The sequence below is a fragment of the Thioalkalivibrio sulfidiphilus HL-EbGr7 genome, assembly GCF_000021985.1.
In the GTDB taxonomy this organism is placed as follows: Bacteria; Pseudomonadota; Gammaproteobacteria; order Ectothiorhodospirales; family Ectothiorhodospiraceae; genus Thioalkalivibrio_A; species Thioalkalivibrio_A sulfidiphilus.
This window is the reverse complement of the sequence record NC_011901.1, coordinates 55,620-113,290: the sequence shown is the minus strand read 5'-3', so window position 1 is coordinate 113,290 and position 57,671 is coordinate 55,620. Positions and strand designations below refer to the sequence as shown.

The window sequence follows — 57,671 nt, the reverse complement described above, 5'->3', positions numbered from 1 at the left end:
AGCGGTCTCCACCCGCACCGCCTCGACCCCTTCGGGCACGGCCAGGGCCGTCGGCCCGGTGACCAGGGTCACCCGGGCGCCCGCCTCACGGGCGGCGCGGGCCACCGCGTAGCCCATCTTCCCGGAACTGCGGTTGCTCAAGTAGCGCACCGGGTCCAGGGGCTCGCGGGTGGGGCCGGCGGTGACCAGCACCTGCAGGCCGGCCAGGGCACCGGTGGCGAACACCGCCTCCAGGCCCGCGACCAGCTCCGGCACCTCCAGCATGCGGCCCTCGCCGGTCTCGCCGCAGGCCTGGCTGCCTGAACCGGGACCCATCAGGCGCACGCCCCGCTCGGCCAGTGTCTGCACATTGGCCCGGGTGGCCGGGTTGGCCCACATGGCCTGGTTCATGGCCGGGGCCACGCACAGGGGCGCGCGACTGGCCAGGCACAGGGTGGACAGCAGCTCATCGGCCTGACCCTGGGCCAGGCGCGCCAGGAAGTCCGCCGTGGCCGGGGCCACCAGGATGGCGTCCGCCCAGCGGGCCAGCGCGATGTGGTCCATGCCTGCCTCCGCCTCCGGGTCGAACAGGGCGGACCGCACCGGCTGCCCGGACAGGGCCTGGAAGGTGAGCGGCGTGACAAACTCCATGGCGGAGCGGGTCATCACCACCCGCACCTCCGCCCCGGCATCGCGCAGACGCCGGGTCAGCTCGCAGGCCTTGTAGGCCGCGATGCCGCCGGTGACCCCGAGCAGGATGCGTTTCTGGGCAAGCGTGGACATCCCATCAGTCTATGGCCGGGCGGCGGGTTTGGGAACCTTGGGTTGTTGGCCTGAAAGTCAAAAGCAGGAACGCAAAGGGCGCAAAGGGGGCGCCAAGGACGCGAAGGAAAATCTTGTGATGGAAAAACCATGGCGCCGTTCACGCAAACCTTCGCGTGCCCGGCGGTTCGCTGTCAGGTTTTTAAACCCAGGCACCCGATCAGGTATGCTGCGCGGATATCCGATCCGGCGTACCTCATGTCCTACACCTACCCGCCCCGCTTCCAGCAGACGCGCTGGACCATCTACTCCCTGCTCATCCTGGCCTACATGCTGGTGTTCTTTCACCGCATGGCGCCGGGGGTGGTGGCCGGGGACCTGTCCGCCGCCTTCGGCATCAGCGCCGCCGCGCTGGGTTCCCTGGCGGCCATGTATTACTACATCTACACCGCCATGCAGATCCCCGCCGGCGTGCTGGCGGACACCCTGGGGGCCCGCTACGCGGTGATGCTGGGCAACCTGGTCGCCGGGGTGGGCTCCATCACCTTCGGCCTGGCGGAGACCTTCGCGGTGGCGAGCACGGGCCGCTTCCTGGTGGGGCTCGGGGTCTCGGTGGTGTTCGTGGGGCTCATGAAGAGCAACAGCGTGTGGTTCAGCGAGCGCAACTACGGCACCATCAGCGGCGTCACCCTGCTGCTCGGCAACCTGGGCGCCATCGCCGCCACCGGCCCCCTGGCCCTGGTGCTGGTGCACTACGAATGGCGCAGCGTGTTCGTGGCCCTGGGCGTGGTGGCGATCGGGCTGGCCCTGGCCTCCTGGTGGAAGGTGCGCAACCGCCCCGAGGACCTGGGTTTCCCCTCGGTGCGCGAGATGGAGGGCCTGCCCGCCCACGCGCCGCGCCAGCAGCACTGGCTTGCCGACCTGCGCGGCGTGCTCGCCCACCGGCGCCTCTGGCCCGGCTTCGTCTACGACTTCGGGGTGACCGGCTCCCTGTTCGGCTTCGTGGGCCTGTGGGCTATCCCCCTGCTGCGGGACGTGCACGGCCTGAGCCGGGGTGATGCCTCCGGCTACACCACCGCCGCCATGGTCGCCTTCGCCCTGGGTTGCCTGGTGGCGGGCAGCTTCTCCGACCGCCTGGGCCGTCGCCGCCCGGTGCTCACCGGCGGGGCGCTGGCCTATGCATCCGTCTGCGCCGCCTTCCTGTTCCTGCCCTGGGGCCCGGGCGCCTCCGGCTACCTGCTGTTCACCGCCCTGGGCCTGTCCGCCGGCTGTTTCGTGGTGGCCTATGCCCAGGCCAAGGAGGTCACCGCCCCCGCCCTCTCCGGCATGGCCATCGCCCTGGTGAACACCGGCCTGTTCCTGGGCGCGGCCCTGTTCCAGCCCCTGTTCGGCTGGGTGCTGGACCTGGGCTGGGACGGGCAGACGGTCGCCGGCGTGCCGGTCTACGGCCTGGCCGACTACCGCCAAGGCCTCCTCCTGCTGCTCGGCTTCGCCGGCCTGGCGGTGCTCGCCAGCCTGTTCTTTACCGAAACCCGCAGCCGGAACATCACAGTGAACGGCTGATTCAAAGTTGCAGATTCAAATACAAAGGAGGGCTGTCCTCCCTTCTTGCCTCTTGTATCTTGTCTCTTGTATCTGCGCTTTTATGCATAGGGAGGTGCGTTCATGCCCATCACCGACTGGCCCGCCGACGAGCGTCCGCGGGAGAAGCTCCTGAGCCGCGGCGCGGCGGCACTCTCCGACGCCGAACTGCTGGCCATCTTTCTGCGCACTGGCGTCGCCGGCAAGACCGCCGTGGATCTCGCCCGGGAACTGCTGTCGCGATTCGGCGGCCTGCGCCCGCTGTTGCAGGCAGACCTTGTCAGCTTCTCTTCTGCCCGGGGCCTGGGCTCGGCCAAGTACGCCCAGCTCCAGGCCGTGCTGGAGATGGGCCGCCGGCACCTCTCCGAATCCCTTGCCCGGGGCGATGCCCTCACCAGCCCCGACGACACCCGCCGTTTCCTCGCGGCGCGCCTGCGGGACTACCCCTTCGAGGTGTTCGCCTGCCTGTTCCTGGACAACCGCCACCGGGTGATCGCCTTCGAGGAGCTTTTCCGGGGCACCATCGACGGCGCAAGCGTGCATCCCCGGGAGGTGGTACGCCGGGCGCTGGCCCACAACGCCGCCGCGCTGATCCTGGCCCACAACCATCCCTCCGGCGTGGCCGAGCCCTCGCGCTCAGACGAGGCCATCACCCGGCGCCTGCGCGATGCCCTGGCCCTGGTGGACATCCGGGTGCTGGATCACGTGGTGGTGGGGGATTCGCTGGTGTCGTTCGCCGAGCGGGGGCTGCTCTAGCCCTCTAGACGCGCCAAGGCCGATCGCGATGCCTGCGGTCTATCGACCTGCCTCGCTCAGCCATAGGGCGGGCCGTGCCCGCCTGCTGACCACAAACCTGCGGGTAACGGCGGGCATGGCCCGCCCTATGGTGACGCTTCTTCTGGAAGACGGCGGCCAGCGTTCTGGCCCAGGCTGACTTGCACTGTGCTTCAGTGCTGCCTGACCCGGCTGCGCCCGGTCTCCAGAAAACCCAACAGATCGCTGGCCGGCATGGCGCGGGAGTGGAGCCAGCCCTGGTAGGCATCGCAGCCCAGGCCGTCCAGGAAACTGAGCTGCGCTTCGGTCTCCACGCCCTCGGCCACCACCCGCAGGTCCAGGCTGTGCCCCAGGTGCACGATGGCGCGCAGGATCATGTCTGCCTGATGGCCGCTGCCGATGTCCTGCACGAAGGTACGGTCGATCTTGAGCCGGTCGATGGGCAGGGCCTTGAGATAGGCCAGGGAGGAATAGCCGGTGCCGAAGTCGTCCAGGGAGATGCCCACACCCAGGGCCTTGAGCCCTTGCAACTGCTGGCGGGCCAGGGCCACGTCCGCCATGGCCACGGTCTCGGTGACCTCCACATCCAGGCGATCGGGCGGCGCGCCACTGGCATTAAGGGCGGCGCGCAGCTTGTCCACCAGGTCCTGCTGGCGGAACTGCATGGCGGACAGATTGATGGACACCCGCAGGGACAGGCCCTGCGCCGCGAAACGTGCCGCCTGCTCGCAGGCCGCGCGCAGCACCCAGTCGCCCAGGGGTACGATCAGGCCGTTGGCCTCGGCGGCGGGTACAAAACGCTCCGGCGAGACCGGACCGAGCTCCTCGTCATGCCAGCGCAGCAGGGCCTCGGCCCCGACGACCTCGCCACTGGCCACGTCCACCAGGGGCTGGTAATGCAGCTGGAAGCGCTCCTGTGCCAAGGCATGCTTGAGTCGCTCCACCAGACGCTGTTCCTCGTGCACCTGGCTATCAAGCCGCTCGGAGAAGAAGGCGTATGGTGTTGCGCCCGCTCTGCTTGGCCTCGTACATGGCCATGTCGGCATAGCGCACCAGGGTCTCTTCGTCGGTCCCGTCGTCGGGATACAGAGCGATTCCCAGGCTCGCGCTGGCATTGATCACATGCCCCTCGCGGATCTGGATGGGGCGCTCGAAGGTCTTGAGGATATTCCCAGCCACGGCGGCCAGATCGGTCTCGCGGCCGACGTCGGACAACAGGATGATGAATTCATCACCGCCGAACCGGGCGACGGTGTCTTCCCGGCGCAGCGATTCGGTGAGCCGTCGCGCGACTTCCTTCAACACCGCATCTCCCTCCAGGTGACCCATGCTGTCGTTGACCAGCTTGAAGTTGTCCAGGTCCAGCAACATTACCGCCACCTTGGTCCCATGACGCCCTGCGTGGGCCAGGGCCTGGGCCAGGCGGTCGGCCAGCAAGAGGCGGTTAGGCAGGCCCGTCAGTTCATCGTGGGTGGCCTGGTGCCGAATTCGCGCCTCCTGGCGCCTGCGCTCGGTGATATCCCTAATAAAGGCAGTGATGCGATTGCCGGCGTCGTCCTCGAAGGTGTTGAGACTGATGTCCAGGGGGAACTCGCTGCCGTCCCGGCGCATGCCCACCAGGTCCGCGACCTTGCCCATGGCCCTGGGTCGCCAGCTCTCCACCATAGAATCCCGGTGCGCCTCATGCCGGGCCCGGTAGCGCTCGGGCATCAGACACTCCACTGGCCTGCCCACCAGTTCCTCCGCCGGGTAGCCGAACATGGCTTCCATGTTGCGGTTGGCCAGCAAGATCCGGCCCTGCGCATCAGTGACGACCACGCCGTCCGGTGCGGTGTCCACCAGCTGGTGGTAGCGGCGTTCCCGCGCCTCGATCACCTGGCGGGCGGCCTCCAGCCGTTCCACCGGCCGGTGCACGCTCTCCAGGAACATGCCCCGGTAGATCAGCAGGTAGGCCATGACCTTGTAGACGTGGCCCAGGACGAACAGGGTATCGGTGAGCTCCCGGTAGATCATGAAGTACAGTTCGCTGGCGATGATCAGCACCAGGGCGCCCGCCAGCAGACCCATGCCGGAGCGACGCCGGATCTCCGGGTGCAGGGCCATGATGCCCAGGGTCAGGACGTGCAGGGCGATGACCAGGGCCTCCAGGGACACCTTGAGGCTGGTCAGACCCTCGCCGGGCAGGAACAGGGCCGGCACCCAGTGGGGCCGCCAGATGCCCACGTAGGCCACACCGGCCACCAGCACCAGGGCCCCGATCAGGAACATGCGCCGGTGCACCCGTTCCTCGTGGCTGCTGGCCGGCAGGATGACATACAGCAGGATGGCCACGGCGGCCACCAGGCGCGCCGCCAGCCAGAAGATCAGGGTCTTGTGGGAGGTGTTGGGGGTGACCAGGTCCGGCATGCCCGGGTAGGTCATCAGGTGCAGGAAATCCAGCAGCCCCACCGCCAGGAAGGCACAGGCCAGCATCAAGGAGGCACAGGCGCGGTGTTCGTCGAGCACGTGATAGCCCACGGCGAACACCAGGATCGCCACTGCCACGGCGAACATCTCCACCGCCGTGTGGAAGGCCACCATGTGCCTGGCAGGAATCACCTGGGGCAGTTCCGCGCCCGTAAGCCACACCAGGATGGGGATCAACAGAAGGATCAGCAACGCCACTGCGGGGCCCAGGGCGAAGGGGCCCAGCGACAAGGCCGGCTTCAGGCTTGGTGGCATGTTGTCTCCCCAGGCATGCCCGGGACGGGCTGAACCTGTCCCGACACATGAAATCCATTTACCGACCCCCTGAATTTCGGGGGTTTTTTTCCAATCTTGCCCAAAAACCATATCGAATGGAATGTTTTGTCTGATCCGGGCCGCCCCCAGGCGACGCATGGTCGCTGCGGCCGGTCGAGCGGCCAGATGACGACAGGTATCAGCGCGGCGGCGGATCGGCGAGGAATCGCTCCGCCTCGCTCACCATGTCCCGGGACCCCACAAAGAACGGCACCCGCTCATGCAGGTCCACGGGCTTGCGCTCCAGGATGCGGCCAACCCCGTCGCTGGCCCGGCCGCCGGCCTGCTCTGCCACGAAGGCGATGGGGGTTGCACTCGTAGACCAGACGCAGCTTGCCCTTGGGCGCCGCGCCAGTGGGGGGATAGATGAAGATCCCGCCCTTGAGCAGGTTGCGGTGGAAATCGGAGACCAGGGAGCCGATGTAGCGGGAGGTGTAGGGACGGGCCGGTGGCCGGGTCGTCCTTCTGGCAATGGCGGATGTAGGCCTTCACGCCCTCGGGGAAGTGCACGTGATTGCCCTCGTTGAGGCTGTAGATGCGACCGCTGGTGGGGGTCTTGATGTCCGGGTGGGAGAGGCAGAACTCGCCGATGGAGGGGTCGAGGGTAAAGCCGTTGACGCCGTTGCCGGTGGTGTAGACCAGCATGGTGGAGGAGCCGTAGATCACGTAGCCGGCGGCCACCTGCGCGGTGCCCGGCTGCAGGAAGTCCTCCAGCTGCGCGGGCGTGCCCGGCTCGGAGCGGCGCCGGTAGATGGAGAAGATGGTGCCCACCGAGACATTCACCTCGATGTTGGAGGAACCGTCCAGGGGATCCATGCAGAAGACGTAGCGACCATCCCGTGACAGGCCCTCGTCGAACACCGTGATGGTCTGGTCCTCCTCGGAGGCGATGCCGCAGCACTCGCCGCTGGCGCGCAGGGCGGCGATGAACTGCTCGTTGGCGAACACGTCCAGCTTCTGCACCTCCTCGCCCTGCACGTTCACGTCCCCTGCGCGGCCCAGGATGTCCACCAGGCCGGCCTTGTTGATCTTCTTGTTGACGATCTTGGCGGCCACCCCCAGGTGGTGCAGCAGCCGGGAGAGTTCACCCTTGGCGTGCAGGAAGTCCGCCTGGCGTTCGATGATGAATTCGTTGAGGGTGATGACCCGGTAGCTGCGGCCGTGGATGCTCATGCCGGTCTCTCCCGCTGATGACGGATGCGGCGCGCTGACAGGTCCGGGACGGACACGTTCAGCGCCAACAAAAAGGGCAGCGGAGTGTCCCCCGCTGCCCTTTGAGTATAGGACCGTCCAGGATCAGGCCCCTGATTTAACCCTTGCGTGGCTTGGACAGGGTCTTTCTCGGCGCCGGCTTGCGCGCGGCGGAGCCGGCGGGACGTCTGGGTCCCTTGGGACCCCGTTTGTGCGCCTGGGCGGGGGATGGCTCGCCGAAGGGGCGCAGACCCAGCTTGCGGCCGCACACCCAGACCCCCTGCAGGTGCTTGAGCAGGGGGCGGGGCATGTCGGCGGGCAGGTCCACGGTGGTGGTCTCGTCGCCGATGTCGATGTGGCCGATGTACTGGCTGTCCAGGCCCGCCTCGTTGGCGATGGCACCCACCAGGTTGCCGGGCTTCAGGCCGTGGGCATGACCCACGTCCACCACGAAGCGCTCCATGGCCACGTCGGGCTGGCCCTTGAGCGGCAGCGGCGCCTCCGAATGAGCGCCAGACTTGCGCGGCCTGGGCTTCTCCGCGCGGCCGGTGTCGCGCTCCGGGCGGGGCATGAACTCGGCGCGGGGCGGCGGCGGGGCGCGTTCGTCCAGCAGCAGGGGCTCCTTGCCCTGGGCGAGCCGGGCCAGGGCGGCGGCGATCTCCAGGGGCTCTGCACCGGTCTCCTGCTGGTAGTCCGTCACCAGTTCCAGGAACGGTTCCAGGTCGTCGGAACCCAGTGCCTCGTTGATGCGTTCCTTGAAACGGGCGATGCGCTGGGCGTTGACGTCGCCGGCGGTGGGCATGTGCATGGGCTCGATGGGCTGGCGCGTGGCCCGCTCGATGGCCTTGAGCATGCGCTGCTCCCGGGGCGCCACGAACAGGATCGCCTCGCCGGTGCGCCCGGCGCGGCCGGTGCGTCCGATGCGATGCACGTAGGATTCGGTGTCGTGGGGGATGTCGTAGTTCAGCACATGGCTGATGCGTTCCACGTCCAGGCCCCGCGCCACCACGTCGGTGGCCACCAGGATGTCCAGCTGGCCCTTTTTGAGGCGCTCCACCACCCGCTCGCGCTGGTTCTGGGGGATATCACCGTTCAGGGCCTCGCAGGCATGGCCCCGGGCGGTGAGCCGCTCGGCCAGCTCCACCGTCTCGGTCTTGGTGCGCACGAAGATGAGCATGGCGTCGAAGGGCTCAGTCTCCAGCAGCCGGGTGAGCGCATCCAGCTTGTGCAGCCCGCTGACCCGCCAGTAGCGCTGGCGGATGGTGGTGGCCGTGGTGGTGGCGGAACGGATGCGCACCTCGGCCGGTTCCTTCAGGTGGGTGTGGGCCACCCGGCGGATCACCTCGGGCATGGTGGCCGAGAACAGGGCCACCTGGCGGGAGGCCGGGGTCTGCTCCAGGATCCACTCCACGTCGTCGATAAAACCCATGCGCAGCATCTCGTCCGCCTCGTCCAGCACCAGGGTGCGCAGGGCGTCGAGCTTGAGGGTGCCGCGGCGCATGTGGTCCATGACGCGGCCCGGCGTACCCACCACCACCTGGGCGCCCCGGCTCAGCTGCTTGAGCTGGATGCCGTAAGGCTGGCCGCCGTAGATGGGCAGCACGTGGAAGCCGGGCAGGTGCCGGGCGTAGGTCTGGAAGGCCTCGGCCACCTGGATGGCCAGTTCGCGGGTCGGCGCCAGCACCAGCACCTGGGTGCGGTTGTCCTTGAGATCCAGGCGCGACAGGGCGGGCAGGGCGAAGGCGGCGGTCTTGCCGGTGCCGGTTTGGGCCTGGCCGAGCAGGTCGCGTCCGGCCAGCAGCGGCGGGATGCCCTCGGCCTGGATGGGCGTGGGCGCTTCATAGCCCGTATCGGTCAGGGCCTTCAGAACGGCGGGATTCAGGCCAAGGGCGTCAAAGCCGGCCACGGTGTCATTGTCGGTATTCAATTTGAGGTAATCCAGGGGGCGCGAGAGCGCCGCGATGATGGGAAGACTGGGGACATTATAGGGGGTTCGGCGCCCGTTTGCCGGGGCTTTTGACGCCGTGGATGGGTTGGGCCACACTCGCGGGGTTTGGTTCAACCCCCTGATAACAATAATCCGGCGCGATGGAGGTGCGGAATGACATACGGCATGGCGGAAGACCTGGGCAAACTCATCCTGCGCGTCAGCCTTGGCGTGCTGTTCCTGATGCACGGCATCCACAAGATCTTCAACGGCGTGAGCGGCATCGAGGGCATGCTCCAGGGTGTCGGCCTGCCCGGTTTCATTGCCTACGGTGTTTACGTGGGCGAGGTGCTGGCGCCGATCCTGGTGATCCTCGGCTGGCACGCCCGCATCGGCGCGGCGCTGATCGTCTTCACCATGGTGGTGGCCGTCGCCCTGGCCCATCCCCACCAGCTGTTCGACCTGACCAGCCATGGCGGCTGGGCCCTGGAACTGCAGGGCCTGTTCCTGTTCGGTGCCGTGGCCATCGCGTTCATGGGGCCGGGCAGACTGAGCGTCAACAACAGGTAAGGGAGGGGGTAGGCGTGAGGTGATAGGTGTAGTTGGACAGGTTGCCTTGCCGACACCTCACGCCTCACGCCTTACCATCGATAAAACCCCTTCTCCTGACTGGTCGCCCCGCGCAGGGTACACACCTTCGCCGCGAATCCGGCGGCACGGTCCAGGATCTCCTCCCAGTCCCAGCCGTGCATCAGGCCCATGAGCGTCACGGCGCTGAAGGCATCCCCCGCGCCCACGGTGTCCACCAGACCGTCCACGGGCGGCGCGCTTCGGGACAGCACGCGCCCCTCGCGGCTCACCACCAGGGCACCCTCCGCTGCGCGGGTGACGATCAGAGCCTGAAGGCCGAAGCGCTCAAGGCAATGCCGCGCCTTTGATTCCAGCCCCTCGCCATCGTCTTTGACCAGGGCATCCAGTTCCTGCTCGTTGAGCTTGACCCAGGTGGCGCCATGCATGAGTGCGTGAACGCTTTCCACATCCCACCAGGGCGCGCGCAGGTTCACGTCCAGGAACACCCTTGCGCGAAGATGCTCGCGCAGGGCGAGTAAGGTGTGGCGGGACTGGTGATGACGCAGCGCCAGGCTGCCGTGATACAGAATAGCCTGTTCACGCCCCGCCACGGCCTTGAGGGCCGGTTCCCGGGCGATATGGTCGTAGGCCTGATCGGGGACGATCTCGTAGCTGGGTTCGTCGTTTTCGATGCGCACCTGCACGGTGCCGGTGGGATGCAGCGGATCCTGCTGCAGTCCGGACATGTCCATGCCCCACGCGGACACGGTGCGTCGCACCTCGGCACCGTTGTCATCGTCACCCACGGCACCCACGAACAGCGGTGCCTGTCCCAGACCGTGCAGGTTCCAGGCCACGTTGAAGGGGGCACCGCCCAGGACGCGACGGTCAGGGAAACAATCGAACAGGACCTCGCCGAACACGACGGGGCCCGGGGTGATACGGTCTGCAGTCATGTCCACAGCTTACGGGGGCACGGCGGGAATGACAAAGTCGTGAGGTGTGAGGTGGTAGGCGATAGGTGTGAAACAGTCAGGACGGCCATCCACCGCGAGGTGTCATCCTCGTGTCTCACGCCTAACGCCTATCGCCTCACCCCTCACTACACTCAATGCAACACGCAGCGGTTGCGTCCGGTGTTCTTCGCCTCGTACAGGGCGCGGTCGGCATTGTCGAAGGCGGTCTCCGGGGTGTCTCCCTCGGCGAACAGGGCGATGCCGGCGGAGATGGTGATGGGGACGCGCTCGCCGCGGAAATGAAAACCGAGTCCGGCGATCTCGGCGCGGATCTTTTCAGCGATGGCCAGCGCATCCTGACCGCTTGCGCCGGTGAGCAGCATGACGAACTCCTCTCCGCCGTATCTGGCCACCATGTCGGTTTCCCGGATGCGCTCCTTGAGCTTCTGCGCCACGGCGCGGATCACCTTGTCACCCGCCTTGTGGCCATAGGAGTCGTTGATGAGCTTGAAGCGATCCACGTCCCACATGATCAGCGCCAGCGGCGTGTTGAAACGTTTCCAGCGACTGTATTCCTGGGCGAGACGCTCGTCGAAGGCCTGGCGGTTGGGCACGCCGGTGAGCTGATCGATGAGCGCCTGCTTGCGCTCGTCATCCATGGTGCGGCGCAGACCCTGGGCCTCATGCTCCAGCTGCACGATGCGTGCGCGCATGCGCTCGGCCCGGGTGCGGTAGTCTTCGCAGCGACGCTCATCGGCCTCCCGGAAGCTGCGTACGTGATCGCCGATGGCATCCAGGCGCAGGGAGACCATGGTGCGCAGTTCGTCCAGGCTGCCCACCCGGGCCATGCCCGTCTGCAGCTCGCGCACCTCGCCCTGGATGCGGGTCTCCAGCGACACTCCTTCCTGTCGCGACGCATCCATGTCGTTGTTCTGTCCGGTCAGGTAGGCGTCGAACTCGCCCAGACGGTCGGTGATCTCCTTGAGGAAGGATTCCAGCTCGTGGCGTTCCCGCTGGGCGCGCAGGCATTGCTCCTTGAGCACATTGGCCACGCCGTTCAGCATCAGCCCCCAGTCCGCCGGCGCCTGATCCCGCTCCAGGCGTTCGATCAGGCTCTCCAGTTCGCCGCGCAGGCCGGGCACCGCCGGCAGACGATCCTGCAGGGCTTCGAGGAATGCCGTCGGGGCCGCGGTGGCGGCCCGTGAGGGGTCAGGGGCATCGTCCAGGGAAGACGATGGCGGTGCATCGGGAAGATCCACATCCCTGAGCGCCGTCTGCAGGCGCGCGGTCAGTGCCTCCACCCGGGCAGGCTCCAGCTGGGTGCCGAGGGATGAGATGATCTCGCCGAGGGCCTGGTCCAGGACCGGGGAACGGCCCTGGGCACAGCGGCCCAGTCGCTCGGCGAGCTTGCGCAGGGCGGTCTCGGCCTCGCGGCGCTGGTCCAGCTCGCGCTCCAGCTCGCGGATCACGTCCAGGTACTTCAGCTTCCTCTGCTCGTCTTCGGACACCCGGTAACGTCCCTGCGGCTGTGGCGCGTGAATGGGTCAGTGATCTGTCCAGTGGGGCAGGGTGATGCCCTCAGGCACCACGATCTCCACGCCCACCGGCAGATGATCGGAATAATTCACATTGTAGACGTGCACCTGCTCCACGCCCAGACCGGGCGTGACCAGGATGTGGTCAAAGGCATGGGCGGGTCGCCAGCTGGGATAGGTCTTGTGGGCGGCCAGGGGTTCCTGCAGGCGGGTCTGGCGCACCAGGCGCTTGACCTCGTCCGCGTGGCAGGAACAGTTCATGTCCCCCATCACCACCACGTGCTCGTGATCCCGCAGCACCTCGGCGATGTATTCCATCTGCAGGCGCCGGTCCCGTTTGCCCAGGGACAGGTGCACCAGCATGATCACCAGGGAACCGGAGCCCTGCTCCGCACCGAAGTGGGCCTCCAGGGCGCCGCGGCCGGGGATCACGCTGGGCAGTCTGTGCTCCACCACGGTGTGGGGATGGTAGCGGGACAGCAGCCCCAGGCTGTGCTGGGCGATCTTGCCCAGATTGCGATTGGTCTGGCTGTACCAGTAGGGCAGGTCGCTGCGCTCGGAGAGGTACTGGGCCAGGTTGATGAACTGGCTGCGCAGGCTGCCGGCGTCCAGTTCCTGCAGGCCCACCAGGTCGAAGCCGGAGATAAAGCGCGCCACGCTGTCCAGGTTGCCCAGGCGCCCCTGGTAGGGCAGCACGTGTTTCCAGCTGTTGGTGAAGTAGTGGTGAAAGCGAGTGGCGCTGATGCCCACCTGCACGTTGTAGCTCAGCACCCGGATACGCTGGCCGGCGAGCGGCGGGGTGCTCGGCCCCACCTCCAGCAGTCCCTGGCCCGCATCCCCGGTGGGCTGCGCGGGATAGGTGTGAAAGGGTTTGGCTGGCGTATGCTGGGTCATGATGTCTGGCTGATGGGCGCTGACCTCATAGTGGTGGCAGCAACGGTCGCTTTCAAGCAAGGGCCCGACCCAAAGGCCGGACCGAGCCGATCAGCGGGTGGCGGTGGCCTCGGTCCCGGCCTTCTCCACCAGGTGCTCTATGACCCGCACCTTATTCTCGAAGCCGCCCGCCATGGTCGCGGTGACCAGATAACGGCCGTCCACCACCACCGAGGGCACGCCCTCGATGCGGTAATCCCGGGTCTTCTGGATGGCCTCGCGCACCCTGGCGGTCACCTCGTCGGAGACCATCGCCTCGCGGAAGGCGGCCGGATCGACCCCCTCCCTTTCCACGAAGCGCAGGATGGAGCGCTCATCCGCCATGCGCCGGCCCTGGGCGTGGATGGCGTGAAAGAAGGGGGCATGCAGCTGATCGAACACGCCCATGTGCTCGAAGGCGTAGAACACCCGGGCATGCAGGGCCCAGAGGTCATTGAACACCGCCGGCAGATAACGGAACTCCACATGCTCGGGCTTGGCGTCCTTCCACGCCTTCAGGTGCGGCTCGAAGTGGTAGCAGTGGGGGCAGCCGTACCAGAACAGCTCCACCACCTCCACCTGGCCATCCGCCACCCGGGTCGGCACGGGCTGGGGCAGGACGATGTAGTCGATGCCCTCCGTCGGCTCGCTGGCCTGCACGGGCAACGCCAGCAGGGCCAACGCGAACAGGATCGAAAACAGAGTGCCAGGAGAACGGGTCATGAAATGCCTCACAGTGTGCCGTAGGAATGCAGGCCGGAGAGGAAGATGTTCACACCGATGAACGCGAAGGTGGTGATGAACAGGCCCACGATGGCCCACCAGGCCATGGGCACGCCGCGCCAGCCCTTGGTGAATCGCATGTGCAGCCAGGCCGCGTAGTTGAGCCACACGATCAGGGCCCAGGTCTCCTTGGGGTCCCAGGACCAGTAGCCGCCCCAGGCCTCGGCCGCCCACATAGCGCCCAGGATGGTGGCGATGGTGAAGAACGCGAAGCCCAGCGCGATGACCTTGTACATCACGTCATCCATCACCTCGCGGCTGGGCAGACGGGTGGCCAGCAGGCCATCGGGATTGACCCGCTCGCCCCGGGCGCGCAGCAGGTAGGCCACGCCCAGCATGGCGGCGATGGCGAAACCACCGTAACCCACGAAGTTGGCGGGCACGTGGATCTTCATCCACCAGCTCTGCAGGGCCGGCACCAGCGGCTCGATGAGGTGCGCCTCGCGGTCGAACACGTACCACAGCAGGAAGCACACCGAGGCGCTCACCACCATCATCACGAAGCCGCCCATGGCACGGTTACGGCTGCGGTATTCGTAGTAGAGGTACATCATGGTGGTCATCACGGCGAACTGGATGAACACCTCGTAGAGGTTGCTCACCGGCACATAGCCCCAGGTGGGGTCATGCAGGTAGGTCTCGCGCCAGCGCACCATCAGGCCGGTCAGACCCATCACCGAGCCGCTCCAGGCCAGCGCGGTCCCCACCCGGGCGGGGAAGTCGCTGCGCGCGAACAGGCCGATCAGGGCGCCGGCGGTGACGATCAGGAACATGGGCGCGATGAACTGCACGCCCACCCGGATGTTGTTCATGCCCACATACACCAGGGCGGCACCGATGGCACCGGTAACCGCCAGCATGATCAGGGCCGGCTTGATGGCCGGGCGACCGTCCTTGTAGCGGAACAGGGGGGCGAGATAGCTGGCGGTGGCGCCGAACGGCAGCACGCACATCCACATGGTGGCGGTCTCGCCGGAGACCAGGAATTTGAGGAAGAAATTGGTTTCGGCGCGCGCCAGGTCACCGGGATCGGACAGGCTCCAGCCGTGGTAGCTCAGGATGCCCAGCAGGCTGAGACCCGCCACGGCGAGGCTGAAGGCCTGGAAGGGGCGCCAGAACCAGCCCAGCCAGAGGATGCCCGGCGCCACGATCAGCAGCACACTGGTCTCGTAGAAATCGATGCGGTCGCCGTACATGACCAGGACGAAGACCGTTGCTGCGGTCACCAGGGCGGCCCAGGCCCAGTCCAGGTGACTCAGGCGACGGAACCAGCCGGGCTGTTCGACCTGAATAGCCTCGTGGGGAACGGACATAGCATTTACCTCTTGAAAGTCATCACTCCAGAAGGGGTCCCGTGTTTATGACGCGCCCTGCTGCTGCGTCGCTCCGTCACGGTCGGATGCGGGCTCTTTACCCAGGGCGGCGGCGGTAAGCACACCGAATTCCTTGTCGAATTCCACCATATTCCGGTTGCTGGTACCAGCAAACACCACGCGGCTGCGGCCCTCGCCGGCCGGGGTCACCCACAGCCAGCAGCGGCGGTGGGCCACGTAGAACATCAGGAAGATGCCGATGGTGAGCATGATGCTGCCGAAATAGACCACGCCCTGGCCCGGGGACTTGGTGATCATCAGGCCGGAGGCCTCGATATGATCGAAACCGGTCAGGTGCAGGAACACCGGCGAACCGTAGAAGTGGATGGCATTGGCCGCCACCACGGCATCCTCCAGGAACACCTGGTCGGCCTCGGTGATCTCGTCCACGCCTTCCTCTGCCAGCACCTCCAGGTAAAGGGCCTGCAGGCCGGCGTGCAACACACGGATGAACACCTCGGTGACCTGGGAGACCTGTTCCGGCGGTGTGCGGGATTCGATCTCCTGGGCGATGGCGTCATAGCCGCCCTGGGCGAACAGCAGCATCAGCCGCTCCATGGTGCGGCGCACCTGCTCCTGCACCTCGTCGTCGCCACGTACCTCGGCCACCGCCGCCGTGGTGGTGGAGCGCGCGACCTCGGCGATCACCGCCGGGTTCTGCAGCATGGCATGGAAGGTCATGAAACGCTGCAGGCTGCCGCTGGGGTCGGCGGGGATGTGCAGGTACTGGAACTCATCGGCCACGCTCTCGCGCACACCGCTCAGGTAAAACAGCCGGCCTTCCTGCTCCACCGGCGCCATGTAGTTCTGGTACTCCATGGCCACGCCGGTGCGGTCGCGCAGGCGGAAGGTGAAGCTGGGGCCGAAATTGCGGTTGAATCGCTGACCCTGCTCGTCCAGGAAGGGGTTGATGTTGTGCAGCGCGAAGTCGTGCAGTTCCAGGGTCCATTCACCCCGGTCCACCACTTCCATGGGATAGTTCTGGAACACGTTGCCCTCGAACGGCACCGGCTCCAGGCCGCGCTCATTGAGCGGCCAGATGTTGATGTTCAGCCTGGAGCCGCCGTCGCCGAAGCTCGCCTGGTAGATGGCGTGGCCCTTGTAGATGAGCGGGTGGTTGACGCTGATGGTCTGCTCCAGGGGCTCGGGCAGGTCATTGTCGAAGATCACCAGGTCGCTCTCGAAAGAGCGCGGCGCGCCGGTGGAGTGATGCTCGACGCGGAACTGGCGCACCTCCACGGTGAAGGGGAGTTCCTGGACCACAAAACCGTCACGAATGTTGATGAAGACGACGTTGGCGCGCCGGCCCTCGGGGATCTCGACGGTGCCCCGGAAGGAACGGTTGGCGGCCCCCAGACGGCTCTCCGGAGGCACCTGGGAGGCCGGAATGTCCCGGGTCTCCACCACCAGACGTCCGGTCAATTCTGCCAGTTTCATCGGCATGCGGCCGTCCATCACGGCACCCACGCAGATGATCACGATGGCCACGTGGGTGAACAGGTAACCCAGGCGGTTGGAGGCGCCCTTCATGGCTGAGAGGACCTGGTGATCACCATGGTCCTTGACCCGCACCCGGTAACCGCGGCTGCTCAGGGCACGACTGGTGCGATCGATTGCCGCGGCGGGGGCCATGTCCAGCTCATCGGCCACGTGGTGCTGGAAACTGCGCAGGGATTTTTCCTTCACCGACATGCGGAAATGGCGCATGTCGCGCACCATCGTGGGCGCATGGCGATAGATACACACGCTGGTGGAGACCACCAGGAAGGTCAGGATCACCAGGAACCAGCCGGCGGAGTAGACATCGTAGAGGGCCATGCCGGCGAAGATCTCGTGCCAGAAGGGCCCGAACTTGAGCAGGTAGTCCTGGTAGGGCTGGTTCTGTTGCAGCACCGTGCCGATCACGGAGGCAATGGCCAGGGCCACCAGCAGGGTGATGGCGAGGCTCATGGAACCCAGGAATTCCAGCAGGATGGCGCCGGTGGAGCGCTGCCCGCGGGTGACCGCCTTGGTGGTACTGCTCATATTGATGGTTCTCTTGTCTTGCGCCCCGCCGGACGGGGATCGCGCCTCAACCCTGCGCCTTGTCCCGGCGCTCGCCCGAAACCCGCGGCGCGGGCTCAGGCATTGTGGTTTGACCCTCCGGATGCCACAAGTTCACTCAGGCAGCGCGGGGACATGATGGATTATCGCGTGCCAAAAAAAGGGTGGACCAGGCCACCCTTTTCTTGACGAATCAGTGAGATAACCCGATTCGCGATCAGTTGCGGCTCAGACCGGCCATGTACTGGGAGACGGCCTCGATCTCCGCGTCGGTCATGCGGCGGGCGATGTTGCGCATCATCCGGCCGTTGTCGTTGGCGCGGCTCTCGTCGCGGAAGTAGCGCAGCTGGTCGGCATTGTACTTGGCGTGCTGGCCGGCCACCTTGGGGAACATGGCGGCGGGGTTGCCCTGGCCGTTGGGGCCGTGGCAGGCGATACAGGCGGCCACGCCGGTGGCGGCATTGCCGCCGCGGTAGATCTGCTCACCCAGCTCGACCATGGACGCATCGGCGGTGCCGGGGGTGATGGTCTGGGAGGCGAAGAAGGCCGCCAGGTCACGCATGTCCTGGGTGCTCAGGTTGGCCACCTGACCGGCCATCAGCACGTTCTGGCGGCGGCCTTCCTTGTAGTCCACCAGTTGCTTGAACAGGTAGGCCTCGCCCTGGCCGGCCAGCTTGGGCCATTCAGGGTTCACGCTGTTGCCGTCGGCACCATGGCAGGCGGCGCAGGAGGCGGACAGGCCCTTGCCACGGGTCGCATCGCCGGCATCGGCCATCACCGGGGCGGACAGGGCAAGCCCGAGGGCGGCGAGGGCAATCAGAGCGTACTTGTTCATCGCGGATGTACTCCTGGTGACATCTAGGATTTACTGAGAGGGAATCGTTATTTTATGAGCCATGGGTGGCCCGAAAACATTGACCCGGGTCCCGGCCATTGCCAAAAATGGCTGCACTGTATACCACAAAACCCCAGCCCGCAAAAGCCAAAGGCCCCTGCCTGCCGGGCCTGAACCCCTCTCCGGAGCACGTCGCTTGAACCCCTTCTACCAGCAGGCCCGTTTCCTGATCAGCGCCGCCAGACCCGACGCCTTCCCCACCGATGAGGGCATGGAGGTGGCCTTTGCCGGCCGCTCCAACGCGGGCAAATCCAGCGCCATCAACGTACTGTGCAACCAGCGCGCCCTGGCCCGCACCAGCAAGACCCCGGGGCGCACCCAGCTGATCAATTTCTTCGCCCTGGATGAGTCCCGGCGCCTGGTGGATCTACCCGGCTATGGGTATGCCAAGGTCCCCGAGGCCATGCGCAAGGCCTGGCGCAAGCTCATGGAGCACTACCTGGGTGAGCGCGCGTGCCTGAAAGGGCTGGTGGTGGTCATGGACATCCGCCATCCGCTCACGGACCACGACTGGACCATGCTGGGCTGGGCCCGGGAACGTGGCCTGGCGGTGCACGTGCTGCTGACCAAGGCCGACAAGATACGCCGGGGCCCGGCCATGGACACCGCCCGCCAGGTGGCCCGGGCCCTGGGCGATGCCGGCATCGAGGCCACGGTACAGCCCTTCTCGGCCCTCAAGCGGGAGGGGGTGGAAGACGCCCACGGCATCCTGGACCAGTGGCTGGGGCTGACCGCGGAACCCGAGGCCCGGGCTGCGTCGGAGTAAGGGCTTTTTTAGCCACAGAGGGCACAGAGGGCACAGAGGTCACAGAGGTCACAGAGGTCACAGAGAAAATGCATTGAATGGCAGTGATATACCGCGATTCGGCCAGCGTGCCCTGGACTGATCCTATGTCAAGTCGTGAAAACCCTTTGCGTTATCTTTTCCCTCTGTGACCTCTGTGCCCTCTGTGGCTTAAACGCCTTTGACCCTAACCCGCCCAATCGAGGCCAAAAAAAACCCCGGTGACCGCTCGGGGAGAGCTGGTACGACCGGGGCAGAATGGAGGCTCGACTTGGGGAATCGAGCCATCCCGCTCAGGGGAGGAAAAGCGGGCAGCGCCGGGCTAGAGCGCTTGTAATGTCAGACTGGGGGCTGGCGGAAAAGTTCTGCCCATGACGCCCAATGCCACAAAGTGTGAAACAGTCCCGAATGTCCTTTGCGCTGGTGCCTGTTTCCTCATGCCAGCGGCAAAAAAAAGCCCCGGCGGGCGCCGGGGCTCAATAAAAGGCTCAACTTGGGGGAGTCTGAGCCATCCACCCGCTCAGGGAGGGAAGCGGGGAAGCGCCGGGCTACAGCGCTTACCTGAGTATGACTCTCCCTCACGAAGAAAGTTCTCCGACCGCCGGCCGGATGGTGGATTTGTGAACAATGCACTAAAAACAGTGGCAAGTCTCAAGTGGCAGGGCCCCCTTGCAACTGGCTACTTGCCACTAGCCACTGCCTCTAATGTGCATCATCCCAGTTATCCCCCACCCCGGCCTCCACCACCAGGGGCACCTTGAGCTCGGCGGCCTGGGACATGCGCACGCACAGCTCCTCACGCACCTTGTCCACCGCGTCCTCGTCCACCTCCAGCACCAGTTCGTCGTGCACCTGCAGGATCATCACCGCCGGTATTCGTGATTCGCGAATCCATTGATCCACCTGGATCATGGCCCGCTTGATGATGTCCGCGGCGGTGCCCTGCATGGGGGCGTTGATGGCCACCCGCTCCGCCTGGGCGCGGATCTGGCCGTTGCGGGCATTGATGTCCGGCAGGTACAGGCGCCGGCCGAACAGGGTCTCCACGTAGCCCAGATCCCGGGCCTTTTCCCGGGTGGATTCCATGTAGTCCTTCACGCCGGGATAGCGGGCGAAATAGCGGTCCACGTAGTCCTGGGCGTCGCCCCGCTCGATGCCCAGCTGGCGGGCCAGGCCGAAGGCGGACATGCCGTAGATGAGCCCGAAGTTGATGGCCTTGGCGGCCCGGCGCTGCTCGCCGGAGACCTGGTCGAGGCCCACGCCGAAGACCTCGGCGGCGGTGGCCCGGTGGATGTCCTGACCCTCGGCGAAGGCCCTGAGCAGGCCGGCGTCCCCGGACAGGTGGGCCATGATGCGCAGCTCGATCTGGGAGTAGTCCGCCGCTACCAGCCGCCGGCCCGAAGGGGCCACGAAGGCCTGGCGGATGCGCCGGCCCTCCTCGGTGCGGATGGGGATGTTCTGCAGGTTGGGGTCCGAGGAGGACAGGCGCCCGGTGGAGGCCACCGCCTGGTGATAGGAGGTGTGCACCCGGCCGGTGTCCGGGTCGATGCGCTCCGGCAGCTTGTCGGTGTAGGTGGACTTGAGCTTGGACAGCGAGCGGTGCTCCAGGATCAGCTTCGGCAGCGGATAGTCCAGGGCCAGCTGCTCCAGCACGTCCTCGGCGGTGGAGGGCTGGCCCTTGGGGGTCTTCCTGAGCACCGGCAGCTTCTGGCGCTCGTACAGGATCTCCTGGATCTGCTTGGGTGAGCCCAGGTTGAAGGCCCCGCCGGCCACCTCATGGGCCTCCCGCTCGATCTGGCCCATGCGCTCGGCCAGCTCGTGGCTCTGGGCGAACAGGCGCTCGGCGTCCACCTTCACCCCGGTGCGCTCCATGCGCGAGAGCACCGGCACCAGGGGCATCTCGATCTCCCGGTACACCCGGCACTGGCCCTCGGCGGCCGAGAGCTGCGGCCAGAGGTGTTCATGCAGGCGCAGGGTGATGTCCGCGTCCTCGGCGGCGTAGGGGGTGGCGTCCTCGATGCGCACCTGGGAGAAGGGGATCTGCTTGGCCCCCTTGCCGGCCACTTCCTCGTAGTGGGTGGTGCGGTAGTCCAGGTACTTCTGGGCCAGGCTGTCCATGTCGTGACGGCTCGCCGTGCTGTTCAACACGTAGGACTCCAGCATGGTGTCGTGCTCGATGCCGTTCAACTCGATGCCGTGGTTGAGCAGCACGTTGCGGTCATATTTGAGGTGATGGCCGAGCTTCTTGTGCCTGGCGCTCTCCAGCAGGGGCTTGAGGCGCTTCAGCGTCTCGTCCCGATCCAGTTGCTGGGGCGCATCGGCGTAGTCATGGGCGAGCGGCAGGTAGGCGGCCTCGCCGGTCTTCACGGCGAAGGAGACCCCCACCACTTGCGCCTGCATGTAGTCCAGGCTGGTGGTCTCGGTGTCGAAGGCGAACAGCTCTGCCGTCTCCAGGCGCTTCATCCAGGCGGCCAGGGCCTTTTCGTCCAGGATCGTCTCGTAGGCCTGGGCGGGCTGGCCGGGTGTCGGGTCATCGGATGCGGCCTGGGCTTGCTCTTCGCCCGACTCCAGTTCCTTGAGCCAGGTGCGGAATTCCAGGCGGGAGAACAGCGCCCTGAGGGTCTCCCGGTCCGGCTCGCCGAGACGCAGGGACTCGGGCGTCACGTCCAGTTCCAGGTCCCGGCGCACGGTCACCAGCTCCCGGGACAGGGGCAGGTGGCCCAGGGCCGCGCGCAGGTTCTCGCCCACCTTGCCCTTGATCTCCTCCGCGTGTTCCATGATGCCGTCGAGACTGCCGTAGGCCTCCAGCCACTTCACTGCGGTCTTGGGCCCCACCTTGTCCACCCCGGGCACGTTGTCCACGGTGTCGCCGATCAGCGCCAGGTAATCCACGATCTGCTCCGGCGCAACGCCGAACTTCTCCTTGACCCCCTCGGCATCCATTTTGGTGTCGGTCATGGTGTTCACCAGGGTCACCCCGGGCTCCACCAGCTGGGCCATGTCCTTGTCGCCGGTTGAGATCACCACCTCCAGGCCGTGTTCCCTGCCCTCGCGGGCCAGGGTCGCGATCACGTCGTCCGCCTCCACCCCGGGGACCACCAGCATGGGCAGGCCCATGGCCTGGACCACCTGGTGCAGGGGCTCCACCTGGGCGGCCAGCTCGTCGGGCATGGGCGGGCGGTTGGCCTTGTACTCGGCGTACATCTCGTCCCGGAAGGTCTTGCCCTTGGCATCGAACACCACCACCACGTGCTCCGGCGCGTAGTCCTTGAGCAGCTTGCGCAGCATGTTGGCCACACCATAGACGGCCCCGGTGGGTTCACCCCGGGAATTGGTCAGGGGCGGCAGGGCGTGGAAGGCGCGATACAGGTAGGAGGATCCATCCACCAGCACCAGGGGCGGGGTCTTGCTCACGGGGTCTCACTCCGGGGGTTCAGGTCTGTGGCAGCATTATGGTGTTTCGGCCTGCGGATTGGAAAACCCGGGCGCCCCCCAGCCTCTCTATTGGACGCAAAGGGCGCGGAGACGCAGAGACCGCAAAGTGATGACGTCTTGAACCCCAAAACCTTTGCGCCCTCTGCGTCTCTGCGGGCTTTGCGTGATCAGCCGATCCACGCCGTTTTACCCGCCTCCGGTTTGGGGATAAGCTAGCCATCAACCCTTCGAGATACACCGCACCATGAATCCCACTTCCCGTCACAGCCATCCCGGGCTGCAGCCCATCGACGACACCGTGCTCACCCGCGAGAGCTGGAAGATCTTCCAGATCATGGCTGAGTTCGTGGAGGGCTTCGAACGCCTGGCGCGCATCAAGCCCTCGGTGAGCATCTTCGGCTCGGCGCGCATCCAGCCGGACAACCCCATCTACAAGCTGGCGGAGGAGATCGCCCGGGAGCTCTCGGACGCGGGCTTCGCAGTGGTCAGCGGCGGCGGGCCGGGCATCATGGAGGCCGCCAACAAGGGCGCCTTCGGCGGCAAGTCACCCAGCATCGGCTTGAACATCGCTCTGCCCCACGAGCAGACCGCCAACGACTACCAGGACATCTCCCTGGGCTTCAGGCACTTCTTCTCCCGCAAGGTGATGTTCGTGAAATACGCCTCCGCCTACGTGGTGCTGCCCGGCGGTTTCGGCACCCTGGACGAGCTGGCGGAGATCCTCACCCTGGTGCAGACCGGCAAGACCCGGCGCATCCCCATCATCCTGGTGCACAGCGCCTTCTGGAAGGGGCTGCTGGACTGGTTCGAGGACACCCTGGTGGCCCAGGGCACCATCGACGAGTCCGATCTCAAGCTCTACACCCTGGTGGACGAGCCCAGTGACGCGGTCAACGCCATCTTCGACTACTACGAGGCCCGGGGTTTCGAGCCCTCGCCGGAAGAGAAAGAAAAGCTCATGGAGCTGTGATGATGAAGACCAGCCTGCTTGCCGCCGCACTGCTGATACCGGGCCTCGCATTTGCCGAGGTGCCGCCCCCGCCGCCCCTGCTGGACGACAGCGAAGCGGTGACCCGGGAGATCATGGAGCCCCAGGTGACCATCATCCGCCGCGACGGGGAGATCATCGAGGAATACCGCCTGCACGGCCAGCTGTACATGGTGCGCATCACCCCCACCAGCGGCCCGCCCTATTACCTGGTGGACACCGACGGTGACGGCAACCTGGATTCCCGCGCCCACGAGCTGGACCCGGGGCTCATGATCCCCGCCTGGACCATTTTCCGCTGGTGAGTTCCGTCCCCCACGCCAGCCCGTTTCCCCCGCCCTGCAACCCGCTGCCCACCCGTGGGGAGCTGGAGGCGTTTCTCGCCGCCTACGATCTGGGCCCCCTGCAGGAATTCCACCCGGGGCGGCGCGGGCGGCGCGGGCACGTGATCACCGACACCGGGCATTTCTGGCTCGTGGGCCCGGGCATGACCGACACCTTCCTGGAGGCGCTGCTGGATCACCTGGCGGGCCATGCACTGCCGGTGCCGAGCGTGGTGCGCGGCCGGGACGGCGCCTGGATCCGCCCCCTGGGGGACTATCCCGGTGCCCTGGTGCGCTGGCCCGAGGGCCGGCATCTGGAACAGTTCAGCGCCGAGGACTGCGCCCGGGTGGGCGCACTGCTGGGCCGCATTCATGTCGCCTGCCAGGACTTCGAGTCCGCCCGGGAACCCCATCGCAGCCACCGCTGGCGTCGCCAGTGCGTCGAGATCCTCTCGCCCTATCTGGCGCAGGCTGACCAGGCCCTGCTCCAGGAAGAGGTGCGCTATCAGGGGCTGTACCGCTTCGGCGATCTGCCCCAGGGTATCGTCCACGGCGCCCCCAATCGCCGGCGGCTGGTGTTCGACGAACGGGGCGAAGTCGGGCTCACCGGCTTCGGCCATGCCTGTCGCCATGCCCTGCTGCTGGACGTGGCGGTGGCGGTCAACGACTGCTGCCGGGGTCCGGACGGGCGCCTGGACCGCAGCCTGAGCGCCGCCCTGCTCAACGCCTACCATCGCCTGCGCCCGCTGAAGGCCATCGAACGGGGCGCTTGGCCGGTGCTGCTGCGCCTGGCGGCCCTGGACGCCTGGCTGGAACTGCTCATGCTGGGCCACGACGGCGATCGGGCCCGTGCCGTGCTCGCCACCCGCATCGCCGAGGAATCCGGGCTGCAACGCCACTGGGCGGGCTGACACGCCCAGCCCGCCTATCTCACCACCCCTCTGCTACGGCCCCGACCTGCGGGCCAGCCTGCGCCAATTTGGCGCAAACCCCTGATTTTCCCAGATGACGGCCGTGTTTCACTCCGGAATGTGATGCACTGCAACTTAACTGGCCCGGCGGCTCCTAACATGGAAGATGTGTCCATCCCACCCAGGGGTCATCCCCAAGGAGTACTGCCATGAGCCACCTGCCCCAGATCCAGATCCCCGAGCACGCCCAGGAACCCAGCCAGCCGAACCTGTCCACCTGGCTGGACACGCAGCACCGCGTCATGTGGTACTACATGCACGCACAGCCGCGCCCCTGCTTCAGCCCGGACCTGCTGTCCGAGCTGTCCAGCTTCCGGGATGACATGGCCCACCGGCTGGATGCACCCGAGGATGCGGGCATCGACTACATGGTGCTGGCCTCCAAGGTCCCGGGGATCTTCAACCTGGGGGGTGACCTGGCCCTGTTCCGCAGCCTGGTGGAGGCCGGCGACCGCCAGAGCCTGCAGCGCTATGCCCATGCCTGCATCGACATGCTCTGGACCAACATCAGCGGTATCGACGGCCGCGACATCACCACCATCTCCCTGGTGCAGGGCGAGGCCCTGGGAGGCGGCTTCGAGGGCGCCATGTCCGCCCACGTGCTGATCGCCGAGCGCAGCGCGCGGATGGGCCTGCCGGAGATCCTGTTCAACCTGTTCCCGGGCATGGGCGCCTACAGCCTGCTGTCCCGCAAGCTGGACCCGGTGCGCGCCGAGCGGCTGATCCTGTCGGGCAGGATCCACACCGCCGAGGAACTGCATGCCATGGGCGTGGTGGACGTGCTGGCGGAAGACGGCCAGGGGGAGCAGGCGGTGTATGACTACATCGCCCGGGAAAACCGTGCCCGCAACGGCTTCCGTGCCCTGCGCGCCGCCAAGCGGCTGAGCAATCCGGTGACCCGTGAGGAGCTGATCGGCATCACGGAGATCTGGGTGGACGCCGCCCTGCGGCTGACCCCCCGTGATCTGCGCATGATGGAAAGGCTGGTGGCCCGGCAGTCGGCCCGCGGCCGCGACGCGGCATGAGGCCGCGGCAGGGATCGAGCCTGACACTGCGCTGAACGTACCCCGCGGAGGGGTACGTTCAGCGGTTTTTTCGCTTAGGTCTGCGGTTTCGAAAGCTTGGTACATCGGGCCGATCGTGGACCATGATCGCTTCGTGGGTCGGGCTTTAGCCCGACACCCATGGCTTGATCGAGCGCCGCTGCGTCGGGCTGAAGCCCGACCTACCTATGTACAAATCGTCTGGATTTACTAGCCCGCATATCTCACCGGTATCGCGGGAGCAGGCGAAGGATTCGTGTCTGTAGGCGCCGCTCTGGAGCGAAACCCCATAGCAATCGCTATGGGTTGAGTGAAGAGCAAGCCTACGGACGCGAAGACGAGCCTGAACCGCGATAGGACACCGGCGGGAACAGACTGTGATGCTGAGGTCGGCCACCATTTTGACGTATTTCACTGGTGTATCAACCTGTTGCACGCCCGCCGGTGTCCGACCGGTGAGATATGCGGGCTAGGGCGGGTCCTGAGCAGGCACCGCACCTGCAATCGCTGCAGGCGCGGCTCAGGTCAGCGCATCGGCATCGCCGCGCCGGCGGCGCAGGTAGGCGTCCACCCCGGCACAGGTCTCGCGGAAGGCCTGTTCGATGTGGGTCACGTAGGTGGCGGGCTTGTCCGTGCCCAGTTCATAGGGCTTGAGCCCCTCCGCCGCCTGGCACAGGCGCACCAGCAGGGCGCCACCCATCTCCCCGGCGCTGCCCTTGAGGGCATGTAGGGCGTCGCGCATGCGCGGGTAATCGTTCATGGTGACCGCCTGACGCAGGTCGGCAAGCTGTTGCTCGCCATCACGCCGGAAACCATCCAGCAGATCCATCAGGAACACCGGCCCCGAACCGAGGCGCACCAGGCTGTCCAGGACTTCCGAATTGAGCACATCGACCTCCTTTGTCGCAGTTTGTGGCGCGGCTGGCTCGGGCCGCGTCTCCAGGGTTGCAGGTCTCGTGGCGCCCTGCAGGGCCAGCCCCGCCACCGTGTCCAGCAGGCGCCGGGCGTCCAGCGGCTTGGTCAGGTAGGCCTCGGCGCCTGCCTCGCGGCAGGCCACCAGGGCCTCCGTGGTGGCATCGGCCGTCAGCACGATGGCCGGCAACCTGGCCTCCTCGGCCATGAAGCCCCTGGCCTTGAGCACATCCAGCCCGCCCATCACGGGCATGTTCATGTCCAGGATCATGAGATCGAAATCCCGCGCCCGGGCGGACAGCAGGTCCAGCGCCGCCTCGCCGTTGCCGACCACCGTCACCTTGTGGCCGGCCCGCTCGAGGATGCCCGAGATGACCTGCTGGTTGACCGTGTTGTCCTCGGCCACCAGGATGCGCAGGGCACGGACACCGCCGGCACGGCTGCGATAATGGTCGGCCAGGGAGACCACGTTTTCCGCGGGCTCCGTCGCACTTTGTGCCGCGTGCAGGGCGTTGAACAGCAGGGTCTTGTCCGGCGGCGCCCCCAGCACGGCAGAATAGCCGGCACGCAGCCAGACGTCCTGGGCCGGACCCGCCGCGCCCTCATCCAGCAGGATCAGGGGCAGGCGTCGCAGGCTCGCGTCCTGACGCAGCAGGCCCAGGAAATGGGCGGGATCGGCGCCCAGCATGCGCCGCTGGACCAGCACCACCGCATGGGGCTCAGACGGGTTCTCGCCGCCGTGGAACAGGCGTGCCAGGGCCTGGGGCGGGCTTTCCGCGGACTCCGGCACCAGTCCCCAGCCCGTGAGCAGTTCGCCGAGACCGGCGGCGAGCTTGTCCTCGGCCAGGATGAGCACCCGGCTGCCTTCCGAGGCCAGCGCGCCGTGGCTTGCCTCCTCCGGGATCGCCTGCCGGCCCAGGGGCAGGTCGAAGTAGAAGGTGGTGCCCTCTCCCACGCGGCTTTCCAGGCCCATGGTCCCGCCCATCAGCTGCACCAGCTGCCGGGCGATGGTGGTGCCGAGCCCGGTGCCGCCATAGCGACGGGTGACGGTGGTGTCCGCCTGCTCGAAGCTCTCGAAGATGCGCGCCTGGGCCTCCTCCGGGATGCCGATGCCCGTGTCGCGCACCTTGAAGCGCAGGCGCACCGCATCCTCGGCGGGCGCTTCCAGCAGCTGCACGGAGAGCTCCACCTGGCCCCGTTCGGTGAACTTCAGCGCGTTGCCGATCAGGTTCACCAGCACCTGGCGCAGGTGCAGGGCGTCGCCATGCAGGGCAAAGGGCACGCTGGGGTCGATGCGCGCGCCCAGGTGCAGACCCTTGCCGCGGGCCTGGGCCTCGAACATGCCCAGGGTGCCGTGCACCAGGCGATGCAGGTCGAAATCCTCCCGCTCACTGCTGAGCTTGCCTGACTCGATGCGCGAGATGTCCAGGATGTTCTCGATCAGGCCCAGCAGCACCCGGGCGGAGGTGTGGATGGATCGACCCAGGTCGCGCTGCTCGTCGTTGAGCGGCGTGTCCATGAGCAGGTCGCTCATGCCGATCACGCCGTTGAGCGGGGTGCGCAGCTCGTGGCTCATGTTGGCCAGGAAACGGGGCTTGGCCTGGTTGGCCTCGTTGGCCCGGTCGATGGCGCCCTTGAGGGTGCGCAGCAGGGTGGCGGTATACAGGGGCACCAGGATCAGCACCAGCATCAGGCTGAAGCTGAACACCGGGTGGGTGGACCAGAAGGGACTGAGCGTAAACACCACCGCAAACCCGGCCAGGGCCATCACCGTGGCGGCGTACAGGTAGGGCAGGCCGTAGCGAAAACCGTTGCCCACGATGACCCACAGGTACACCGCCAGGATCGGCGCGCCGGCCTCGCCACCCAGCAGCAGGCTCAGGGAGGCGCCGGTCATGTCCCCCGCCAGACCCAGCAGACGCCGCGAGGGACTGGGTTCCGGCCACAGCAGGATGGCCAGGAAGATTCCCAGGGAAAAGGCCAGGAACAGGGTGCTGCCCAGACGGGCGTATTCCAGGGCGGGGGGATCCACCACCGCCGCGAACAGGGGCGAGTGGAAATAGACGAACACCGCCAGGCCGATGACCAGGCGCAGCAGCGCCTGCTGGTGTTCACTGTCGGCACGGGAGGCCAGGCGCTGGCGAATCATGGCTAGCGCCGACGGCGAGGCCTGGCCCGAGCCGCTCGGGCGTTGTCTGGGATCGTTCACGGCGGCCCTCCCGGGAGCCGGCCCGCCCGCCATGTGTGGGCGAACCACTGGAAAAATGCTCGCACCCTAGGTCGTGTCGCGCAAGCTGTCCTCGACCTGGCAGATACGCTCGAAGCAGCTCAGGAAGGCGGCCACCACGGTGGGGTCGAAGCGCCTGCCGGCCTCGTCACGCAGGAAATCGCAGGCCGCATCCCGGTTCCAGGCGGACTTGTAGGGGCGGTCGGAACGCAGGGCGTCATAGACATCGGCCACGGCGACGATGCGCGCCGGCAGGGGGATGGCCTCGCCGGCGAGCCCCTGGGGATAGCCGGCGCCGTCCCAGCGCTCGTGGTGGCTCAGGGCGATCACCGCGCCCATCTGGATGTAGCGCGAATCGGATTCCATGAGGATCTGATGACCGATGCTGGCATGGCGCATCATGATCTCGCGCTCGTCCGGGGTGAGCTCACCGGGCTTGAGCAGGATATGGTCCGGCACGCCGATCTTGCCGATGTCGTGCATCGGCGCGGCCAGCTCGATGGTCTCGCACAGCACCTCGTCCAGGCCCAGGGCCTCGGCCACGCAGCGGGCGTAGCGGGCCATGCGCAGCACGTGGTTACCCGTGCCCTCGTCCCGGTATTCCCCCGCCTTGGCGAGGCGGAACAGGGTCTCCCGTTCCCGCTTGATGACCTCCTGGGTGGCGGCGAGCACCCGCTGCTCCAGCCACTGGGCGCGCTTGCGCACCAGGCGCCCCTGGCGGCGCAGTTGCAGCAGGTTGCGGCAGCGCACCCTGCATTCCACCGGGTCCAGGGGGCGGGACAGGAAATCCGTGGCGCCGGCCTCCAGGGCCTCGTAGCGCACGTTGCGGTCCTCGAGCACGGTCACCACCACGATGGGCACGTCGGCGCCGCCGGGCAGGGCGCGCACGGCGCGGATTAACTGGGTGCCGTTCATCCCGGGCATGCGGTAGTCGGTGACGATCAGGTCCGGCAGGTTCTCGCGCACATCCAGCAGGGCATCCTGGGGCGCGGCATAGTCGACGATCTCCACCCCCTGACCCACGTCCTGGAGCAGCTCCCGCAGGATGCGCCTTCCGGTGGACTGATCGTCCACGATCACCAGGCGCATGCGGGCAGCCGGCGGCGTGTACTCGTACTCGCCTTCGCCCTCGGCATGGCCGGAACGCCACTGGGCCGGCGCCGTACGCCGACGGGCGGCCTCTCTCGCCATGGAGATGACCTGAGCCTTGCGGGGATCAGAACTGTGAAGTTCGTTCATAAAGACCATTCTGGCAGAGCGCCGGCAGGTCGGCTGGCAAAGCGGCGGGATTGTTGATGGGCGTCACAGATAAGCTGACGTACGAAGGGTGAATTGGGGGTTGAAGTGAGAAGGGGAGGTGGGAGTCTTAACTTCGCACTTCCCAATTCCCCCTTCCCACTTCAGGACACCTTTTCCAGCTTGGCATACCCCGCCACCAGCCACTTGGCGCCGTGGTCGGCGAAATGCACCTGGATGCGGGCGTTGCTGCCCTGGCCCTCGCAGTCGGTGATCACCCCCTCGCCGAACTTCTGGTGGGCCACCCGCACCCCCACCCGCAGGCCGTCACCGGCGTCGTTGGCCACCTGTTCGGGGCGGCGGAACACCGGCTGGCTGATGCGCGCGCGGGGACGGATGTCCTCGATCAGCTCGGCGGGCAGTTCGGCCAGGAAGCGCGACGGGGCGTTATAGGTCTCCCGGCCGTGCAGCCGGCGGGATTCCGCGTAGCAGAGCACCAGCTGCCGACGTGCCCGGGTGATGCCCACGTAGGCGAGCCGGCGTTCCTCCTCCATGCGCCCGGGCTCCTCCACGGACATGCGGTGGGGGAACAGGCCCTCCTCCATGCCCGCCATGAACACCAGCGGGAACTCCAGGCCCTTGGCGGAATGCAGGGTCATGAGCTGCACGCAGTCCTCGAAGGCGGACGCCTCGCCCTCGCCGGATTCGAGCGCCGCGTGGGCCAGGAAGGCGGTGAGGGTATCCATGTCGCCGTGGGTCTCCGGGTCGAAGCTGAAGCCCCGGGCCGCGCTCACCAGCTCGTCCAGGTTCTCCACCCGTGCCTGGGCCTTCTCGCCCTTTTCGGCGGCATAGAAATCACGCAGACCGGAATGCTGGATCACGTGCTCCGCCTGCTCGTGCAGGGGCAGGTCCCGGCAGGCCTCGGCGAGCCCGTCCACCAGGGCCAGGAAACCGCGCAGGGCGTTGCCCGCCCGGGCAGTCAGGCCGCCCGTTTCCAGCAGGTGGGCGCTAGCGCTCCACAGGGACTGGTCCCGTTCCCGGGCCAGGTCGCGGATCTGCGCCAGGGTGCGTTCGCCCAGGCCGCGGGCGGGCTGGTTGACCACCCGTTCGAAGGCGGCGTCGTCCTCGCGGCTCGCCACCAGGCGCAGGTAGGCCAGGGCGTCCTTGATTTCGGCCCGTTCGAAGAAGCGCAGCCCGCCGTAGACCCGGTAGGGGATGCGCGCCTGGATCAGGGCCTCTTCGAACACCCGGGACTGGGCGTTGGAACGGTACAGGATGGCCACCTCGCTGTGACGGTGTCCCTCGCGCTGCCATTCCTCGATGCGCCCGGCCACGAAGCGGGCCTCGTCCTGCTCGTTGAAGGCGGCGTACAGGGCGATGGGCGCGCCCTCGCTGTCCTCGGTCCACAGGTTCTTGCCCAGGCGGCCGTCGTTGTGCTCGATGAGCGCGTTGGCGGCCCGGAGGATGTTGCCGGTGGAACGGTAGTTCTGTTCCAGGCGCACGGTGCGGGTGCCCGGGAAGTCGCGGCTGAAGTGCTGGATGTGCTCGATGCGCGCGCCGCGCCAGCCGTAGATGGACTGGTCGTCATCGCCCACCGCGAACACCGGGATGCGGCTGCCCGCCAGCAGGCGCAGCCAGCCATACTGGATGGCGTTGGTGTCCTGGAACTCGTCTACCAGGATGTGGCGGAAACGGGCCCGGTAGTGTTCCAGCAGGGCGGGGGTGTCGCGCAGCAGTTCCAGGGCGCGCAGCAGCAGTTCGGCGAAATCCACCACGCCGGCGCGCTTGCAGGCCGCCTCGTAGGCGCTGTAGATGCGCACCAGCTGACGGTTCACCGGATCGCCGTGATCCTCCATGTGCTGGGGGCGCACACCCTCGTCCTTGCGGGCGTTGATGAACCACTGGGCCTGGCGCGGCGGCCAGCGGGCCTCGTCCAGCTCCAGCGCCTTGAGCACCCGCTTGACCATGCGCAGCTGGTCGTCGGAATCCAGGATCTGGAAGCCCTGGGGCAGGCCCGCGTCCTGCCAGTGGGCCCGCAGCAGCCGGTGGGCCAGGCCGTGGAAGGTGCCCACCCACATGCCGCGCACCGGCATGCCCAGCAGGGCCTCGATGCGCCCGCGCATCTCCGCCGCGGCCTTGTTGGTAAAGGTCACGGCGAGGATACTGTGGGGAGAAAGTCCCTCCACCTGGATCAGCCAGGCGATGCGGTGGGTGAGCACGCGGGTCTTGCCGCTGCCGGCGCCGGCCAGTACCAGCACCGGCCCCGGGTCGGCGCTCACGGCCTCCCGCTGGGCAGGGTTCAGGGAATCGAGCAGGGTGGTCACGTCCATTCCACCAGTCTACCAAACCCGGGCGCCTTGGACGGCTCCTGCGGGAACGTCTATGTATATACGTGGACCAACGAGTATCGACCCAGCCATTCCGACCGACACACGCACATGAATGATTCCAGTTCCACCGGCGGGCTCAAGGCCCGCTGGAGCACCTCCCACCTGGACGCCGGCAATGCCGCCTACCTGGACGCCCTGTACGAGGCCTTCCTGGAGGACCCGGCCAGCATCGATCCCGCCTGGCGCGCCTACTTCGAGCAGCTTCAGGCCGACACCGGCGGCGGACGCGACCTGCCCCACAGCCGCATCCGCGAGGAATTCCGCCGGCTCACCGACACCCGGCACGGCGCCCGTGCGGGCCTGTCCACGGTCAACCTGGAGCACGAACGCAAGCAGGTGCGTGTGCTGCAGCTCATCAACGCCTACCGCTTCCTGGGCCACCGCATCGCGCGCCTGGACCCGCTCGGCCTGCACCAGCCGGAGGCCACCCCGGAGCTGACCCTGGCCCACCACCGCCTCGCGGAAGAGGACCTGGACACGGTGTTCAACACCGGCTCCCTGAGCGGCCCGGCCGAGGCGACCCTGGGCGAGATCCTGGACATCCTGCAGAGCACCTACACCGACACCATCGGCGCCGAGTACATGCACCTGATGGAGACCGCCGAGAAGCGCTGGCTGCAGAAACGCCTGGAAGGCAGCCGCGGTCGCCCCGGCTTCAGCACCACGCAACAGCGTTACATCCTCGACCGCCTGAGCGCCGCCGAGGGCCTGGAGCGCTACCTGCACAGCCGCTACGTGGGCCAGAAGCGCTTCTCCCTGGAGGGCGGCGAGAGCCTGATCCCGATGCTGGACGAGCTCATCCAGCGCGCCGGCGGCGCCGGCATCCAGGAGATCGTGCTGGGCATGGCCCACCGGGGCCGGCTCAACGTGCTGGTGAACATCCTGGGCAAGTCGCCGCAGATCCTGTTCCAGGAGTTCGAGGGCACCCACCGGCGCGGCAACGGCACCGGCGACGTGAAGTACCACATGGGCTTTTCCTCGGACATGAACACGCCCGGCGGCCCGGTGCACGTGGCCCTGGCCTTCAATCCCTCGCACCTGGAGATCGTCGGCCCGGTGGTGGAGGGCTCGGTGCGCGCCCGCCAGACCAACCGCCAGGACGCCGACGGCGACGAGGTGCTGCCGGTGGTGGTCCACGGCGATGCCTCCTTCGCCGGCCAGGGCGTGGTGATGGAGACGCTGAACATATCCCAGACCCGGGGCTTTTCCACCAAGGGCACGGTGCACATCGTCATCAACAACCAGATCGGCTTCACCACCAGCACCATGCGTGACGCCCGTTCCACCGACTACTGCACCGACGTGGCCAAGATGGTCAACGCACCCATCCTGCACGTGAATGGCGACGACCCGGAGGCGGTGGTGTTCGCGGTGCAGATCGCCTTCGATTACCGCATGGCGTTTCGCAAGGACGTGGTCATCGACCTGGTCTGCTACCGGCGCCATGGACACAACGAGGCCGACGAACCCGCCGTGACCCAGCCGGCCATGTACCAGGCGATCCGCAAGCTGCCCACAACCCGGGCCCTGTACGGTCAGCGCCTGGTGGAGCAGGGTGTCATGAAGGAAGAGGAGGTGGAGGCGCTGGTGAGCAGCTGCCGCGACCGGCTGGATGCCGGCGACTCCATGGTGCCCCACCTGTGCCAGGAACCCTCACCCTATCACCCCATCGCCGACTGGAACCCCTACAAGGACCGTGAGTGGACCGAGCCCGCCGATACACGGGTCAGTCTCGAAACCCTGCAGCGCCTGTGGCGCCGCCTGGAACGCCTGCCGGAGGGCTTCGAGCTACACCCCCGCGTCGCCAAGATCATGGAGGACCGCAGCCGCATGGCCGAGGGCGAGCTGCCCACCGACTGGGGCTTCGGCGAGACCATGGCCTATGCCTCGCTGCTGGAGCAAGGCTATGCCGTGCGCCTCTCGGGACAGGACAGCGGACGCGGCACCTTCTTCCATCGCCACGCGGTGCTGTTCGATCAGAAGACCGGCCAGCGCTGGATCCCGCTGCGCAAGTTCATCGACGACGAGTCACGCTTCCTGGTCATCGACTCGCTGCTCTCCGAGGAGGCGGTGCTGGCCTTCGAGTATGGCTATGCCACCGCCGCGCCCAACACCCTGACCCTCTGGGAGGCCCAGTTCGGCGACTTCGCCAACGGCGCCCAGGTGGTCATCGACCAGTTCATCAGTTCCGGCGAGCAGAAATGGGGGCGCCTGTGCGGCCTGGTGATGCTGCTGCCCCACGGCTACGAGGGCCAGGGCCCGGAGCACTCCTCGGCGCGCCTGGAGCGCTACCTGCAACTGTGCGCCCAGCACAACATCCAGGTGTGCGTGCCCAGCACGCCATCACAGATCTTCCACCTGCTGCGCCGGCAGATGATCCGCCCCTACCGCAAGCCACTGGTGGTGATGAGCCCCAAAAGCCTGCTGCGTCATCGACTCGCCGTGAGCCCCCTGTCGGAATTCAGCGATGGCCGTTTCCGCAACGTCATCGGCGAGATCGATGACCTGGATGCCGGGCAGGTCGAGCGGGTGGTGATGTGCGCCGGCAAGCTCTATTACGAACTGCTGGAGACGCGCCGGGAGGCGGGGCTACAGAACGTCGTCATCATCCGCCTGGAACAGCTCTACCCCTTCCCGGAGGACGAACTGGCCGAGGCCCTGGCCCCGTACACCAAGGCCAGTGACTTCGTCTGGGCCCAGGAGGAGCCGCTCAACCAGGGTGCCTGGTATTCCAGCCAGCACCACATCCGCTCGGTGCTGGGGGAGAAGCGCTACCTGCAGCACGTCACCCGGCCGGCCTCCGCATCCCCCGCGGTGGGCTATCTGGAAGTGCACAAGCGCCAGCAGGAAGTGGTGATCCACAAGGCCCTCGGGCTGCCCCTCGCGAACGACTGACAAAACCAACAATTCAAGTCACAAGGACCTTTCATGAGCACCGACGTCAAGATCCCCGAGCTGCCCGAATCCGTGGCGGATGCCACCATCGTCAGCTGGCACAAAAAGGCCGGTGATGCCGTGAGCCGCGACGAGATCCTGCTGGACATCGAGACCGACAAGGTGGTGCTGGAGGTGCCGGCTCCGGAGGATGGCGTGATCGAGGAGATCCTCGCCGCCGAAGGCGAGACCGTCACCGCCGGCCAGGTGGTGGGGCGCCTAGGGGCCGGGGCCGGGGCCGGGGCCGGGGCCGGCAAATCCGAAGCACCCAAACCGACCGCAGGCAAGGCGGAGGCGGCCAATGCGCGCGGTGAGACCCCGCCGCTCAGCCCCGCGGTGCGCAAGCTGGTGGCCGAACATGATCTGGATGCCAGCGCCATCCGCGGCACGGGCAAGGACGGGCGCATCCTCAAGGAGGACGTGCTCAGTCACCTGGAACAACAGGAAAGCCAGGCGAAACCCGCTGCGGAGAAACCGTCCGCGCCGACAGCCCAGCCGCCCGCGGCATCTTCTCCCGCCCCGCTACCGGGTCAGCGCACCGAGCGCCGCGTGCCCATGACCCGACTGCGCGCACGCATCGCCGAGCGCCTGCTGGAGGTGCAGCACAACGCCGCCATCCTCACCACCTTCAACGAGGTGAACATGGCGCCGGTGATGGAGATGCGCGCGACCCACAAGGATGCCTTCGAGAAGCGTCACGGCGTGCGCCTGGGCTTCATGTCCTTCTTCGTGCGCGCCGCCACCGAGGCGCTCAAGCGCTTCCCCGAGGTGAACGCCTCCATCGACGGCAGAGACATCGTCTACCATGGCTACTTCGACATCGGCATCGCCGTGTCCTCGCCCCGGGGCCTGGTGGTGCCGGTGCTGCGCGACACCGACACCCTGTCCATGGCGGGCGTGGAGAAGGCCATCAATGCCTTCGGCGAGAAGGCCAAGTCCGGCGGTCTGACCATGGACGACCTCACCGGCGGCACCTTCACCATCTCCAACGGCGGCGTGTTCGGCTCGCTGCTCTCCACGCCCATCATCAATCCGCCCCAGAGTGCCATCCTGGGCATGCACAAGATCCAGGAGCGCCCGGTGGCTGAAAATGGTCAGGTGGTGATTCGCCCCATGATGTACCTGGCGCTCTCCTACGACCACCGTCTCATCGACGGCCGCGAGGCCGTGCAGTTCCTGGCCACCATCAAGGGCCTGCTGGAAGACCCGGCGAAGCTGCTGCTCGACGTCTGAGTGCCTGGCTGCGTCTCCGTTCAGATAATCAATAGCATTAACGCAAAGGGCGCAAAGTTCTCGCAAAGAACGCTAAGAAGGTCTTTTCTAGAAAAAACCTTTGCGTCCTTTGCGCATCCTTTGCGCCCTTTGCGTTCCGGCTTTTGACTTTACCTACCGCCCCGCCTGAGCCGGCGGCGTATCGAAGGGCCGGATCAGTTCCCGGATCACGTCGTACTCCGCATCCGTCACCGGCGCGAAACCGTCGTAGCTGGGGTCCAGGGCGCGCATCGCCGGGCCGGAGACCGGGTCGTCGGGACGGGCGGCCAGCAGGGCCTCGCGCAGGCGTTCGGTCAAGACCGGGTCCAGGCCCTTGCGGGCGGCGATCACGTAGGGCGGCAGCAGGGGCGATTCGTACAGGATGCGAATGCCCTCCCCCTGCCAGCGGAAGGCGGTGGTGTCCTTGAGGATGCCCGCGTCGAAATCGCCGGTCATCACGCCGCGCACGATGTTGTCGTAGTGACCCAGGAAGTGATACTCGCCCAGGGTCTCCAGGGCCATGCCCGCCCCCACCACCGTGGCCCGCTGCAGCAGGGCCGCGCGATCACCGAAGGCAAAGCGCTTGCCGGCCAGGTCCTCGACGCTGCGGATGGGGCTGTCCTCGGCCACCACGATCATCAGCCTGAAGGCCTCCTCGCCGTCGGTCACCGTCTTCACCAGGGGCTCCACCTCGCCCCGGACCCGTGCGCGCACGTAGGCCACCGGGGTCAGGTAGGCGAGATCCGAACGGCCCTCGCTCACCTCCTTGATGGCATCGGGCATGTTGGGCGACAGGCGCAGGCTCACGGGCATGTCCATGGCCGCGCTCAGGTACTCGGTCACCGGCGCGAGCCGCTGGTACATCTGCGCCGGGATGTCCATGGCCACGGATCCGAACACCAGCTCATCGGCGGCACGCGGTTCATTGGCCTGGACACCCAGGGACGCGACCAGGAGCAAACAGGAAAACAGAACACGCTTCATGGCATGGATTCCTCAGGCAATGTGCGTTGCAGGCGTCAGAGACTCGGCGATCAGGCTGTCGTAGTGGGTGACCCGGTTGCGGCCCGCCTGCTTGCTGGCGTACATGGCCTGGTCCGCGGCCTTGTAGAGGGCCAGTGCCGAGGTGATGCGCAGGCGGGTGGACAGGGTGGCGACACCGATGCTGACGGTGACGCTGATCTTGAGCGCGTCGTCCACGTTGACCACCATCGCCTCCACTGCTTCGCGCAGCTTCTCCGCCATGGCCATGGCGCCGTCCTCGTCGGCCCGGCGCAGGAACACGGCGAACTCCTCGCCCCCCAGACGGCACACTTCATCCGTTTCCCGGGCATGACCCTGCAGCACGTCGGCAAACTGGCACAGCACCAGGTCGCCGATGTCGTGGCCGTGGGTGTCGTTGAGACCCTTGAAACAGTCCAGGTCCAGCACCAGCAGGCTGCTGATATCGCCATGGCGGCGGAACAGTGCCATGTCGGCCTCGATGTTCTGGTCGAAGGCACGCCGGTTGCCCAGCCCGGTGAGCGGGTCAGTGAGGCTCAGGCGCTCCAGTTCCAGGTTGGAGTGCTGCAGGGCGGCGGACTGCTCCAGAAGCTTCTGGTAGGCCTCCTTGAGCTCCCGGTCGGCGGCCTCCACCCGGCCATGGAGCTTCTGGTTGGCGGCATTGAGCTGGGCACGCATCTCGTTGAAGCGCCGCGCCAGCTCGCCGATCTCGTCCCGGGAATCCACCGGGATGTCACGCAGGATCACGCCGTTCTCGTCCACGTTGGATTCCAGGGCCCGGGAGACCCGGGTGAGCGGGCCGATGATGATCCAGGACAGCACCAGGAACTCGCCCAGGGCGATGAGCAGGATGACCAGCACCTCGCGCTTGATGAGGGACTCTTTCTGTTCAGCCAGCTGCGCCACGATGGGCTCGATGCTGAGCTCCAGCTCCAGGTTGCCCACCACCGTGCCGTCATTGAGGCGCACCGGGCGCTCGAAGCCCACCCGCTCCACGGCCTCCCGGTCCGGATGGGCCACCTCGGCCATGGTGTTGCCCCGGTCGCTGAGCACGCGCACATGCACCACGTCACCGGTCTGGACAACCTGGTTCAGCAGCAACTGGATGGTGTGGTAGTCGTAGCCCACCACGCTGTAGGCCAGGGACCGGGACAGGTATTCCGCCATCTCCACGCCGCGCCGCTCGGTCTCGCTGAGCACGTTGCGCTCCATGTCGCGCAGCACCAGCCAGCCGCTCACGGACAGGGCCGTGAGCAGCACCGTGAGCAACACGAGCACCACCTTCTGACGAATGCCAAACCGGCACAGACGCCGGCGCGGGCGGTTCATGGGATCTTCTCCTCCGGCAGCGTTCCCTCTGGGTCGAATCTGGCCGGGTGGCTGCTTGGCACGTCCCGGCTCCTGGGGTCAGGGCTCACCAACTTGTGAACCACATCACGCTTTTGGACACATTACGCCAATAACCGGTCTGCAGGTGAGGGGGGATAAGACAGAGGGAGATGACGGCCCGATGAACGGCGGGAGCCGCGCATGGCTTGCCTCGCCGACCATGACACACAGGGCGGGACGCAAGAGGTGCGCCGGTCGCAGACGCGCTCGGCAGGTCCGGATCGGCCCGTCAGCCAGCATCCGTTAACCAGGGGGATCAGGGTATCGGTGTGCTCACGGAGCGGCGCTGACCAGTCGAGACAGGGGCACCAGGCCGGCACGACCGGGCAAGGCAACCTGGATCTCCAGGCGGGAATCGATGGGGGCAGGCCCGTATCCCGGGGAGTTGGCGACCGCCCACAGGGTGAACGCGTGCTGTCCGGCAGGAAGCTCATGACGATAGGTCTGGTTTCTCCAGCTGCGCACGCCATCCATCGCGATCACCGTCTGACCCGCGACCTGCAGTCGCACCGTCATCTCATTGGCGACCGGGGATCCACCACCCTCGCGCGCCGGCTTGGGTGCCACCTGAAACTGATAGGTTCCCGCTGCGGGCAGGTCCATGACCCCTTCGATGAGCACGGCAGCGGACCTGTAGAGCGTGAGATCCCGATAGCGGGACAGCACGCTGCGCTCGGCGACGCCATAACTGGCCGGGTCGAAACGCAGGCTCTCCTCCAGGGTATACAAACCATCCATCATGGGGGGCTCGCCGGGAGGTTCAGCCCCGATGACCTCAGCGCGCAGGAAATAACGCAGCCTCGCCTCACCTGTCGTTGCGGGTGCCACGGCACCGGAGACACGGCGCTCCGGTTGCCGTTCGATAGGCGCAGCCGCGGCCGGCTGCGTCACGGTAGGGGCAGGGGGGTCTGGAATCGGCTCGGGCGCCTGGGCATCCTGCGCCCCCACGCGTTCCATCAGCCACTGCACCTGTGCCTCGAGACGCTCCAGACGCTGCTCGATATCCGAGGCCCCGAGCGGCAGGCTGATCACGCAACCGAGCAGCAGCGTGGAGAGACGCATGAACGAATATCTACCGGGACGTCCCATCATGGCTACTCTTCGATGCTGTAGCGTTTGATCTTGCGCCAGAGAGTGCTCTTGTCGATGCCCAGGATCTCGGCACACAGGGCTCGGTCACCGTTGGTTTCGCGCAATGTCTTGCGGATGAAATAGACCTCGACCTCTTCAAGGGTCTGGGGCTGCATGTGATCGATGGCGCGTACCGACAACTCCGTGCCGCGCGAGATCTCCGGTGGCAGGACACCCTCATCGATCACCTTGCCCTGGCAGAGAATCAGCGCACGCTGAATCACGTTCTCAAGCTCACGCACGTTGCCGGGCCAGTCGTGTCGCATCAGGGCGCCCAGCACCTGCGTGGACATGCCATCAACCGGCTTGTTGAAGCGCTTGGCATACTTGCTGATGAAATAATTTGCCAGCAGGGGCACGTCGTCTCGCCGGTCCCTGAGGGCGGGAATGTGGATCTCGATGACCCGCAGCCGGTAGTACAGATCCTCCCTGAAGGTCTCCTGGGCGATGAGGCCCGGAACATCCCGGTTGGTCGCGGCGAGCACCCGCACATTCACATGCCTGGGCTCGGTATCGCCCAGTCTGTAGAAGGTCGCGTCCTGCAGCACGCGCAACAGTTTAGCCTGCAGCGACAGGGAGGCATTGTTGACCTCGTCCAGGAAGATGGTGCCGCCGTTCGCGGTCTCGAACAGCCCGGGCTTGGCGCGCTCCGCCCCGGTAAAGGCGCCCTTCTGATAGCCGAACAGCTCGCTTTCGATGATCTGCTCGGGGATGGCGGCGCAGTTGATCGCCACGAAACTGTTGTCTCGCCGCGGGCTTTTCAGGTGAATCTGTCTGGCGACCAGTTCTTTACCGGTACCGCTTTCACCTGTGATCAGCACCGAACAGTCATAGGCAGCGGCGGCATCGATGAGCCGATGCACTTCGTCCATGGCCGCTGAGCGGCCGATGATGACGTCGCCCTCGGCAAAGACCTTGTTTTCCTCTCTCAGCCGCATGTTCTCACGGCTGAGATTCCAGTGCGAAAGCGCCCGTTCCACCGTGTGCCGCAACTCGACGTTCTCGAAAGGCTTGCAGATGTAATCGAAGGCACCGGCCTTGAGACTTTGCACGGCGGACTCCACCGTGGCGTGTCCCGTCATCAAGATTACCTGGGTGAGCGGATTCTTCTGACGCGCAAAATCCAGCACCTTCATGCCATCGATCCTGGGCATGCGCAGATCCGTGACAACCACGGCCACCTCGTTGTTCTCGATGAAATCCAGGGATTCCTGGGAACTTTCCATCGGGATCACCGTCGCATCGATGCCGTGAAGCACGTTGACGACCAGTTCGCGCATCACCTCATCGTCTTCGGTGATCACCACAACGGGTTGTGCGTTCATGCCGCTCTCTGCGGGCAAATCTGGTTCGCTTAGGTTCGTTGCAAGCATATCTATTCTGTCGCCTGTGTGGCGTTGGGGAGTCGTATGACGAATCGTGCGCCGTCTCTGTAATCAGAGTCGTACCGCAGCGTTCCACCTCGGCGGCTGACCATGGCGTGACTGATGGACAGGCCCAGTCCGCTGCCTTCACCCACGTCCTTGGTACTGAAGAAAGGCTCGAATATTCGTGAGCGCAGCTCTCCCGGGATACCCGGTCCATTGTCTTCCACGATGATGTAGGCAAAACCACCTTCGTTGAGTCCGGTACTGACCCGAATCATGGGTTTCTCGACGCCCTTGAGGGCCTGCACCGCATTGATGAGCAGGTTCGTCAGCACGATATCGAGTTCTCCGCAGCCGCCGTCCACGATCGGGCTGTCCTTGAGATCCCGCTCGAGGGAGATCTCGTATCTCTTCAATCGGCAACTGATCAGTGTATCCACCACCTCGTCCACCAGCGCATTCACATCGCAGAACTCACCCTGGCACTTCTCCTTGCGCGCATAGTTGAGCAGGTTGTGGATGATGCGCGAGCAGCGCTTTGTCTGTTCGCTGATGGTTCTCGCGAAATGCCTGGCCCGCTGCGGATCCTCACAGGAATCGATCAGCAACTGGGAGTATCCCAGGATACTGCCGAGCGGGGTGTTCAGTTCATGGGCCACACCCGCAGCCAGCTGTCCCATGGCCACCAGCTTTTCACGGGTGTAGACGCTTTCCTGGAGTTGCTTGTATTCGGTGATGTCCAGCAGCGTGATGACCGCGGCCATCTCGCCCTCATCCTGGGTGACGAAGGAGAGATTCATGGACAGCCAGCGTTCCGCGTCGTTGAGATGGATGTTGATGACCTGGTTGCGGATATCCTGCTTGTAGAGAAATGCGTCTCTCAGGATCTCCCGGGTTTCATCGGTGATCGACAGCACATCAAACAGGCTGACCCCGACCAGGTATCGCTCTTTCTTGCCGAACAGCGTCTCGGTCTGCTTGTTGACCGTGTTGATGCACAGGTTGTCGTCCACACCCAGCAAAGCGGCGGGCAGCACCTGGACCACCACGTTCATCCGGTTGCGCTCGGTGAGCACCCGGTTCTGGCACTCCTCCACGAGAGCAAACATCCCGCCCAGCGTGGTGATCGTCTTGTTGTATTCCCGGTACAGGCGCAGCAGCAGCGGATCGCGGACCTTCGGTATCTTAACCGGTTTCAGGTTGCCGTCCTGGGCGTCGATCATGCCCGCGTTCAGGATGCGGAGTCCGGCCTGATAACGCCAGGTCGACAGGCCATAGCCGGCTGCGATGCCGCACAAGGTACAGAGGATCGCGAGCCAGATAACAATCCCACCCAGAGGTGCGAAGCTGATCACCAGCAGGGTAGCGATACTGAGTGATATGAGGATCAGGCCGACTCTTAGACGCCAGGCCCTGGGTATGCCAAGACGACGGGCGGCAGAGCCGCCCGTCGCCGTCAATGCAGTGGCATTGGTCTTGGAAATGACACGCTCCTCACCGGGCCTCAGACAACGGACCCGGGCCAATCAGGTCAGAACAGCAGCTGGAACCCCAGGGTCGCCTGCTTGTGATCGCGCAGGGAATTGATCGTGGGATGCTGCGCATCGAAGCTCACGTCCGCGTACTCGAAGGTCAGCTTGAGCTGCTGGCCGTCCAGGTAGTAGTTGGCGCCGACGGCATTGATCGTCTGATCAAAGAAATCATCATTGCGATCATAATCGGACGCCTCATGCCTGGCAAACACCTGCAGACGGCCGATGCCTATGCGCTGCGGGAACAGCCAGCCCGCCTTGACGTAATATCCGGTCATCTCGGCCGTCGGCGTGACGGTATTGTCAACCAGAAGCTCGTCTCCCTTGAGCGCCCCGTTCACGCTGTAGTCGAAGTAGGCGCCGGACAGGGTCAGGGTGCCTGCCTCCAGCGGCTGTTCATAGAACAGGTCCACCGTCCAGGCCGAGTAATCCTGCTTGTCGGTTCTGCCGGGCAGGTTGCCGTACACGGCATCGGCCTGGTAGTCGTAGGCCGCGCCGATGGTCAGCACCCGCTGGGTGCCGAGATAGGTACCCCGATAGCCATAGGAGAACTCAGGATCAAAGAAGCTGTAGTGGGCACGGGCGGTGATCCTCGGGGTGTCGCTGGGTACGTTGTCACCCTCCCGGCCGTCCGACACCATCAGCCGGTACTGGACCCTGGCATCGGCCAGGTTGCCCCACATCGCTATACCCGTATCCCGGGTGCCGCCAAACGGCGTGTAGGAGATGATGCCCCGGTCCAGGGTGAGGGGTTCAAGACAGGCCTCCAGGTTCTCGCGGCTGAAGGTGTTCTTGAAGCGACCAACGATGAAGCGCAGAGAGTCGTCCCAGTCGAAGGTGATGTAGGCATCCCGGTAGTACACCGGACGCTCGTCATTGCCGTAGCGACTGTCGTTGCCGGCCTCCAGCTGTGCATAGAAACCCACGTAGTCGTTGTACTGGCCGAGCACGGTGATGCGATTGCGACGCAGGAACGTATCGTAGGAATCGCCATCGTTTTCCGCGGAACGGAAGTCACGATACTGGGACCAGATCTGCAGTTCATAGTTGAGGGTCAGGAAACCCTCGTCGCCGTACATGATGGTCGGCCCCGCCTGCACGGCGGCGGGGCCAGCAGCGATTGCCATCATTGCCAGCGCGGTGGTCAGGCGCTTGGGCTTGAAGCCTTGCACGAGCTTTCCGATTTGCATTGGGTCATCCCCCTGAGAGTTGTTGTTTTTGGCCTTACTGCTGGACTGCCAGGTAGCGATCCAGGAAACCCTCCAGCTCCGAGGCGCTGCGATGGCAGCTTGCGCAGCTTTCGCTGGGCGAATTCAGCGGCTTGGAGATCAGGTTCTGATGGGCCATCTCTTCACGCATCAGGCGCGGATTGCCGCTGTGACAGCCTGCGCAGGAGTTGTTGACCCGCGCATGATCGGTATGCCACGGGGCGGCGATGGGATCCGTGGTGGGCTCGGGAGCACGGCGGCCGTTGTGGCAGCGGAAGCAGGAAGAGGCCCCCAGGCCACAGGCGTTGGCGGGACGCACCAGACCCTGGGCGATCACGTTGTCATGGATCGCGTCAAACACCTCGGCGCCCCAGTCCTTCTGGTCGAGGCTGATCATGTTCTTGTGCGGATCATAGGTGAGGCTCTCGACGGTCAACGCCGCCCAACCAACCACGGCCACCAGCGAGAACACCGCAGCCATGCCTCCCACACCCAACCTGCCGAGGACGCGACCCAGAAAGCCCTTGCGCTGTTTTTTGTTACCCATCATCTACCCCTCCGTCTCATCTGTTCTGATTGCTTCGTTTGTTCGTCTTCAATGTCCTGCTTGACTACACCTGCTCAGTTCCTGCGACCGGCTTGTTCACGACGCTCCCTCTCGGCACGCTGGATATCCTCCTCACTCATGCCTTGTGAACACATGCAGACGGGCCCATCGCGAAACCTCAGACGACCCCTTCGCTGAGGCGCCTCAGTGACATTTTCAGCCTGTGTGGCCTCGGCTCCCCGGTCTTGCGTCCGGCCATCTGCCTGGGCCATTGCCGGGAACATCAGCAGTGACGTCGCCAGCAGGATCATGAGTCTCATCGCGTTGCCTCGCATGTCGTCTCTCGTCTTGGCATACAGGAACCGTGCCATAGTTATTTATTCCTACAACTCAATTACTTACAAACAGAACCCCTACAAACTCGATTGCATATAACGCAGCAGCACCTCGGCGACCTCAAAATGCAATTGCCGAGGCTCAGTCCTTGCTCAGGGAAACCATGGGCGTATAGCGCAGGGTCAGGCTGACAGGCTCATCCAGCGACAAGCGTTCCTGGACCGCCCGATAGCGGGATTGGCGCGCCTCGAAAATCGCGATGCGCAGCAGGTCGAGGGTCATGGGGTCCATGCGATCCGCCTGGCGCATCATGTCCTGGTACATGCGTTCATAATGCTCCTTGGGTGCCACCTCGAGACGCAGCCCCAGGCTCCAGCCGGGCTCATTCGGCATGCGAATGCGTCCATCGAGGCTCACCGACTCGCCCGCCGGCAGGCGTGTATCGAATTCCTCCTGCGTGAGATCCACACTGGCACGCCACTGGATCACGTGATGGATCACCCGCGCCCGCACATTGCTGTCAGGGTCCAGCAACTCCAGGTAAACATCGATCCTCGGCACCATGTAGGCGGGGAAATGATGCCCGGCACCCACGTTGGCGATGCGCAAGGTCAGCTCCATGACATCGCCGCTTCCGGGCGCGCCGTGCAGATCGATGGCCATGGCGCTGCGCACCGTGTCCGGGTCGGTAATGCCGCGCCACAGGTGCCTGCGGTCTGGCATGTGACAGTTCTGGCAACTCACCCCTTGTTCCGCGAAGCGGGATCGCAGCCATTCGTTGTAGGTGTCCTGACGCAGCTTGCCATTGAGTTTCGGCCCGTCCTCCGGGAACTGGTGGCAGGCGGCACAGAAGCGGCTGTCACTGAAGGCGGGCCTGGGATGGAACCCACCATGGGGCAGCCCGGGCTCATCGCCGGAGAGCCCCAGTCGATGTTCCGGACCGAAGCGCTGATGGCCCCGTACATGGCAGGCGGCGCAGGTCAGCCCCTGGTGGTGCAGACCGGAGGGAATGTGATCCGGTGGTGCCGCGGCCGGCGCGTTGGGCCAGCCCAGCTCCCGCGCCACCAGCGCCTTCTGTTCCGCCAGGGGCGAATGACAGTCCATGCACTTGTTGGATTCCGCCTGGCTGAAGACATGGAATTGCCAGCGGATGCCCGCGTTCATGGTCTGGCTGTGGCGGCTGGTCTTCCAGTCCTCGAACTGGCTGGCATGGCACTGGGCGCAGCTGCGCGCATCCAGGGATGCCTCGTTGAAGCTGAAGTCATGGGGCGGTGCGCCCTGGGGCGCCAGGGGGAAGGCCCAGTGTTGATCCAGAAAATCACCGTCCGTGCCGGCGACCCGCCCTTGGCCACCGTTCTCCAGGGAGAGAAACGGCAGGGCCACGAGCGTCAGCAGCCCGAGGATGGCCACGGCAGCGAGCAAACGATAGGCGGTACGACTTTTCATGATCGACACACGGGGTTGGCGGGCGCAGCCTTCCGGCTCCCGGGCCGTTCCGGTGCCCGTGGCGGATGCTCGTGCCTCGATGTTGAATTCATCCGCCGCGCGTCCATGGCGTACGGGGTCAAAACTCTGTCGCGATGAGGTGTGACTTCCATGGACGACGCAGGTTGATTATAGGGTTTCAGGCATACCCACGCAGCCCGGCCGCAAAGAAAAGAGCCCGCAGAAGCGGGCTCAAAGGGAAGGAGGGTATGCTCGTTAACCTCCACAGGGATTGGCCGGGGGTGCGACACCGCCACCACCGCCGCTTCCACCACCAGGCGTGGCCGTACCGAACTTGTACAAGCGATCAGCGCGGATGTGCGCGTCAGTGCGATCGCCATAGGGATTGGAGATCTCACGGGAGCCGACCAGATCCGAAGACGCTGCTGCCCGGAAGAAGGAAACATCTGCCAGGTCGGTGCGCCACGGAGAGTCGGCCGGAAGGATCGGCGTGCCCTGGTCGGTCACGATGTTGGACAACGAGTTCCACTCCGTCATGGCGCCGTCGTAGAAGCGGGTCGGCAGGCCCAGGACGACCGCAGACACCACACCGGTGATCATGGCCCGGAAGGTGGTCTCGCAGTAGACGTACATGGTGTCACCCGGCTGGTAGGCGTTGCCCACGCCCACGGCCTGATAGGTGTAGTCCACGAACCGCATGCCATTGGCATCCGCCTCGCCGCTCAGATAGGCCTCCAGTTCCGCCTTGTCCTTGTAACGGTAGCCTTCGCCCGGCACCAGCATATGGGTGTACTGCAGCTGCAGGGTACCGTGGGGATGACCCTGGCGTGCGGCACGGTTCTGGAAGGTGGTCATGTAGTCAGCGACAGGGCCACAGTAGGCATCCGCACACCCCTGCTCACCCATCTCCCGTGCCTCGCCTGCGCTGTACTGCGACAGGCTGCGCGCATCCCACACGAACACGCCATTTCGGGTGTTGTTCTGCGGGGTCGGCGTGGCGATCGCGATCATCTCCGCAATGCTGGCCTGCAGGGCCGTGTTGTCGGCGGGCAGATCGCGCACCGAGGCCGTACCGGTGTTCGGCGGCGTGGACGCGGTCGCGGAGAAATCACCCGGCAGCATCTGACCACTGGACAGGTTCCAGCTGTTGCCGCCATTGAGCAGCGCCAGGTTGCGCTTGTCCACACCCCAGTAGCGGAACATGTACCAGCAACGGCCCTGGTTCATGGCAAGGGGATTGCTCGCGCCGCCCATCGCACAGACGATCATGTCCTTACGAGGATCGATGTTGTATTTCTTCAGGAAGGCATCCATGGAGGGGCCGTCCGGCACCACGCTGACAGTCACGGTGACACCGTTGTCCCGGGTCTGGATCAGTTCGGAATTAGGCACCTGGTAGGTAAAGACCTGCCCGGGCACGGGTCGCACATACTCGGCACCAGCACCACCGGCAGCATTCTGCAGAATGATGAGACGCCCGGTCACACCTTCGGGTCGTTCATTCTCCCAGTCGTTGATCCAGCGGCTGAGCGTGGCACCCGTAATCAGACCGTTGACGTTCTCGTTGTAGTCATCCGCGGATACCTGAGCGATCTGCGCCGGCGTGTTGATGTTCGCTGCCGCCAGATTGCCTCCACTGCTGCTTTCGCCACCGCCACAACCGGCCAGCGCCAAACTCAGGACGGCGGCAAACGCCACCGATCCGCGCGCCCGCGCCAGGGCTGAATTACCTGTTACTTGTCGCATTGCTGGAACCCCTCCAAATGTTGTTCTGGCACCGGCATCCGGTCTCCCCCCGATGGACAGTGCGTCGCCTTGTGACTTCACTCTTGTCTGACCGAGGACTTCAGACAGATCCTCTGCCTGTGGTCCAGGTCTGCTGCTTGACAGTCTTAGCAACCAAACATTCAGCACTTTGCGTGCCAGCCACGAATAATCAATACAATCAGTAGATTAAATAACTCTCACCAGTCTGGCCTCGTTGCAGATTAAGAATCCGTTGCATTGGTCTGCAATCTGCAACCGTCCATCACCCACGACGCTCACACGCTCTGTGCTGCCCGTCGGGCCAAAAAAAACCGGGAGTTCAGACAAGCTGAAGTCCCGGCTCAAGGCCTCACACCAAATACACGCATCGGTGCCTGGCGCGGGATCCCGGCTGGCATATGCAGAACGCCGCCCTGGGAAACGACCCCCTGCATCGGGACCGCGCATGAATACCCAGCCGGAGGGCACCGAAAAACCGGCTGGTCACTACATGGCATCCCTGCCAATCACCTTGGGGCTTTCAGTACGACCGGCAGCACCCCCGCCTCCAGTCGGTCGAGAATGGCCTCGTACTGCCCTGACGAGACCTCCATGAACTCATGGTGCACGCTGTCCGCCGGCAGGTTTGCGACCACCCCACCGGAGAGTTCATCACCGGCACCCGGCATCTTGAGAAACAGGATCTTGCAAATGGACTGACTCATACCATGAACACCGTATCGGATTGGATCATCATCCCCGCCAGGGCCTTGTAGCTCTCCGGGCCGTTGCCCAGACGCTCCACCGGCACATCGGCAAACTCGAGCGATTCCAGCTGCAACTGGACATCGTCCGCCGTCTCATCCAGATCGCCGAGCACGGCGACCCGCACCGCATCATCCAGCAAGGTCAGGCCCGTGGCCATGCGCAGGGCTTCCACCTTGTCATCACCGGCCACGACCAGGATCTGCTTTACGCCATTACTCATCTCGTTCTCCTAGAAAACCAGCACCTGATCGCTGTTGTGCACCAGCTCCGCATTCTGATACTGGCCCCCGACAACGATCTTGTCCTCGAGCTCATGCACCGAAACCCCGTCGTCCGCGTAGCGCTCGATGCTCAGCTCGCAGATGGAGAAATGGGTCTTGCCCTCGTCAAGCAGGCCACGGAACTCCGGGTCCTTGAGCAGGAACACGCCGCGGTCCGTGAGGAAACATCGGCTGGTCCAGTCACGCGCCTGGGCCGCCTTGAGCAGGCCGATCGCGTGCGGCGCGCAGCGATCATCGACTACCACGATTCCAAGCTGCATGTCTTACCCCTTGCGGATCTTCCAGGTGAAGGTGCCGCCCGAATCGCTGCGTTCGAACAGCTCGTTACCTTCGCTTTCACACATGGAGATGATGGACTCCCCGGACGAGGGGTTGTCGAACACCAGGGTAAGCACCGAACCCGACTCGATCTTCTGCAGGGCCTTCTTGGTGTACATCTGCGGGTGCGGGCAGGTGTAGCCCGTCACGTTGAGCATGTAGGCGCCATCGCCCGATTTCTCGAATTTCATTGCCATGGAAGCATCCTCCCGTTGGTATGCCAACTGTCATTTGTCATTGGGGCCGGGCAGGCGCCCGGCCCCGGTGCACTTCAATCAAAGGGCGAACTCGTCGTTGCTGCGGGACGCACGCCACTCCATCCACCAGGTGAAGGCCTTCACGCCCAGGTAACCGCCCAGGGCCATGCCGAACAGGAAGATCCAGCCGGTCAGGTCGCCATTGGTCACCGCGGCGAAGAAGGCGCCCACGTTGCAACCCATGCCCACGCGGGCACCGATGCCCATCAGCGTGCCGCCCACGATGGCGAAGATCGCCGTCTCCATGCTGGGCAGCTTCCACTTGAACTCGCGGTTGATGTTGGCCAGCATCGCGGCACCCAGGATGATGCCGATGGACATCATGCCGGGGGCATTGAGCAGCGGGTTGGGCAGGCCATTCTCCAGCCCGAAGAAGATGTTGCTCATGTTGTCCACGCCGAGCTTGTTCAGCACCCAGCCACCCCACTGCGCTTCCTGGGTGGTGATGTACCAGTAACCCGGATCGAACACGGTGCCCTGGATGGAGATACCGGTGTAGTAGCCCATGTCCTCCAGCATCTCGCCGAAGTTGAAGATACCGTAGTAGTCGCGCAGGGCGCCGGTGGTCCACATCTGCAGACCCGCGAAGATACCGATGCCCAGGCCGGCCAGCGCGGTGTTCTTGGAGGAGGTGAACATGCTCCACATGCCGCGCATGTGATCCCCGAACGCGGGGTTCTGGATCTTCGCGCGGCGCATGTAGCCCTTGCGATAGGCCACGATGTACAGGAACACCAGAATCGCGAAGGTCGGCAGGATCGCGCCCAGCAGGGCATTGCCCACGAAGATGCCGAAGAAGGTGCCCTCGCGGCCCATCATCTCGGCCACCGTGCCGCCCTGCAGATCCCAGATGTAACCGGCCATGAACTGGTCGAACCAGGTGGAGGTGATGGTCAACTCCTCCGGCATGCCCTTCTCCAGGGCGGACTGGGTCCAGGATTCGGGCACCAGCCCGCTGAACCAGTCGCTGGCCACGAAGATGGCCTGGGAGAAGGAGATGCTCACCAGCACCAGCATGGATCCGACGTTGCCTTCACCGCTCTTGTACAGGGATGAGGAAGCGCAGCCGCCGGTAAAGATGATGCCGAAACCGAAGATGGCGCCGCCGATGATGATGTGCCATCCCAACGGGTGCGCATGGAAGGTACTGAAACCGGCCATGGTCACGGCCGCGGCAGTCAGGGAGTACAAGGCCACGGCGATCATTACGCCCACGGCCATGCGCGGCACGCCGACCGCGAACAGGTCACGGACTGCGGAGGCCATGCAGAAGCGGCCATACTGGAGGAACAGACCGTAGATCACGCCGAACCAGACATAGACCAGCATGTAAAGGAATCGGCTGTCGATGGACAGCGCGATCACGGAGGCCAGGGCCACCAGCGCAACGATCACCCCCGCATACACCTTGCCCTTGGTACTGGTTCCCGCCATACCGGCGACACCCACATCGCATACATCTCTGTTACTCATCTCTTCCCCCGACAACTTGTTTAGATAGGGTTAACGTCCGGCACTGACAGACACCTCGACATGGTCGACCTCATACGCCCTTGCGCACATACACCTTCCAGCAACCATCACCACGCACCGTCGCCAGATGACTGCCGTAGGCGGCGAGCATCATGGCCGGGATGGTTTCTACCGCCGTGGGGTTGTCGGAGATCAACTCCACGATCTCGCCCTCGTCCACCAGGTTGAGCGCCTTGAGCGTCAGCAACTGGGGCTTGGGACAGCCATCACCGATGCAGTTGACTGTGCGCGCAACGATGACCATGCCAAGACCCGGCACATCCACTGCGTGTGGCTCCATGATTGCCGTCTGCATACCGATTCGCTTTCCTGTGCGTCTCTTCTTGCCAAACCATGAAAAAAACATTCACGCCCTCCCCCGATCCTCTTGCGCATGGAGACTGCCTTGAGGTTCGGGCTGACTCCCAGGGGAGTACGGGCGCCCGAGACACATAAAGCATCTTCCATGCCATAGAGGTTTTTTGTTTTGAATCAGAACCTTGATGCTACGACCCACGATTTCCTCCGAGTCAGATTGCAATCAGGGCCAAGAACGAGGCATCGCATTGTGATTTGCAATGCACGCTGTAGGGGATTGTCGGTCATCCCGGCGAAGAGGGGAAATGCATGCCCCGCACCGGATGCCGGTCGGGGACTGGACGGGGACGACCTGAGTGCCGCAGCAGGAAATGCGGCTGCTGGCAGTGGAGCCGATGTGCCGGTCTCAGCTTCGCAGCAGGCCCACGGACAGAAGACCCGCACCTGCGACGAACAGGACCCAGGCCGCCCAGGGCACACCCAGGGCGCCGGGCAGCGCTACGAGCGCGGTCAGAAGGGTCGCGGAGATAAACAGCACGCCACCCGTCAGGACGAGGGTGGTGCGACGATTGGCTGCGCGGATCTCCTGGCGCAGCGTTTCATCTCGGGCAGCTTGCTCCGCGTGATGGTCAGCCACCTGGCCCTGGCTGGCCAATGCCGCATGCAACAGCTCGGGCATCTCCGGGAGCTTCTCCAGGATGCGCGGCAGGTGCTTGCGGGCGCCGCGGATCATGGCGCGCAGGCCCACCTGCTCGTCCATCCAGCGCTCGATGAAGGGCTTGGCGGTCTTCCACAGGTCCAGGTCCGGGTAGAGCTGGCGGCCCAGGCCCTCGATGTTGAGCAGGGTCTTCTGCAGCAGCACCAGTTGGGGCTGGACCTGCATGTGGAAACGTCGCGCGGTCTGGAACAGGCGCAGCAGCACGTGACCGAAGGAGATGTCCTTGAGCGGCTTCTGGAAGATGGGTTCACAGACGCTGCGGATGGCGGACTCGAACTCATCCACCCGGGTGTCCGCCGGCACCCAGCCGGACTCCACGTGCAGTTCCGCGACGCGCCGGTAGTCGCGGTTGAAGAAGGCGTAGAAGTTCTCCGCCAGGTAGCGCTGGTCCATGGGCGAGAGGGTGCCGACGATGCCGAAGTCCACGGCCAGGTAACTGGGATCCTCCGGATGCTCGGCGTTGACGAAGATGTTGCCCGGGTGCATGTCAGCATGGAAGAAGTTGTGCCGGAACACCTGGGTGAAGAAGATCTCCACGCCACGCTCCGAGAGCAGCTGCATGTTCACGCCCCGGGCGCGCAGGCTGTCGATATCCGCCACCGGGATGCCGCTGATGCGCTCCATGACCATGACGTCGCGGCGGGTGTAGTCCCAGTAGACCTCGGGGATGTAGAGCAGACGCGAGCCGGCGAAGTTGCGCCGCAGCTGGGTGGCGTTGGCCGCCTCGCGCACTAGGTCCAGCTCGTCGATGATGGTCTTCTCGTATTCCTGCACCACCTCCACGGGACGCAGGCGCCGGCCCTCGGGCCAGTAGCGCTCGGCCAGTTCCGCGAGGATGTACATGAGCTCCAGGTCCCGGCGAATGACCTTCTGGATCAGCGGGCGCACCACCTTGACCACCACCTCGCGGCCGTCGTGCAGGCGCGCACCGTGCACCTGGGCGATGGAGGCCGAAGCGATGGGGGTGTCATCGAAGCGGGCGAACAGGGTCTCGATGGGCCGTTCCAGGGAGCGCTCGATGATGGCCCGGGCCTCGCTCACCGCAAACGGCGGCACCCGGTCCTGCAGCTTCGAAAGCTCCGCGGCGATGTCGTCGGGCAGCAGGTCGCGGCGGGTGGAAAGCATCTGGCCGAACTTGATGAAGATCGGGCCCAGGTCCTCCAGCGTCTTGCGGATGCGTTCACCGCGACCGGCGCGGTGGCGGCGGAACCAGTTCCAGGGCGCCAGGTACATGAGAAAGCGCAGCGGCCGGAACAGGTGGATGGCGAACACAACCTCGTCGAGCCCGTGGCGGATCAGCACCCGGTTGATGGTGACCAGCCGCCACAGCTGGGCAGGTGTGAGCAGCGGCACCGCGCGGCTCACGGCTTGTGTTCCCGCAGGATCTGTTCCAGACGGGCAATGCGCGCCTGCAGCCGGTCCACGTCTTCGCGCATCCGGTCCACGTCGTCCATGAAGCCTTCCACCTCGTCACGGCCGGGCAGGGTGCCGGATTCCTCGCGCAGGTATTCGCCCAGGTCCAGGCGCAGGCTCTCGCCGGCGCGCCTTCCCCAGCCGGTGACGCCGCGCACGGCCTCGCCGACGCGATGGGCAACGAGATCGCCGGTCAGCCGGGACAGCCACTCCTCCCAGTCCAGGTCCACGCCCCGCAGCAGGTCGCGGAACTGCTGGCCCAGCCGGGCATCGCCCTCCAGGCGTACACCCTCCGGCAGGCGCGTGGTCTCACCGGCCAGGGCCAGCCGTCCCAGGGCGATGGGGGAACCGCTGATGCGGGTGTCCGGCTCGGCGTCGCAGGCGGTGCTCACCTGCAGGCGGTCGGCGCCGGGGATGAAGTAGAGGGTCGCCTCGGGCAGCGTGAAGCTCAGGGCCACCACGCCGCCGTGCATGGCCGCGAGCCGCTCGCGGCTGTCGGGATCCAGCTCCAGGTAGCCGTTCAGCGCCTTTTCCAGGGCGGCGCTGAAGGCGGCCAACACACTCATGTCCATGTCGGCGTCAACCACGTCAGAACCGGTAGCCCCGGTGCAGGGCGACGATGCCGCCGGTGAGATTGAAGTAGTCGCAGCGTTCCAGACCCGCCTGCTCCATCATGGCCTTGAGGGTCTCCTGGTCCGGGTGCATGCGGATGCTCTCCGCCAGGTACTGGTAGCTCTCCGCATCACCTGCCACCAGCTTGCCCATGAGCGGCAGGGCCTTGAAGGAGTAGAGATCGTAGACGGGCTTGAGCCCCGGGGTCACCGGGTGGGAGAACTCCAGCACCAGCAGCTTGCCGCCGGGCTTGAGCACCCGGCGCATGGAGGCCAGCGCCTTGTCCTTGTCGGTGACGTTACGCAGGCCGAAGGCGATGGTGATCAGATCGAAGTGCTCGTCGGGGAAGGGCAGGCATTCGGCATTGCCCTGCACGAAGCGCAGGTTCTCCACCAGCCCCTCGTCGGTGAGCCGGTCGCGGCCCACGTTGAGCATGGAGGCGTTGATGTCGCAGAGCACCACCTCGCCGGTCGGTCCGGTGAGCCGCGCGAAGCGCGAGGCCAGATCACCGGTGCCCCCTGCCAGGTCCAGCACCCGCTGCCCCGGACGCACCGCCGCCATCTCGATGGTGTAGCGCTTCCACAGGCGATGCACGCCCATGGACATGAGGTCGTTCATCAGGTCGTACCTGGCCGCCACCGAATGGAACACCTCGCCCACCCGGCGCACCTTCTCTTCCTTGGGCACCTGCTTGAAACCGAAATGGGTGGTGTTGTCGTCAGTCATCGGGGTGGCCTTGTGATGGTTCGATCCGGTTCACTTCTGCCGCAGAGGCGCGGAGACGCAGAGGAAAGAAAGGAATGGACAGGATTAACATGATTCACATGATAAATAACCAAGAACAGAAGACTCGGTTTTAAACATCCTGTTAATCATGTTAATCCTGTCGAATTGATTTTCCTCTGCGTCACCGCGCCTCTGCGGCGATGCGTTCACGTCCTCAGTTCACCTTGCGCTGGTGGCCCGCGTCGGCCAGGCGCTTGAGGTATTTCTGCCACAGGGCATCCTGGTCCTCGCCCATGCGGTACAGGTAGTTCCAGTCAAAGATGCCCGTGTCGTGGCCATCGGAGAACACCAGCTTCACCGCGTAGTTGCCCACCGGCTCGATGGCATTGATGTTCACGTCTTCCTTGCCCAGCTGCAGCACTTCCTGGCCCGGACCGTGGCCGGTCACCTCGGCGGAAGGGGAGTACACGCGCAGGAATTCGCAGGGCAGCTTGTGGCGCACGCCGTTGTCGTAGACCAGCTCCAGCACCCGGCTCTTCTGGTGCAGGTGAATTTCGGTGGGACGGTGTTTGGTCGTCATGGCTCTCAATCCGCAGTCAGTGATTGTTGTTGTATCCGTGGGCCGGGCCGTAGGTCGGGCTTTAGCCCGACACCGGTGGCTCCGGTCACCCGAGGCGTCGGGCTGAAGCCCGACCCACGTGTCTTGTATCTAGCAACTTGGATCTTGTCTCTAGCGGGTTAAAGAATATATCGACTCAGATCCTCATCCTGCACCAGCTCCTCGAGCCGCTCGTCCACGTAGGCGGCGTCGATGCTCACCGGACCCTGGTGATCCGGGGCCTCGAAGGAGATCTGCTCCAGCAGGCGCTCCATCACCGTGTGCAGGCGACGGGCGCCGATGTTCTCGGTGCGCTCGTTGACCCGGGTGGCGATCTCGGCGATGCGCCGCACGCCGTCCTCGGCGAAGTTCACCTCCACGCCCTCGGTCTGGAGCAGCGCGCTGTACTGCTCGGTGAGCGAGGCGTCGGGCTCGGTGAGGATGCGCACGAAGTCCTCGGCGGTGAGCGCGGACAGCTCCACGCGAATCGGCAGGCGGCCCTGCAGCTCCGGGATCAGGTCCGAGGGCTTGGACAGGTGAAACGCACCGGAGGCGATGAACAGGATGTGGTCGGTGCGCACCATGCCGAACTTGGTGTTCACGGTGCAGCCCTCCACCAGGGGCAGCAGATCCCGCTGTACGCCCTCGCGGGAGACGTCGGCGCCGCCGTATTCACCGCGCTTGGCCACCTTGTCGATCTCGTCCAGGAACACGATGCCGTTCTGCTCCACGTTGGCCACGGCACGCAGCTTGAGCTCGTCCTGGTTGACCATGCGCGCGGCCTCTTCATCCGTGAGCAACTTCATGGCGTCGCGGATCTTGAGCTTGCGGGTCTGGCTGCGCCCACCGCCGATGTTCTGGAACAGGCTCTGCAGCTGGCTGGCCATCTCCTCCATGCCCGGCGGTGTCATGATCTCCACGCCCACGGGGGTGGCGCTCACCTGGATCTCGATCTCCTTGTCATCCAGCTGGCCCTCGCGCAGGCGCTTGCGGAATTTCTGCCGCGTCTCGCTCTGCTCCGGCGCGGAGGCCGGCTCGCTCATGAAGCCCGCCTGGCGGGGCGCGGGCAGCAGCACGTCCAGGACGCGCTCCTCGGCGGCCTCCTCGGCACGGAAGCGCACCTTGCCCATCTCCTGTTCGCGCAGCAGCTTGATGGCCGCGTCGACCAGATCGCGGATGATGGATTCCACGTCACGGCCCACGTAGCCCACCTCGGTGAACTTGGTGGCCTCCACCTTGATGAAAGGGGCATTGGCCAGCCGCGCCAGGCGCCGGGCGATCTCGGTCTTGCCCACGCCGGTGGGGCCGATCATGAGGATGTTCTTGGGGGTCACTTCCTGGCGCAGGGCCTCGGGCAGCTGCTGGCGGCGCCAGCGGTTGCGCAGGGCAATGGCCACGGCGCGCTTGGCGTCCTTCTGGCCGACGATGTGCTTGTCCAGTTCCTGGACGATCTCACGGGGGGTCATGTCTGACATTTAAGGCAGTCTCAAGTGGCGAGTCTCAAGTGGCAAGGTCAAAACCCTGTCCCCTGATCACATCTCCTCGATGGTGAGGTGACGGTTGGTGTAGATGCAGATGTCGGCGGCGATGTTGAGCGCGCGCTCGGCGATCTCCCGGGCGGACAGCTCGGTGTTGTCAAGCAGGGCCCGGGCGGCGGCTTGGGCGAAGGGGCCGCCGGAGCCCATGGCGATCAGGTTGTCCTCGGGCTCGATCACGTCGCCGTTGCCGGTGATCAGCAGGGAGGTCTCCTTGTCGGCCACCGCCAGCAGGGCCTCCAGGCGGCGCAGGGCACGCTCGGTGCGCCAGTCCTTGGCCAGTTCCACGGCGGCCCGGGTGAGGTTGCCGCTGTATTTCTCCAGCTTGCCCTCGAAGCGCTCGAACAGGGTGAAG

Annotated in this window: 45 protein-coding genes and 2 pseudogenes (2 of these 47 cut by a window edge); 10 read left to right on the top strand and 37 right to left on the bottom strand. The window is 65.5% G+C overall.

Annotation, left to right across the window (positions count from 1 at the left end; all coding sequences use genetic code 11):
* On the bottom strand, positions 1–762 hold the 5' portion of the coding sequence (gene coaBC, locus TGR7_RS00505) for a bifunctional phosphopantothenoylcysteine decarboxylase/phosphopantothenate--cysteine ligase CoaBC (RefSeq protein WP_012636694.1). The gene continues 468 nt to the left of window position 1, outside the view; the window shows 762 of its 1,230 coding nt (coding positions 1–762); its start codon is at positions 760–762; its stop codon lies beyond the left edge, outside the window.
* A gap of 237 nt (positions 763–999) precedes the next feature.
* On the opposite strand from coaBC, the gene TGR7_RS00500 reads away from it, so the two are divergent.
* Together TGR7_RS00500 and radC are read left to right on the top strand one after the other, a co-directional pair.
* Positions 1,000–2,304: an MFS transporter gene (locus TGR7_RS00500; protein ID WP_012636693.1), complete on the top strand. Its 1,305-nt coding sequence runs from the start codon at positions 1,000–1,002 to the stop codon at positions 2,302–2,304.
* A gap of 102 nt (positions 2,305–2,406) precedes the next feature.
* Positions 2,407–3,078, top strand: a complete 672-nt coding sequence (gene radC / locus TGR7_RS00495) for a RadC family protein (protein WP_012636692.1) — start codon at positions 2,407–2,409, stop codon at positions 3,076–3,078.
* 191 nt (positions 3,079–3,269) lie between these two features.
* On the opposite strand, the pseudogene TGR7_RS00490 reads toward radC, so the two are convergent.
* From TGR7_RS00490 to TGR7_RS00480, 4 genes and pseudogenes are all read right to left on the bottom strand, one after another.
* Positions 3,270–5,817, bottom strand: a pseudogene (locus TGR7_RS00490) (bifunctional diguanylate cyclase/phosphodiesterase).
* A 199-nt stretch (positions 5,818–6,016) separates the two neighbouring features.
* Positions 6,017–6,172, bottom strand: coding sequence for a hypothetical protein (locus tag TGR7_RS17865; protein ID WP_281054571.1), 156 nt, complete (start codon positions 6,170–6,172; stop codon positions 6,017–6,019).
* A gap of 329 nt (positions 6,173–6,501) precedes the next feature.
* Positions 6,502–7,050: pseudogene (locus tag TGR7_RS17695) on the bottom strand (class 1 fructose-bisphosphatase); the annotation flags it as partial.
* A gap of 136 nt (positions 7,051–7,186) precedes the next feature.
* Positions 7,187–8,995 (bottom strand): DEAD/DEAH box helicase, encoded by a 1,809-nt coding sequence (locus TGR7_RS00480; protein WP_012636690.1) that lies wholly within the window; start codon positions 8,993–8,995, stop codon positions 7,187–7,189.
* A 174-nt stretch (positions 8,996–9,169) separates the two neighbouring features.
* Between TGR7_RS00480 and TGR7_RS00475 the strand changes: the two genes are divergently transcribed.
* Positions 9,170–9,565, top strand: a complete 396-nt coding sequence (locus TGR7_RS00475; protein WP_012636689.1) for a DoxX family protein — start codon at positions 9,170–9,172, stop codon at positions 9,563–9,565.
* Positions 9,566–9,636: 71 nt separating this feature from the next.
* Here the strand turns inward: TGR7_RS00475 and TGR7_RS00470 are convergent, their stop codons facing one another.
* The 7 genes from TGR7_RS00470 to TGR7_RS00440 all read right to left on the bottom strand — a co-directional run bounded on the left by TGR7_RS00470 (position 9,637) and on the right by TGR7_RS00440 (position 18,002).
* A complete protein-coding gene (locus TGR7_RS00470; RefSeq protein ID WP_012636688.1) occupies positions 9,637–10,521 on the bottom strand; it encodes a carbohydrate kinase family protein in 885 nt (294 codons plus the stop codon).
* Positions 10,522–10,673: 152 nt separating this feature from the next.
* On the bottom strand, positions 10,674–12,029 hold the full coding sequence (locus TGR7_RS00465) for a GGDEF domain-containing protein (RefSeq protein ID WP_012636687.1): 1,356 nt from the start codon (positions 12,027–12,029) through the stop codon (positions 10,674–10,676).
* A gap of 36 nt (positions 12,030–12,065) precedes the next feature.
* Positions 12,066–12,950 (bottom strand): endonuclease/exonuclease/phosphatase family protein, encoded by an 885-nt coding sequence (locus TGR7_RS00460; protein ID WP_012636686.1) that lies wholly within the window; start codon positions 12,948–12,950, stop codon positions 12,066–12,068.
* Positions 12,951–13,040: 90 nt separating this feature from the next.
* Positions 13,041–13,691 (bottom strand): thiol:disulfide interchange protein DsbA/DsbL, encoded by a 651-nt coding sequence (locus TGR7_RS00455; protein WP_012636685.1) that lies wholly within the window; start codon positions 13,689–13,691, stop codon positions 13,041–13,043.
* A gap of 8 nt (positions 13,692–13,699) precedes the next feature.
* On the bottom strand, positions 13,700–15,064 hold the full coding sequence (gene ccsB / locus TGR7_RS00450) for a c-type cytochrome biogenesis protein CcsB (protein WP_012636684.1): 1,365 nt from the start codon (positions 15,062–15,064) through the stop codon (positions 13,700–13,702).
* Between the two features lie 45 nt (positions 15,065–15,109).
* Positions 15,110–17,149 (bottom strand): cytochrome c biogenesis protein ResB, encoded by a 2,040-nt coding sequence (locus tag TGR7_RS00445; RefSeq protein WP_012636683.1) that lies wholly within the window; start codon positions 17,147–17,149, stop codon positions 15,110–15,112.
* A gap of 235 nt (positions 17,150–17,384) precedes the next feature.
* Positions 17,385–18,002: a c-type cytochrome gene (locus TGR7_RS00440; protein ID WP_012636682.1), complete on the bottom strand. Its 618-nt coding sequence runs from the start codon at positions 18,000–18,002 to the stop codon at positions 17,385–17,387.
* A gap of 196 nt (positions 18,003–18,198) precedes the next feature.
* Here TGR7_RS00440 and yihA point away from each other — a divergent pair, with 196 nt between their 5' ends.
* On the top strand, positions 18,199–18,828 hold the full coding sequence (gene yihA, locus TGR7_RS00435; RefSeq protein WP_012636681.1) for a ribosome biogenesis GTP-binding protein YihA/YsxC: 630 nt from the start codon (positions 18,199–18,201) through the stop codon (positions 18,826–18,828).
* Positions 18,829–19,548: 720 nt separating this feature from the next.
* Here the strand turns inward: yihA and polA are convergent.
* The gene (gene polA / locus TGR7_RS00430; protein WP_012636680.1) at positions 19,549–22,260 is read right to left on the bottom strand and encodes a DNA polymerase I; all 2,712 of its coding nucleotides are present in this window, start codon (positions 22,258–22,260) and stop codon (positions 19,549–19,551) included.
* Between the two features lie 265 nt (positions 22,261–22,525).
* Between polA and TGR7_RS00425 the strand changes: the two genes are divergently transcribed.
* The 4 genes from TGR7_RS00425 to TGR7_RS00410 all read left to right on the top strand — a co-directional run bounded on the left by TGR7_RS00425 (position 22,526) and on the right by TGR7_RS00410 (position 25,588).
* Positions 22,526–23,251 (top strand): LOG family protein, encoded by a 726-nt coding sequence (locus tag TGR7_RS00425; protein WP_012636679.1) that lies wholly within the window; start codon positions 22,526–22,528, stop codon positions 23,249–23,251.
* Positions 23,251–23,574, top strand: a complete 324-nt coding sequence (locus tag TGR7_RS00420; protein WP_012636678.1) for a DUF2782 domain-containing protein — start codon at positions 23,251–23,253, stop codon at positions 23,572–23,574. Before TGR7_RS00425 ends, TGR7_RS00420 begins: the two co-directional genes overlap by 1 nt.
* On the top strand, positions 23,571–24,503 hold the full coding sequence (locus tag TGR7_RS00415) for a homoserine kinase (RefSeq protein ID WP_012636677.1): 933 nt from the start codon (positions 23,571–23,573) through the stop codon (positions 24,501–24,503). The genes TGR7_RS00420 and TGR7_RS00415 overlap by 4 nt, the downstream gene beginning before the upstream one ends.
* A gap of 209 nt (positions 24,504–24,712) precedes the next feature.
* Positions 24,713–25,588 (top strand): crotonase/enoyl-CoA hydratase family protein, encoded by an 876-nt coding sequence (locus TGR7_RS00410; protein ID WP_012636676.1) that lies wholly within the window; start codon positions 24,713–24,715, stop codon positions 25,586–25,588.
* 538 nt (positions 25,589–26,126) lie between these two features.
* On the opposite strand, the gene TGR7_RS00405 is transcribed toward TGR7_RS00410, so the two are convergent.
* The 3 genes from TGR7_RS00405 to uvrD form a co-directional block, all read right to left on the bottom strand.
* On the bottom strand, positions 26,127–28,727 hold the full coding sequence (locus TGR7_RS00405; RefSeq protein ID WP_012636675.1) for an ATP-binding protein: 2,601 nt from the start codon (positions 28,725–28,727) through the stop codon (positions 26,127–26,129).
* Between the two features lie 66 nt (positions 28,728–28,793).
* Positions 28,794–29,984 (bottom strand): HD domain-containing phosphohydrolase, encoded by a 1,191-nt coding sequence (locus tag TGR7_RS00400; RefSeq protein ID WP_148211437.1) that lies wholly within the window; start codon positions 29,982–29,984, stop codon positions 28,794–28,796.
* A 161-nt stretch (positions 29,985–30,145) separates the two neighbouring features.
* The gene (gene uvrD / locus TGR7_RS00395) at positions 30,146–32,311 is read right to left on the bottom strand and encodes a DNA helicase II (RefSeq protein WP_012636673.1); all 2,166 of its coding nucleotides are present in this window, start codon (positions 32,309–32,311) and stop codon (positions 30,146–30,148) included.
* A gap of 108 nt (positions 32,312–32,419) precedes the next feature.
* Here uvrD and TGR7_RS00390 point away from each other — a divergent pair, with 108 nt between their 5' ends.
* Together TGR7_RS00390 and odhB are read left to right on the top strand one after the other, a co-directional pair.
* Positions 32,420–35,266, top strand: a complete 2,847-nt coding sequence (locus tag TGR7_RS00390) for a 2-oxoglutarate dehydrogenase E1 component (protein WP_012636672.1) — start codon at positions 32,420–32,422, stop codon at positions 35,264–35,266.
* 33 nt (positions 35,267–35,299) lie between these two features.
* A complete protein-coding gene (odhB, locus tag TGR7_RS00385) occupies positions 35,300–36,538 on the top strand; it encodes a 2-oxoglutarate dehydrogenase complex dihydrolipoyllysine-residue succinyltransferase (RefSeq protein ID WP_012636671.1) in 1,239 nt (412 codons plus the stop codon).
* A gap of 153 nt (positions 36,539–36,691) precedes the next feature.
* Here odhB and TGR7_RS00380 read toward each other — a convergent pair whose 3' ends face one another.
* The 21 genes from TGR7_RS00380 to hslV form a co-directional block, all read right to left on the bottom strand.
* Entirely contained in the window at positions 36,692–37,540 is an 849-nt protein-coding gene (locus tag TGR7_RS00380) for a PhnD/SsuA/transferrin family substrate-binding protein (RefSeq protein ID WP_012636670.1), read from the bottom strand.
* Between the two features lie 12 nt (positions 37,541–37,552).
* A complete protein-coding gene (locus TGR7_RS00375) occupies positions 37,553–38,887 on the bottom strand; it encodes a sensor domain-containing diguanylate cyclase (RefSeq protein WP_012636669.1) in 1,335 nt (444 codons plus the stop codon).
* 333 nt (positions 38,888–39,220) lie between these two features.
* Positions 39,221–40,039, bottom strand: coding sequence for a hypothetical protein (locus TGR7_RS00370; RefSeq protein ID WP_012636668.1), 819 nt, complete (start codon positions 40,037–40,039; stop codon positions 39,221–39,223).
* A gap of 2 nt (positions 40,040–40,041) precedes the next feature.
* Positions 40,042–41,403 carry a sigma-54-dependent transcriptional regulator gene (locus TGR7_RS00365; protein ID WP_012636667.1) on the bottom strand — a complete coding sequence of 454 codons (1,362 nt, stop codon included), beginning with the start codon at positions 41,401–41,403 and terminating at the stop codon, positions 40,042–40,044.
* Between the two features lie 50 nt (positions 41,404–41,453).
* A complete protein-coding gene (locus TGR7_RS00360) occupies positions 41,454–42,743 on the bottom strand; it encodes a PAS domain-containing sensor histidine kinase (RefSeq protein WP_245523007.1) in 1,290 nt (429 codons plus the stop codon).
* A gap of 233 nt (positions 42,744–42,976) precedes the next feature.
* Positions 42,977–44,167 carry a selenite/tellurite reduction operon porin ExtI gene (gene extI / locus TGR7_RS00355; RefSeq protein WP_012636665.1) on the bottom strand — a complete coding sequence of 397 codons (1,191 nt, stop codon included), beginning with the start codon at positions 44,165–44,167 and terminating at the stop codon, positions 42,977–42,979.
* 34 nt (positions 44,168–44,201) lie between these two features.
* Positions 44,202–44,735, bottom strand: coding sequence for a hypothetical protein (locus tag TGR7_RS00350; protein WP_012636664.1), 534 nt, complete (start codon positions 44,733–44,735; stop codon positions 44,202–44,204).
* Between the two features lie 474 nt (positions 44,736–45,209).
* The gene (locus TGR7_RS00340; RefSeq protein WP_012636662.1) at positions 45,210–46,514 is read right to left on the bottom strand and encodes a multiheme c-type cytochrome; all 1,305 of its coding nucleotides are present in this window, start codon (positions 46,512–46,514) and stop codon (positions 45,210–45,212) included.
* Positions 46,515–46,769: 255 nt separating this feature from the next.
* Positions 46,770–48,260 carry a rhodanese-related sulfurtransferase gene (locus tag TGR7_RS00335; protein ID WP_012636661.1) on the bottom strand — a complete coding sequence of 497 codons (1,491 nt, stop codon included), beginning with the start codon at positions 48,258–48,260 and terminating at the stop codon, positions 46,770–46,772.
* Positions 48,261–48,787: 527 nt separating this feature from the next.
* The gene (locus TGR7_RS00330; protein WP_012636660.1) at positions 48,788–48,985 is read right to left on the bottom strand and encodes a hypothetical protein; all 198 of its coding nucleotides are present in this window, start codon (positions 48,983–48,985) and stop codon (positions 48,788–48,790) included.
* A complete protein-coding gene (locus TGR7_RS00325) occupies positions 48,982–49,248 on the bottom strand; it encodes a hypothetical protein (protein WP_012636659.1) in 267 nt (88 codons plus the stop codon). Before TGR7_RS00325 ends, TGR7_RS00330 begins: the two co-directional genes overlap by 4 nt.
* A 9-nt stretch (positions 49,249–49,257) precedes the next feature.
* Complete coding sequence (locus TGR7_RS00320) at positions 49,258–49,569, bottom strand: hypothetical protein (protein WP_012636658.1); 312 nt, start codon at positions 49,567–49,569, stop codon at positions 49,258–49,260.
* Between the two features lie 3 nt (positions 49,570–49,572).
* A complete protein-coding gene (locus TGR7_RS00315; protein WP_012636657.1) occupies positions 49,573–49,824 on the bottom strand; it encodes a sulfurtransferase TusA family protein in 252 nt (83 codons plus the stop codon).
* 78 nt (positions 49,825–49,902) lie between these two features.
* The gene (locus tag TGR7_RS00310) at positions 49,903–51,318 is read right to left on the bottom strand and encodes a YeeE/YedE family protein (protein WP_012636656.1); all 1,416 of its coding nucleotides are present in this window, start codon (positions 51,316–51,318) and stop codon (positions 49,903–49,905) included.
* A gap of 109 nt (positions 51,319–51,427) precedes the next feature.
* Positions 51,428–51,697 (bottom strand): sulfurtransferase TusA family protein, encoded by a 270-nt coding sequence (locus TGR7_RS00305; RefSeq protein WP_245523006.1) that lies wholly within the window; start codon positions 51,695–51,697, stop codon positions 51,428–51,430.
* A gap of 423 nt (positions 51,698–52,120) precedes the next feature.
* Entirely contained in the window at positions 52,121–53,797 is a 1,677-nt protein-coding gene (ubiB, locus tag TGR7_RS00300) for a ubiquinone biosynthesis regulatory protein kinase UbiB (RefSeq protein ID WP_012636654.1), read from the bottom strand.
* Complete coding sequence (locus TGR7_RS00295) at positions 53,794–54,411, bottom strand: ubiquinone biosynthesis accessory factor UbiJ (RefSeq protein ID WP_245523005.1); 618 nt, start codon at positions 54,409–54,411, stop codon at positions 53,794–53,796. The genes ubiB and TGR7_RS00295 overlap by 4 nt, the downstream gene beginning before the upstream one ends.
* Positions 54,412–54,433: 22 nt before the next feature.
* Positions 54,434–55,183 carry a bifunctional demethylmenaquinone methyltransferase/2-methoxy-6-polyprenyl-1,4-benzoquinol methylase UbiE gene (gene ubiE, locus TGR7_RS00290; protein ID WP_012636652.1) on the bottom strand — a complete coding sequence of 250 codons (750 nt, stop codon included), beginning with the start codon at positions 55,181–55,183 and terminating at the stop codon, positions 54,434–54,436.
* 214 nt (positions 55,184–55,397) lie between these two features.
* On the bottom strand, positions 55,398–55,763 hold the full coding sequence (locus tag TGR7_RS00285; RefSeq protein WP_012636651.1) for a gamma-butyrobetaine hydroxylase family protein: 366 nt from the start codon (positions 55,761–55,763) through the stop codon (positions 55,398–55,400).
* Between the two features lie 158 nt (positions 55,764–55,921).
* Positions 55,922–57,256 carry an ATP-dependent protease ATPase subunit HslU gene (hslU, locus tag TGR7_RS00280; protein ID WP_012636650.1) on the bottom strand — a complete coding sequence of 445 codons (1,335 nt, stop codon included), beginning with the start codon at positions 57,254–57,256 and terminating at the stop codon, positions 55,922–55,924.
* Positions 57,257–57,313: 57 nt separating this feature from the next.
* Positions 57,314–57,671, bottom strand: the 3' portion of a protein-coding gene (hslV, locus tag TGR7_RS00275; RefSeq protein ID WP_012636649.1) for an ATP-dependent protease subunit HslV. It continues 176 nt past the right edge of the window; only the last 358 of its 534 coding nucleotides appear in the window; the start codon falls outside the window, past its right edge; its stop codon occupies positions 57,314–57,316.

Bases quoted from the DNA above. Each gene is read 5' to 3' on its own strand.
- TGR7_RS00500 (WP_012636693.1), top strand. From the start codon at position 1,000: ATGTCCTACACCTACCCGCCCCGCTTCCAGCAGACGCGCTGGACCATC.
- radC (WP_012636692.1), top strand. From the start codon at position 2,407: ATGCCCATCACCGACTGGCCCGCCGACGAGCGTCCGCGGGAGAAGCTC.
- TGR7_RS00475 (WP_012636689.1), top strand. From the start codon at position 9,170: ATGACATACGGCATGGCGGAAGACCTGGGCAAACTCATCCTGCGCGTC.
- TGR7_RS00470 (WP_012636688.1), bottom strand. From the start codon at position 10,521: ATGACTGCAGACCGTATCACCCCGGGCCCCGTCGTGTTCGGCGAGGTC.
- TGR7_RS00460 (WP_012636686.1), bottom strand. From the start codon at position 12,950: ATGACCCAGCATACGCCAGCCAAACCCTTTCACACCTATCCCGCGCAG.
- TGR7_RS00455 (WP_012636685.1), bottom strand. From the start codon at position 13,691: ATGACCCGTTCTCCTGGCACTCTGTTTTCGATCCTGTTCGCGTTGGCC.
- ccsB (WP_012636684.1), bottom strand. From the start codon at position 15,064: ATGTCCGTTCCCCACGAGGCTATTCAGGTCGAACAGCCCGGCTGGTTC.
- TGR7_RS00445 (WP_012636683.1), bottom strand. From the start codon at position 17,149: ATGAGCAGTACCACCAAGGCGGTCACCCGCGGGCAGCGCTCCACCGGC.
- TGR7_RS00440 (WP_012636682.1), bottom strand. From the start codon at position 18,002: ATGAACAAGTACGCTCTGATTGCCCTCGCCGCCCTCGGGCTTGCCCTG.
- TGR7_RS00425 (WP_012636679.1), top strand. From the start codon at position 22,526: ATGAATCCCACTTCCCGTCACAGCCATCCCGGGCTGCAGCCCATCGAC.
- TGR7_RS00420 (WP_012636678.1), top strand. From the start codon at position 23,251: ATGATGAAGACCAGCCTGCTTGCCGCCGCACTGCTGATACCGGGCCTC.
- TGR7_RS00410 (WP_012636676.1), top strand. From the start codon at position 24,713: ATGAGCCACCTGCCCCAGATCCAGATCCCCGAGCACGCCCAGGAACCC.
- TGR7_RS00400 (WP_148211437.1), bottom strand. From the start codon at position 29,984: ATGAACGAACTTCACAGTTCTGATCCCCGCAAGGCTCAGGTCATCTCC.
- uvrD (WP_012636673.1), bottom strand. From the start codon at position 32,311: ATGGACGTGACCACCCTGCTCGATTCCCTGAACCCTGCCCAGCGGGAG.
- TGR7_RS00390 (WP_012636672.1), top strand. From the start codon at position 32,420: ATGAATGATTCCAGTTCCACCGGCGGGCTCAAGGCCCGCTGGAGCACC.
- odhB (WP_012636671.1), top strand. From the start codon at position 35,300: ATGAGCACCGACGTCAAGATCCCCGAGCTGCCCGAATCCGTGGCGGAT.
- TGR7_RS00380 (WP_012636670.1), bottom strand. From the start codon at position 37,540: ATGAAGCGTGTTCTGTTTTCCTGTTTGCTCCTGGTCGCGTCCCTGGGT.
- TGR7_RS00375 (WP_012636669.1), bottom strand. From the start codon at position 38,887: ATGAACCGCCCGCGCCGGCGTCTGTGCCGGTTTGGCATTCGTCAGAAG.
- TGR7_RS00370 (WP_012636668.1), bottom strand. From the start codon at position 40,039: ATGATGGGACGTCCCGGTAGATATTCGTTCATGCGTCTCTCCACGCTG.
- TGR7_RS00365 (WP_012636667.1), bottom strand. From the start codon at position 41,403: ATGAACGCACAACCCGTTGTGGTGATCACCGAAGACGATGAGGTGATG.
- extI (WP_012636665.1), bottom strand. From the start codon at position 44,167: ATGCAAATCGGAAAGCTCGTGCAAGGCTTCAAGCCCAAGCGCCTGACC.
- TGR7_RS00350 (WP_012636664.1), bottom strand. From the start codon at position 44,735: ATGATGGGTAACAAAAAACAGCGCAAGGGCTTTCTGGGTCGCGTCCTC.
- TGR7_RS00340 (WP_012636662.1), bottom strand. From the start codon at position 46,514: ATGAAAAGTCGTACCGCCTATCGTTTGCTCGCTGCCGTGGCCATCCTC.
- TGR7_RS00335 (WP_012636661.1), bottom strand. From the start codon at position 48,260: ATGCGACAAGTAACAGGTAATTCAGCCCTGGCGCGGGCGCGCGGATCG.
- TGR7_RS00330 (WP_012636660.1), bottom strand. From the start codon at position 48,985: ATGAGTCAGTCCATTTGCAAGATCCTGTTTCTCAAGATGCCGGGTGCC.
- TGR7_RS00325 (WP_012636659.1), bottom strand. From the start codon at position 49,248: ATGAGTAATGGCGTAAAGCAGATCCTGGTCGTGGCCGGTGATGACAAG.
- TGR7_RS00320 (WP_012636658.1), bottom strand. From the start codon at position 49,569: ATGCAGCTTGGAATCGTGGTAGTCGATGATCGCTGCGCGCCGCACGCG.
- TGR7_RS00315 (WP_012636657.1), bottom strand. From the start codon at position 49,824: ATGGCAATGAAATTCGAGAAATCGGGCGATGGCGCCTACATGCTCAAC.
- TGR7_RS00310 (WP_012636656.1), bottom strand. From the start codon at position 51,318: ATGGCGGGAACCAGTACCAAGGGCAAGGTGTATGCGGGGGTGATCGTT.
- TGR7_RS00305 (WP_245523006.1), bottom strand. From the start codon at position 51,697: ATGGAGCCACACGCAGTGGATGTGCCGGGTCTTGGCATGGTCATCGTT.
- TGR7_RS00295 (WP_245523005.1), bottom strand. From the start codon at position 54,411: ATGAGTGTGTTGGCCGCCTTCAGCGCCGCCCTGGAAAAGGCGCTGAAC.
- ubiE (WP_012636652.1), bottom strand. From the start codon at position 55,183: ATGACTGACGACAACACCACCCATTTCGGTTTCAAGCAGGTGCCCAAG.
- TGR7_RS00285 (WP_012636651.1), bottom strand. From the start codon at position 55,763: ATGACGACCAAACACCGTCCCACCGAAATTCACCTGCACCAGAAGAGC.
- hslU (WP_012636650.1), bottom strand. From the start codon at position 57,256: ATGTCAGACATGACCCCCCGTGAGATCGTCCAGGAACTGGACAAGCAC.